We start from the raw sequence: 57,671 nt of genomic DNA on the forward strand, positions 1-57,671 counted from the left end.
GTGGAGAAGCGCGGTCCCGCTTCCACGTTCGGCCGCTTGCCGGTAGAGATCCTCAGCATCCGTTGTGTTGCCAGCTCGATCGCGAGCCTGTGCAAGGACCAGGAGAGCAAAGAGATTGCCGTGGTCGGCCGCCTGCAACGCGAGTGCTTCAGCCGCAGCGGCATCACCCTCACGTTCTCGGAGGTTCGCGAGGAGGATGAGCGCGGAGGCATCGCCGAGGTCAGCGGCTCTGCGCAACTGCAACGCAGCGCCAGCAGCGTCGCCGACACGGTCTAGGGATTCAGCGAGATGGGTAAGAGCTGTGGTGTTCCCGAGTTCTGCGGCTTCGCGGTAGAGCGCCTCAGCTCCAGTCGCGTCGCCGACGCCTTCCCGTAGCCTGGCTAGTTCAACCAGTGCCGAGACGCTCCCCTTTTCAGTGGCTGCCTTGTACATCTGTTCCGCGCGACTGAACCGCCCGCGTGCCCTTGCAGCCTCTGCGAGACTTTCAAGAACTTCCGGGTCGTCGACAACGGCCGCCAAGGTATCCCAAAACGCTGACGGCGGGAACAAATGAGCGCGTTCACGGCGGCCGACTTGTTCAAGGTAGTCGGCAAGGCGGTAGGTTGGCGTCAGGGCAGCTGGCGCAATTTCGCTCGGGCGGGGGCGGATAGGAGTGACCGGACCCCGGGTGCCGTGGCAGGAGGATGCAGCGTAAGTAAGGGCTTGCTCTAGCCAGGTGTCCTCGAGCGAATCCCAATCGTGGTCGTCGAGATAGTCCGGACTGGCCTGTTCAAGTAGGGCGCGAGGGATTGCGGGTGGGTGGCCGAGCCTGCGGGCGTCGATTGCAACATCGATGATCGCACGCGCCGCTGGCGGTGCATGGTAGTAGCGCTGTAGTAGCTCGGGGCTGCCAGCAAGGAACTGGGTAATCCGGCCGTTGTCGCTGTGCTGGGCGGCTTCCTGCAGCCGCGGATCATCCGCCTTCTGAAGCCTTGCGAGGTCCGCGGGTGCGAATGCGATAGGTACGTCGATTTCGGTACCGGCCAGTACCTCGCGGCTCTGTGCGTGCGGGTCTGGCTGACGTGGGTCGGGCCGGTTAGTCAAGCTGGCCCAGTGCTCGGGCCAGAGTGTGGCCAGGATAAGCAGCGGTTCGCGAGCTTGGTCGTGAAGTAAAGTACGCAGTCCGGCGGCGATCCTTTCACCGAGTCTCGGGTCCGGCGGTGCCAAGTAGAGTTGGGCCTCGTTTAGCCAGATGATTGTGTTGGGGCCGACCGATTTGAGCGCGGCGAGGGCGGCTTCGGGGCGGGTCGGGTCGTAAGGGTGCCACACGTACCACCGGCCCGGCTGGTGACCCTCGATGCGTTGGAGCAACTCCCAGTAAGCCCGCGTTTTGCCCGTCGACGAGCCACCGACCAGTGTAGTCATCCGGCTCTTTCCGCCAGTCGCATGCGCGGCGACTTCGTCTAGCTTGGCGTCGTGTGCGCGCAGCACATAGGGAGGCAGCACGGGTCCGGGCGCATCGTGTCCGGCGAGCGTGATGGCTCGGTGAACTTCAAGCTCGAGCGGGTCACAGCTTGGGATCGGCTTTCCTATGCGTGTTGGCGCCGCCGAGTGATGCGTCGGTCGTGCGGCGTTCGGCGTCGGGCTTTGGACGTTGAGCGAGCCGATGTAGCCAGCCACGATACCGGAATTCGCGAAGGTGGGCGGCTCGGCGGAGCCGGCAGCGGGTGCCCTTAGTTCGCTGCCGGCCCCGCTGGGGGGACCGGCGGAGCCTGACTGAACGTCACGGGTGCATGAAACTCGCCGATGGCTCCGTGGTTGGTGCCCACTTCGATGTTGAACGTTCGTGCCGTGGCAGGGTCCGCCGCAGCGAGTAGCTGCCTTGCGGCTGTCAGGAGCTCTTGATCGTCAACGGCCCCCGAGAGGGTCAGCGCTCCGCCGATGCGTGCACGCCAAACGCCGGGCTCGATCTCGTCTGCCTCTATCGCCTTTGCGGCGGCGTCGTCGTCCTTGAAATGATGTTTAATCAGCGATTTTAGCGTGGCGTATGCGTCACGGATGACGTCCGATGCGGTTCCCTTCAGACCGGCGCCGGCTCCCGCGGCCAGTGCTGTCGTGATCACATCTATCGCCGCCATCGTGTAACTCCCCTGATCGGACATCGACGTCGTCTTGAGCACGTACCCCACCCTGTCCCCATGACGCTACGTCCTGCGCTGAGGCAGACGCGTTGTCGGCGCTCAGGGTTGGAGCGGAGGAATTCAAGGTAACGGGTCGATGGTTACGGATGTGAGCACCGCGCCCTTGCCCGCGAATGGATTCGGGCAGCTCTGCGGTAGCGCCCAGTGGTTGAGCGCAAGAACTGGATCCTTCTATGGTTATCTCCGGGTCTTCGGGTCGCGAGCCTAATCACTTCTAGGTCGGTCAGCGCCATGCTGGCCGGCAGAGCCGTTGAGCCGTTGAGCCGTACATGCGTAGACCTGATCCTGTTCGGGCTCGCCCCGACGCCGACGGTGATGCATCGATCACGAGCTACACCAGACGGCGAGTGGCGCGTTGATCGTCGTCAGCAGATAGGCCTGCGTAGAGGCGAGCACGTCTAGCTGCTGGGGCGTCGCTCGGCTAGCGGAAAGACCGGGCTGGACGATGACCATCTCCATGCGTCGGGGTAGTACGGTCGCCTGCTCCTGGATTCGGTACAGCGCGTGCGGGTCGCCGACCTCGAAAGGGCTGACGGCTTCACGCTGCTGCTTCTTCTGGGCGCGGTCGTTGAGCGTGCGGAAGAACCAGCGGAGATCACCCCGGCGCCATCGGACCGACTTCTGGGCCTGCCCGCAGACCTCGTACATGTCCTCGACACGGGTGCCCGGGGCGTCGGCGTGCGAGTACTTGCAGTGCACGAGGCGGATCAGCAGGCCTTCGTTGTCGACGCGCATGGCGACGATGTCGGCGATTTCGCCGCTGCCGTCATCGTCGATGATGAGGTCCCATGGCTGGGCTTCGGCTTTGAGCTCGGTGATCGCGCGGTACTGGATCGAGTGCGTTAGGCGGTCCTTCGTCTGAGACTCGACCGTGATGGTGGTGCCAGCCCAGTTGAGAGGGGTGAGTTTTTCCCGATCGTAGGGTGGCCGGCTCCGGTTGGGCTGAAGCAGTAGGTCATCTTCGATGAGTCGGTCGTCGTCGAGGAGGAACGTCAGGCCCATCTCGTTAAGCCAGTCGCTCAGTTTCAGCTCAGATCTGGCGCGCACGGCTTTTATCTCGTCGTCGGTAGTACACCGGTATCGCAGCCGCCCGTTCTCAACAACGGCTTCGTAGGTGACCGTCCAGCCTTTTGTACGCACGTCGAAGCGGAACAGGTTGTCGGTCACGGTCGTATCGGGAATGAGGTCGGTGTAGGCGGCTTCGTAGGCCAGGTCTTTGAATGAAAGCCGCAGGTTAGCGGCCTGGGCCGTGTGGATCTGCCATGGCCATTCCATGGCCAGGACGACACCGGCGGGCCGGTCGGTAAGTCGTTCTGGCAGAAGGAACTGTCCGATGACCTGGTCGATGCTGATCGTGTCGTCGAGTAGCTTCTGGCCAACCGAATCACACCAGTCGCACCAGTGCATGATGCCGCGAGCGATCGCCGTTGACCAGATACGCCCTTTCAGTGATGCGCTGATGGTGACCTGCTCGCCGTCCCGGTAGCCGCCACCTGAAATGTTTGTCTGCGACTTCGTGCTGGCCTCCGCCTGAGAGAAGCTGGCGGTGACGTCGGACCCGACGTGCATGGAGAAACGACGGAAGCGATCGTGAGCGTCCAGAACGCCGACGGTCGTCGGCACCAGCCGGCTGATGTCGGCCATCACCCGGTAGACCGTCGAGCCGGTGAACCGCGCCGGATCGGGGCCTAGCACGGCCTCGGCAAGATCCTCGAACACCCCGCTGTTGGCCGAGTTGTTGATATAGAGCAAACGCTTGTCGCGGTCGAAGTACAGCAGATAAAGCTCGAAGGTGACCTCCTCAATGGTCTTCAGATCACCCCAGCTGACGTCACCACGGTTCTTCACCACAAACCAGGCGACACCGGCCTCAAGGTTGAGCCCGATGGGCTCGGTGTACAGGCGGTCACCGAAGAAGTCGACCACATTCTGTGGCTCCCAGTTGTCGGTGCGTGCCCGGTACACCACCGTGCTCAGCTTCGGCAGCAGGCTGCGCATTGCGACCTCTTCGGGCAGGCTCGTAAAGCCGTCCTCGAAGTCGCTGACCTCGTGCTGTCCCTGCACTACAGCCTCGGTCAGGTTGCGCAAGATCAGATTCCAGTCCGAGTCCTCGGCGTACAGCTCACGCAGGCGGCCATCGACCTCGATTTCCCTTCGCGCCACGAATATCGACGCAGCGCCGTATCTCCCGGTGGCCGACGTCCGCGCGAAACGGCCGATGAACTGCAGTGTCACGCCGAGACTCTTCTGCGGGTCGTGCACCGCAGCGATCTTCAGTGACGGCAGATCAAAGCCTTCGCCCAGCATGTCGACGCACACAACGACGCGAGAACGTCCCTCGCGCAGGGCGGCAACGGCCTCACGCTGCTGTTTCTTGGGCATCTGGCTATACACGATCACGGGCGACAGGTCGGCTGCCAGCTCATCGTAGAGCGGCTTGATGTTCTTCGCCCGGCTGATGCTGCCGACCCGAGCCATCAACACGTGGTCCAGTCCGGCAGCCAGATCGGCACGCAACTTGGCAATACTTTGCGCGGCCACGGCCCGGTCGAGGTTCTCGAAGTCGATCACCGCGGTGTAGTCGACGTAAGAGAAGTAACCCTGGGCCTGAGCTTCCCGCAAAGGGAACGAATAGATACTGCGCCCTTGCAGGTGTCTGCCGTCCTCACGAAACGGCGTCGCTGTGAACTGAACGACCGGCTTTCGCACGAACAAGTCCCGAACGTCGGACCAGGTCCGCGCCGCGACGTGGTGCGCCTCGTCGACGAACAGGTGCGTACACGCACCTGCGACAGCATCGCGCGCATCAGGATCACAGGCAGTCAACGCCTGCGGCGTCGCGACGATGACGTTGCATGCCCGCGCGAACGACCCAGCGACGTCTGCGCTGGTGAAGCCCTTCTGAATCCGCCCTACAACCGGACGCAAAGCCGTATTAGTGACGATGCCAAGTTCTTGCAGCACGCCCAGCGTCTCGAACTTGGTCGCCACTTGCTCGCGCAACGCGTCCGACGGAACGAGGACCAGGAGCCGGGTCAGCCGCCCAGCCACCAGCAGCGCCAGCATCGTCTCCGTTTTGCCAGTGCCCGTCGGCATCACAACGGTCGCCGGCGTGTCTCTCTTGGTCGTCCAATAGCCCAGTACCGCGTGCACCGCGCCGAGCTGCGGAGAGCGCAGACCAGCACAGTCGCCGGTGCCCTCGTTGAACGTAATCGCGTTCCGATACGACTCAACAACATCGGCCGGGTCAGAGCGAGTGACAACCTTAGGCCTACGCCACGAAGCGCTCGTAAGGGAATCCCCTACGCGCGTTCCCGGCGGCAATGCCAGCCACACAACTTCCTGAACTATCGGACTTTCGCTACTCGCAGCAGGCCAGACGCCGTAGTTGTTGGCAACCTCAAGTGCCTCACCCCCAGCGACGGTAGAGAAGTCGCTTTCGGGAACAAGCAGCTGTTTGACGGGATTACCGCCGAACTCCTCCGAACGAGCCCAAATGTTTCCCGAGTGCCACCCTCGCCGTTCACGGCCGGCCGCAGATCGATCTTCAGTCATCAGCGGATGATGATGACACGACCAAGGAACAATGAAAAATAGACGAGAAGCGATTCACTGGGCCTCTCCGGCTGTCGCCCAACCCAGTGCGGGCCCCATCCCCTCATGCTCCGGCTGAAAAAACCCTAATGTCCACATTCATCTTGTGCCGTCACCACCAAAACGGCTCTCTCCGAAATCACGCAAAGCAGATCTCAGCGATTCACCAAGAGCTAATACCGGCAAAGCCATGCCCACCTCGTCCGACCGGTACACGCCGACCATCTGCCCGCTGGAAGCGTCGACGCGTGGCACACACCCTCGTGTCGGCGGCCGGACCGAGCAGCCACGAGAGACGTAGACGGCTCGATTGCGGGCTCACTCCCCCTTGCCCTGGTCGCGGCTGGCCAGCCCTATGGTCAGCTTGAGCATCTTCCTGGCGCCGAGCGTGCACCGCATACGGCCCGAGCTTGCCGTCGCCGTTGGTGTGCCGGCGATCGAGCCGCACCGGATCCGGCACCTGCTCGCTTCCAGCCTGCGCCATCCCGGGTTTAGGCATCCCTGAGGTGGCCGAGCGCCTCGGCAACGCTGCACTACGCCCAAGTCCGGCGGTGGGGAGGACTCGTACCGCGCCTTGCCATCATTGGCGAGATGATGGGCCAACACGCTAGTCAAGCTTCGCTCGCGGTGGAACGTCCAGGGTGTTCCCTGGACCACCGGGGCCGCACTAGAGTGATGCCCTAACCACTCCTCGTCACCCTTGCGCGGAGGAAAGTGGATGGAAAAGGCCGCCCTGCCTCTGTGTCGCGATGCCGTGTTGGTGTTACCAGGCATCATGGGAAGTGAGCTGGTCGACGTCGAAAGCGGCGACATCTTGTGGGGCCTCAGTCCGAAAATGTATGCGCGTTTTTGGACCTCAGCCGAAGGCATCCGCCGACTGCACCTCACCGATGAGGAGCGGGACGGAACCTGCGGCCGGGTGAGGGCGACACGGACACTTCGGTTTCCCAGCGCCTCACCAGGTCTAGGCGGATTCGAGCCGTACACCGCGCTGGTCAAGCGGATCCGGGAGCAGAGCCCGCATCCGGACTCAGTCGCTGAGTTCCCCTACGACTGGCGCCTGTCGGTCCCGACAAGCGCCATCCGGCTGGCCGCTGCAGCCGAGGAACACCTCCGGAGGTGGCGGCAGCACCCCCAGGGCAGCCGCGACGCGGCGCTTGTACTGGTCGCCCACTCTATGGGTGGCCTGATCGCGAGGTACTTCACCGAGCGGCTCGGCGGCCGCGACATCGTCGGACAAACCATTGCGCTCGGCACACCGTTCAACGGAGCTGTCAAGGCCGTGTATCTACTCAACTCCGGCCGAGGTGCGCCGGTTCCTCTTCCACGGGCACGGCTCCGCGCCCTGGCGGCGACGCTACCCGGTGTGCACGACCTGCTGCCCTCGTACCGGTGTGTCGACGACGGTGGCGCGGGACGTCGACTGACACCGCGGGACGTCGCTGAAATCGGCGGTGATCCGGAACTCGCTGCGAGCTCGCTGCGTCTGCACGAGGCTTTTAGCGAGCCAGCGCCCCAAAGCCTCTCGACTGTGGTGGGCGTTTTCCAGCCGACGATGCAAAGCATGCGCATCGAGGCAGGTGTGGTCATTCCGCAATGGCATTTGCCTGCTGCGTCGGCGGAATCCAAACTGGTGGACCACGGTGGAGACGGGACGGTTTATGTCGAGGCGGCGCTTGGCGGTGTGGAGCCCCATGGCGAGTCTCCCCCAGTCCCATGCCGGCATCGCCCGTAGCCCGGAGGCGCGTGCCGTCGTCACGGCGAAACTGATTCGCCGACGCCTTGGGCCGCCGATGGGCGAGGAGGGCTTCGGCATGGAGGTGCCCGACCTGGTCGCGGTAGGGCAACCCTGCGAGATTGCTATAGAGGCCGGTGAGGACGCGATGCCGACCTGCACTGTGACTGAGCTCGACAGTGGTGAGCGGTTCGAGGTTCGGCCGAGCCGCCGCAGTGGCGCGCTCCGTGCGGTCGCAGTGTTGCCCACAGAGGGCGCCTACCGGGTCGAGGTCAGGGAAGGAGCCTTCTCTGCCGTGTCGGCAATCGTCCTCGCCTGCCCGCTGGATGATTTGACGCTCGCCGGTGGGGACTGATGGCCGTTCCTGCGGAGACACCGTTCGACGTCACGGCGATCGCGGTGCGGAAGTACGAGCAGTTCACCGAGTTGGACGGCGTCGGCAAGGACGCCGCAGCCATCGTGGAACTGCTGTGTCAGTTGGGCGGCGTCGCGTCGGCCCAGCCGGCAAGCGAGACGCGCGACAAGGCTTCGGTCGAGCGGCAGCTCAACGAATGGTGGGGAAGGAGGGAACGACCTAGCTCGATCCTGCTCTGGCTCGGGCACGGCCAGGCCAACGCAGCAGGCGCGGCCCTCGCCTGTTACGACACTCGGAATCCGATCACCGTCAATGGGCTGCTCTCTCAGACCATGGCGGCGCATCTGAAATACGACTGGAACCGTCGCGAGGCTACTGATGACGCATGGGCCGTCGTCATCGTCGAGGCATGTGGGAGCGGCATCTTCATCAACCAGGTCGCCAGTGAGGTGATGTCTACCATGCCGCGGCGGCTCTGGCTTATTGGCGTCTCCGGGACCGCTGCGTCCTATGTCGGCCGGCTGCGCACGGCGCTGGAGACCGCCATCGGCCGCCTCACCACGAATCAGGAAATTGTGCCTCTTAGTGGACTGGTCGAAGAGCTGGACCAGCTCCTTGTCGATTTCGAGTTTCTCCCGCACAATCCCCGCCGCGTCGAGCTCCGCTACAGACCCCCCTTACAGGCCGCGATCTGCGCTCCGCTCGACATCTATGCACAGCTCGTAGAGTTTCTCGCCACCACGCCAGCGGATGAACGCAACCATTTCTTCCCGAAGGCTCAGGCCGCCGAGCAGGGTGAATTCGGATCGTTCTTCGTCGGGCGCCGTGACGAGCGCACCGCGATCTGCGCCTGGCTCCAATCGGCCGAGCACGGGATGCTAGTCGTCACCGGCCGCCCTGGCAGCGGAAAGTCCTCGATGCTCGGCAATCTGCTGCTGCGCTCCAACCCTCGGTGGCGGGCCGTCCTCGATCACGCGCATCTCACCGAGCCAGATCCGGAGCCGCTGACACCGCCCGACGACATCTTCGATGCCGCCGTCCACCTCGCCCTGCTGGACACTGGCCAGGTCGTACGGCGGCTCGCCGAATCACTTGGCGAGTCGCTACCCGATCACGATCAGGGTTGGTCAGAATCGGACGTAGATGCTCTGGTAGAACGCCTGGCCCGCCGGCGCTTCACCGTGCTCGTCGACGGTTTGGACGAGGCAATCGATGCGGTCGCCGTCGCCAGTACAGTACTTCGGCGGCTCGCGGAATTACCCAACGGCAGGCTCGTGATCGGAACACGACCCTCGTCCGAGGACGCGGTGGATGAAGCCCCCAAGCCGGTGACGGATCTCCTGGACGCGCTGGCCGGGCCGCCGAGCACCATCTTGGAGTTGCGCCGAGACCCTGACGCGATCGGACATTACATGCGGCGACGCCTGGCAGCGGCCCAGGCAACCAGCCGGTTCCCCGTCTCTGACGCGGACATCGAGCGGCTCTCTAGCCTCGTCCGCAACCTCGGCGCGGACAAAGATTTCCTGTTTGCACGGCTGGTGGTCCACGAGGTCATGGCCCGGCCGACCTTGCTGCGGGAAGCCGCATTGGTCGACTTGATCGCGGGGGATCACCGCAGCGTATTCCGTGCAGCCGTCAACCGCCTGGCCAGCTCGATGCCCGCGGCCGTGCCCTTGCTGACAGCTCTCGCGCTGGCCCGCGGCCGCGGCATGCCACGCAGTGAGCGGATATGGGCCACGGCGGCGAGAGGGCTTAACGGCGGCGAGCCGATCCTGGATGCGGACATCGACCGCCTGCTCGAACGGGCAGCGCCGTACATCCTGGTCGACGCTGAGTCTGGGTTCGCTGTCTATCGACTGGCTCATCAGACCTACAAGACGATCTTTTCCTCAGAAAGATGACCGAGATGATCGACTATGGCGAGCAATTCGAAGAGGTCAACCGGTCGCTCGACAGCGCAGCCCACCAGCTGGAAAGGCAGAACGAAGCAATCGCGGCGGTACTGGCTCAGGCCAACACCCTCCATCGATCGCTGCAATCCCATCTGAGGGAGATAGCAAAGGGCCAGGACGGCCTGGATAAGAAGGTTCTACAGCTCAGCACGGACCTTGCCGCATTCGCCGCGCGTAGTCACCGCCACCTGGAACGCCTAACGGCTCAGGTCGGCCTCGTCGACCTGCGGGCCGAGATCCAGCGCAAGTATGGTCCATATGAGGACGTCCGCCGGACGATGCGAGGCATCCTGGACGTCTGGGAAAGCGGACTAGCCCACGACGCGACCCTGCAGTACATCGCCGAGAAGAAAGGAATCGACGCGCCGGGATACTGGCTCGCCTCTGTGCTCAACGCGACGGTGTCGTGGGTACGCAAGGACCAAGTCACCATGGAATCGGCACTGCTCAAGGCCATGTCCAGCCACGTCAGCAAGACCGCGCTGTTCGCCGGCTTGCTGAATGCGCGATACCGCCGTTTCGATGCCACCGACAGCTGGCTCCGTCTCTACCTGCCTAGCCAGGATCCGCTGCAACTCGCCGATGAGTTCGTCGTCGTGCTCGACTCGGCGATGCTGGGCGTACTCGGCTCGGCGGCGCGGGATCAAATCAACGTGAAATGCATGACGTGGTTCGATCAGCTCTCAAGTCGCGCAGAGCTGGTAGCTGCTCAGGTCGATCGATGGGAGAAGTTCATAGCCCGGCATTCGCCGCGCGGCGCCCGATCGGAAGAGGACTTCTCCAGGAGCTACCACGGGCTGACCCAGATCAACGCCGGCTGGCGCCAGATCGCCCGCGAGCTATACCAGGCCAAGGCGTTCGGCAACGCCAAGCATATTCTCCGGCCGCTCGATGCCGAGGAAAAGGCGGATCCGGACGAGCGGCTGAACGGCATCGACAGGGTGCTGCGTCGCTTATCGGAGTTACCCGAGCCGGGCGAGCGCGAGCTCCGGTCGAAGGAGTTCGACCTCAAACGGATGGCGGACCCGGACGGTGACGAGGAGACCCTGGCGGACCTCCTCAAGACGGAAGCCACGCTGAATGAGCCGACTACCGGCTTCTTCGATCTAATCACGAATTTGGTGATGCATCCGGAGCGGTTCGACGTCTCGCCCCGGACAAGGCAACTCGCGACCCATCTAGCCCGCGACTGGATCTGCGAGGCCACAATCAATTTGCGAGCACGCAGCGAGGCCGCGGTGCCGGAGACGATGTCCGCCACGATCGACAACTGGCAGGGCGATATCGGCTCCAGGATCGAACCCAACGAGGTCGCCGACCAACTGGCTCGGAGGATGGACCAGAACACCGAGTACGAGTTGACGATGGAACGGCGAAACATACCCCGTATATTTTTTTCCACGGTTGCATTTGCCAGCCTGGCATTGTGGCTGGTCGCGGTTACATCTGGCGCTTTTCTCGCATTCCAGGCTCTCGTCCTGCTGGCCGTCTTTGTGGTGTGTGGGGTTGTGGCGCTGGGGATTCACCTCAACACCCCCCGCCGAATGGCGGCGATCCGGGCGCAGGGCAAGCGGCGCAAGGCGGACGCCATGGACACCTTGCATGCGGCGGTCGGGGCGCATGCCGGGTTGATGCGGCAATGGAAGGAACTAATCGTGGAGGCCGACGACCTGTTGGAGAGTGTCCGTGCGGTACAGTTGCCGGTAGTCGTCGAGGACAACGCCGAGATTTCGTCCTGGCTCGATGATGAGCGTCCGGGAACAGTTGCGCGAAGCCAGAGTCAGGCGCCAGCGATACTTCCTCGTTGGGATCTGAAGCCCGCGGGCTGGTAGTCGGCGAAGACCCGCGGGTCGATCTGGCACCCCAGGAGCCCACGCTGAGTCCTGATCGCAAGCCGGTCGGCCGCGACGGCGATGGCTTCGGGGCGCAGGTGGAGCGGCAGCAGTGTGGTCCGCAGACGTCGACGGTTCCGCAGCGACCAGATCTGAATCTCGCCCGAGTCGGTGCCGATCACGATCAGCGTATCGTCTGAACTCCCGAACACCGCGAGCGCCAACGGCACACCACCGTCAAGCGCGGCAATCACGCCAAGGGACTCGCGGCGGCTGGCGTTGTACCCATGTATCTCGCCACCGGCGCAGCCGACCAACACCAGTTCGCCAGACGCTGCGATCGCTGTTGCGTTCGAGTCCAGTCTGAACTCCCCTTCGATGTACTCGTCACCGTCGGTCGGTCGCCACACCAGCACGACCGGCTCGCTCCCCACCGAGACGAGAAGGTCCGGACCGCCCCCGAGCGAAACCACCGCCAGATGCTCGATCGATGCTCGATGCCCCACCAATGGAGTACCAACCGCACGACCGGAACGCGGATCCCAAAGCCGAATCGTCCGGTCTGCACCGGCCGAGGCGATCCGAAGGATACCGTCAGCGTTGCGCACCACCGCCAGCGCATGGATGGTGTCCTGGTGTCGTTGTAGCGGATCAACGACCGAGTCACCGGTACGCGCGTTCCAGATTCGGACCAGGCGCTCGGTCCCCGCGGTAGCCACCACGGTCTCGTTACCTAGGTCGACAGCTACGAGCGCGTAGATGGCTCCGCGATCCTCAAACCGTAACCCCGGTCGAGCATGCCCCGAGCGGATGTCCCACGTCTGGACGACACCGCGATTGCTCCCGGTGGCCAGCACCTCGTCTGGGCCGAATCGCGTGGTTGCGCAAACCGTCACCAGGTCCAAATCATCGGCGGCCGGGCGATCCTCCGGGGCCGTGTCGGGGTGCCACAGCCGTACGGTCGCGTCTTCACCGCCGGTGACCAGCATGGTGCGTCCGTCGGTCAAAGATATGCTCATCATGCTGACGATCGCCCCGGAGTGACCAGCCATGGCGGTCGTGGGATGCCAGGCGTCGCCGGTGTGGCGCCACAGCCGGATAAGCCCGCTTCGATTGCCGGACGCGAGAATCCTCGCATCGCTGATGACGGCAACACATGCGATACGGTCGCGTGGCGACCGCAGAGTAGTCCGGTGGGCACGAAAAGGCAGGTCATCATCGACGGCGATTAGGTCAAGGCCCTCCCCGTCCTCAGCGACCACGAGCATATGTCCGCCATCCGGGGCTTCCGCCCCAGCGATCGCCTCGATGCCGCCGCTGGCGTACGCGGCCAAGCCCACGACAGCCTCGGTTGGAACGTCCCAAAGATGGACGGCCCCGTCGTACCCGGCGGTTACCACTGACGTGCGGCCATCGTCGCGCGGTAGCGACGCGATCATGCGGACGGGGCTAGGCGGGATCAGAGCAGCGGCGAGCGTCAGGGTTCCGTCGGCCCCAACCTGCCACACTCTGAGGTCGCCCCGGACAGTGCCAGCGCACAGGAACTCGCTGCCATCCGGTTGCGGAAGGGATGCGAGTAGCCCGCGCCCGGTCGGTCTGCCGGCTGGGATCGCAAAGATCTGCGCGCCGGTTTGCCAGTTCCAGACCTGTACAGCACCGCCGTCGCTCACTCCCGCGAGCAGCCGACCGTCGGCGCTCCTAAGTCCCACCACGGTCGTGACGACGGGGCCGGTATCTATTTGGTGGCGGGCTGCACGGCCTGTCGTGGGGTTCCAGATCCTGAGGGTCGCATCATTGCCCGCACTCGCGATGGCGATGCCGTCGAGGGTGCGCAACGCTGCCACGGAGAGCACTGCGCCGCGATGACCAGTGAGGACGATGTGCGCTGGCTCGCGGTAGCCGATATTGGCCCAGGCTCGCGGCTCCGCGTCTGGCGCCGACCAGCCGCAAGCCGCGGCTATCCACCTGGTCATCAAGCGGTCTGGTGGTTGGAGTCGCTTCAGCAGATGCCGGGCTGACAGGGAGGCGGCTATGGCGGGCGGCAGCGCGGATCTCCCGTACGCCGTCCGCAGCGCTGCTGCTGCCACCGAATCCGGATCCAGCGTGTCCAGGAGGTAGGGACGATCTGACAGGTCCTGCCACTTATCGGCGGCGCCCACGTGCTCCGCTAGCCGAGTGACAATGTATGGGCTCGGCATCTCGTCGAAGGGTGCGTTCATCAGGGCGTCGGCGATCAGCGCATGTCCCGACGTGATAGCCATCTGACCCCTTAACCACGCTGAGCCATGAATATTTACTTATCGTAGTCGTGGTTTAAAGCAGCCAACAGTCCTGATCGATCCGTCCGGCCATGTGCGCCCACGTAGGCGGAAGCCCCCCCACGATTTCGTGAAGGCCAGGCGACGATTCACAAGGACGCAAGCCAGCGAAGGCTTACGAATAGGGCCCGGCATCGCCTCGCCGATGTCAAGCAGGAGGCGTAGCACCGACGGCAAACTGCTTCTGAAGTGCCTGCGTTCGCGGAGTTCGAGCGCTACACGATCAACCATGCTGCCCGCCTCTCGCCATCAAGCGGCGGGCCGTGGCAGACGCTACCTGCCAATCACCTGGACCGCCAGATCGCTGATCAGGTCGCCGCAACCGTCTACGGCAGGCGATGAACGCGTTCAGACGGCTGAGCGCTGCCGAAGAGCATCCGTAGGACAAGACCGCGATCGAGCTATGCGCGGCGAGTCCCGACACCCCGGGAAGCCAACAGCCGGAAACCGTCACAGATAACCAGGAAGCCCGCGCAACTCGTGCGCTCGCTGCACGATGCGCAGCGCTCGGAGCACTAGATAACTGATGAGGTTCGAAGCGGGAGGGCTCACGTTGCGTCCGTTGGAGGCCGGCTGGCGGGTTGTGAACTGCTTCGAGCATCAGAATTCCGTTCCGGACCCCTGGAGCAAACATGAAGGACGAAACAGCGAAGTCTGAAGTTGCCGGCCCGGAAGATCGTCATGAAGACGGTGACCGATCCCGTCGGATGTCGATAACGCCGAGCAAGGTTGAGCGCGACACCGAGTTCGAACTGTTCTATCTGCGGGAACTGCCACGTCTCGTAGCTTTTCTCGCGACCCACGGCGCCAGAGTCAGCATGGCCACTGACGTGGCGCAGGAGACGATGATGCAAGCCTACCGTCGGTGGGACGACTTGGAGAAGCCGCGTGCGTGGATTCGTACCGTGGCGTCACGGACGTGGTGGCGGCAGGAGCAGCAGCAACGGCAGGAGATTCCCCACGACCAGTGCCCAGATAGCCACACCCTACTCGATGTCGACGCCGCGACAGAGATCGAATCCCGGCACGAGGTGCTGTCAATACTAAAAACGCTACCGATACAGCAACGGCAAGTGATGGCGTGGTTCTACGACGGTTACCAGCCGAATGAGATCGCTGCTGTGCTCGGTAAGCCCGTGACAACCGTGCGGTCGCTGCTACGACATGCACGGGCCGCGTTGCAGAAACACCACGAGACCGGGGAATAGCGAGGATAGTTATGACACGCCGAGACCCAGAGGCTCCGACCTCGATTACCGAAAATATGGACATCTTTGATTCTCTCAGAGGAGTCACGGCCGGCGTCAGGCTTAGTACGCTTCCTTACTCGGCGGAGTATGACTCCCTATGCGAGAATCTCGGAGCCGTGTTGCCACTGACGGAAGGACTGGTGAAGACCCCAGGTTTCCGCTCTGCGGATCCCTTGGTACGACCGTCGACTCACGAAGCGGACCAACGTTCGTACGCGGCGCTGGTATCGGATTTGACAGGAGCAATTTCAGCGCGTGACGGTCTTGCGAGGATTTTTTCACTTGAGAGTGGGCACGCGGCCCTGATCGATGACCTGACAAGATCGATCGATAGCACGTCCGGTGTTATCGCCATTCTTCGACCGGCGAGCTTTCATACCCCAGCGATAGCGGGGGGCACGACTGAAGCCAACTCCGAGGCACCAATCACCGGTGCATCCAGCCCATTTACCACCAGCCTGGCGAAGATCTATGACGCTGCGAGCACGGACCGGCTTTACCTACGTATGGGCCACCGCCACCACCATCTGCGCCGAGCGATCGAGCACGTAAGCGACATTCGCGTTTACCTGAGCAGAGTCCGCCCCGGATCTGGCTGTATGGATCGGGCGATCAGCGACATACCAGTTGTACTAAGCCTCCAGCATGACCGCCTAGTGTCCGCGATCGCAACTCTCGCGGAGACTCTTCCAATCAGCCGACCGGTCGGACCGGTTACGATCAAAGGCTCGGAGATGCTCCCCCGCACCTCGGCCGAGGCGTTCAACGCCGAGCTCAACCAGCGTTCACACCTACCCTCGCTCTTCTCACGCCTGCCCTATCTTGGGCTGGAGGACGCACGCGGCGACGATTTGACGATGATGGCGCTCCGCGCTTTTGCGACTGAATCCGGCGAGGCTGCCACATGTCTGGCGGAATATCTTGTGCATCTTGGGCGGCACGACGAAGCCATCGCCATCCTCAAGCCCCATGCTGGTGAGTCGCCGGACATCATCGGACGCCTCAGCGATCTCATAGGGGGAGACGACCCTTCTGGTCAGCCGAATAGAAGCACTAAGGCTTCTGCCGCTGGCAAACGCCGTCAGGGGCTTGCCAACCGATATGCAGACCGCGCCTCCAAGTCCCGGGAGCAAGAACCCGCAATTCTTGGGCTATCAAAAGTTGGCGATCTCCTCGGGCAAATCGAAGATGACCTTGAACGCCTTGGCGAGCCTCTCACTCGCGGCTTCGCCATCGACGTCTCAGTGCTGTGGCACAGCACATTAGCTGCTGACAAACTTGCGCAAGTTCTGAGCCAAGCGTGGGATGCGCTATCCGACTTCCAGGGGGCCGATCTCCACACTGCCACGGTGGACCCAAATGACACGGACGATCTTGACGGAATCCGCTGGTCTGACGCGACAGCACCCGATGGTGCCACCAGATGGCCACCGGCGATCCTCGGCCTGGTCGTTAACCACTCCGCTGCGAGTGGCACTCAGTCTGGAGAATTCACCATCAGGTTCGGGCTCAGTACAGGGTTGGCCTATTGACCGTTTCGCTGTCTCGAAGTGCCCAGCGTTGGGGGAGCCATCGCCCCAAGAGGACTCGCGTCCGCGTCCGCCGGCAAAGCGCATCTTGACGGCGTCGCGTAGACCATACCGACCGACACCTCGGGCGACACTCGGACCACCTCGCGCAAGGGTCTGTCAGGACTCTGAGCGCCCGATAGCGCAGACCATGGCGCGCTGCGGTGCGACGGCCTAAACGGGCGCAGGCTAAGCGGGTATCGAGCGGAGCGACCCATCCAGATGCAGGGATCCGGCGACGGCGTCTCGCTGATCAACGCGGCCGAGAGCTGCGCGACAGCGGTGTGGCAGTGGCAGCAGTTCTTCCCGGACGAGGCGCAGCCATACATCTGGAGGGCCCACATGATCCTCGATGAGATCCGCGACCTGTCCGTGGTGATGGTCACCGTGGACTCGGCTGAGCGCCGTGCTAAGCGCTTCGGGTGTGTATCACCAGCTCGGCGGCACGTTCCAGGAGAGCACGACAACAGAGAGACTCGAAGCAGCATCGCACCCAGAGTCGGGCAAAAGGAACCGATCAACGACAGACCCCGAAGCGACCTCCATCGATCATCGCACCGGAGGCACTATTAGCGAAGTGTCTATGCGATGTATGACTTGAAGTTGCCCGGCACCCTAACGATCATCTGCCAGTGAGAAACGGCAGCGGCCGGGAGCGCGCCGGCATCGTCCAAGGGGCGACCGCACCTGCAGGTCCACAATTCGCCCGAATCGCCAGCGTTCGGCGGCCAAAAGTTCAGGCGGACGTAGGACGGCATGTTGGTGCCGGTATATCCGACGAAGAATTTGGTTGGCTCGCCGGTTCGGACGATATCGCTCTCGGCGCCGAGTGCCCCCAACGCGCCATTGTCGAACACGACCACTCCGGTTACGCGATATGGGTGGCCAAAGACGAGCGCCAGGAATACCCCTTTCGCGGTCGGGTCGGCACGGCTCGGCACGGTGGGGAAATTCTGGTCAACGGGGTTCGGTCGATACGACTCGTGATCGCGATCAATTCGATCTGTGCAACCTTGCCGTCCGCGTCCGCTGACTTCTCCGCGGCCCGCGCCGACGTTTCGGCGCTGTCGGCGGACTTGTTGGCCGCGCTAGCGGATGTCTTGGCGTAGTTGGCGGAGCGGTGTCCGGAGACGGAGGCCCACACAGAGACGCCGAGTGCGGCGAGGCTAAGCGCTGCAGCTGCCAGCGCCACCCAAAAGGCACCCTCGTCGGTCCACGGAGGACTTTCGGCGGCGAACGTGAATGTCACAACCGTGCACGATAGAGCAGCTCGGGCGCTGGCGCGGGAAGCTCTGGCCAGCCGAGCGGTCAGACAACCTGGCCCGTTCTACGGTTGCCACGCCCGGACGGCCGCGGCCTGTCGTACCGTCCTCGACGCTCACCATCATGGAGGCGATCGAAGGTGTTTCCCTGTCATGCGAGCTGTGAAAGGACCAACTGCAGCGGACGGACACGCCAGTCAACTCGCAGGACTAGCGTATGGTCCCCAGCCCGTTCTGGTTCAGGTTCGTTCGCGGCGAGGACTTCACCCCTACAGACCCGTTCGTACTCAAAGGCATGTACGTGTCAGCCGACTACCTACGACGCTCGATCACCGACAGAACCTTGCGCACCGGCCCCCGCACAGGGTTCGGAGTCACCTACCGCAACACCGATACTTCCCGAGAAGTCTTCTTCGCCTCGTACGCCGCGGATTCGCCTGCCGCCAAGGCTGGCAGTGAGGCCGTACGAGAAGTCGCCGCTGAACGAGCTCAAACACGCAAGGTCGTACTGGCGATGAAGACGCGGCGCGGCGATCACGAAGGTTCAAAGGCGTCTCTGGTCGGAGGCGTAGTGCATCGGGATAAGCTCTCTGATCATGACCTCACACTGGACTTATTGCGGAGAGTAGTCGACAGAAAATCGGGTATATCAGGAGGATTTGCATCCTGACTCGAGGAGATGTCATGAGGCCGAACCCACACCGAGGCCGCGTGTACCGCCGCTGTTCCTGCCGCGACGACGGCGGCAAACAACTCGGCACACACTGCCCCCAGCTAACCAGCGGCGGACACGGCACGTGGGCGTTCGCCGTCGACCTGCCCTCAGCCGATGGCCGACGCAAGACCAGGCGCCGCAGCGGCTTCGCCACCAAGGCTGAAGCCGCCGACGCACTCGCCAAGGTCCTGGAGTGCGAACACGCCGGCATCCAGCTCGACGATACCGAGACCGTCGCCCACTACCTGTCCGGATGGCTTGAGGAGAAGACCAGAACGCTCAAACCGAACACCGTCCGTCGCCACCACAACTACCTCACCAATGACCTGATCCCCGCCTTCGGCAACATCCGGCTGGAACGACTTACCCACGCCGACATATCCCGGTACATCGCCCAGCAGCAAGCCGCCGGCCGCGGCCCAGTGACCCTACGACGCTGCATCACCACCCTGTCCAGCGCGCTCAACTACGCCGTTCGCACCCACCGGCTGCCCTACAACGCCGCCCGCTTCGCACGACTGCCCCGACCCGCCCGGCTGGAACTCGTCTGCTGGAGCAACGAAGAAGCCGGCGCCTTCCTCCGCTACTGCCACGATGTCGACGACCTACTGGCCGACCTGTTCGAGCTAATGATCTGCACCGGCATGCGCAAAGGCGAAGCCCTCGGCCTGAAGTGGACCGACATCGACTTCGCACTCCAGATGCTGTTCGTCCGTCGCACCCTGATCAGCGTCGACAACTGCCACACCGAATTCAGCGACCCCAAGACCCCATACAGCCGCTCCTGGATCGCGCTGTCCCGGCGCGCGGTTGACGCCCTACGCCGACAACGAGACCGCCAGTGGCGCCAGCGGCTCGCGACCCGACGATACGAGGACACGGGTCTGGTCTTCAGCCGACCCGACGGGCAGCCCCTGCGGCCGCAGTACGTCCTCGACCACTTCCGCAAACTGACCGCCGAGGCCGGCGTACCGACAACCCGGCTGCACGACCTGCGGCACCTGGCCGCCACCATCATGATCAATAGCGGCGTGCCGCTCGGCTCCGTCTCCAAAACCCTGCGGCACAGCACCGTCGCCACCACGGTCGATATCTACGGCCATCTCACGCCACAGGTCGCCCAGGACGCCGTCGACGCGGCCGCAGCTGTCCTCGACGACGTCGCGCCCCCGACTGCCGCATGAGCAACCGCGTGGCTTCGTTCGTGAGTTCGGGCACCAGATGTTCGCGAGTTTCGGCGCCACGTTGCCCGCTCCCTGGGCGGCGATGTGCACGAGAACCGGCGCCACTGGTGGATCTCGACTTCCTCCGCTGTTGCAGTCGGTGGTGGCCGCGCTCATTCACTCTCTGAACAAACGATCATGAGGCGACTCGGGTGGCAAGGTGCGCGGATCTGGCGGATGAGCGTGCACTCGATCATGGGCCAGCAGATGGGAGCGCTTCGCGGACATTAGGTCGTTGCCTAACGAGGAACGACGTTGCCGGCACGACTCGCGACTATGTCAATCCTCGTCGTCGGCGGCGAATAACAGCATGTCCGCGATAAAGCACGACACGGCGCCGCCGGCCTCGTAGCCGATCCAGATGGGGTACGAGCCGTCGCCCCAGCCGCTGGACCAGGCGACCATCGCACCGGCCTCTACCGTCAGGTAGCGAGGTTCGACAAGCCCGTCGAACGTCCGCCAGCGGTCCTTGAGCCGGTCACTGACTTCCGCGTCTACGAAGCAGGCCATACCAGCGTCGACACCAAAGCCGAGAAACTCGCCGTAGCCGAGATCGATGGTGCTCTGCCCTTCGCGCAGCGCGAGTTCCCACCGTACTGGTGGTTGATCGCCGACGTCGAGGCGCACGGCGCAGACCCGACTATGGCCGGGGTCGTCGGTGAAAGTGGCCAGGCTGATCGAGACCGGATAACTCCCTGGCGGCACGGTGACGGTAAACGGCTCGGCGTCGTAATCGAGCGACGAAGGATCGGCCGCAATCACGCGGCCGGAGCTCACTCGCAATGCCCCAGCGTTGTGGACCGACAGCCGGATTTGCCTGCCGTGAACCTCGACGATGGTCCCTGCCACGAACAGTTGCTCGATGCTCTGCGGCCGCAGCGGCCGGGGTGGTCGCCATGGCGGGCGGCTCTGAGAGCGAACCGGTAGCCGGTGTCGCTCAGCATCGACGATCTCCACGCTGGGATCCCCGGCGAGAGCCAGCAGTCGCTCCCAACGACCGAACGCGGGCAGGGGCAGCCGCGGTGGCAGCTGCGCCGAAGTCGCCTCCTGCCTCGTTCCCAGATCGCCGCGCGGCTCGACGATGTCGATTCGAGGACCGGCGACGCCGTACGTTGTCTTCGTCCTGGCCGCAACGTGGGGAAACTCGTACTTGCCGACACCGGGTGGCCCGTCCCAGGTGCGTACTTCCCGCAGGAAAAGGTCTCCCTCGCCGGTACCGCGCAGCAGATGGCGCGACAGTTGCCGATCATCGGCATCGAAACGTGCTATCAGGCAGTACGCGTCGCTCCAGGATAGATCCAGCACCGCATGCAGCAGGCCGTCGAGCAGTAACACGACGGTATACGGGTTGCCGGCCGTATCACGCGCGCGAGCTGCGGCCGGCGTCACCGGGTTGATCACACCCGCGTCCCACCCGTCGCAATAGACGGCTTCGAGCCTGTACGCCACGACGCGACCTTACCCACCGAGCGGCCGCGCAAGATCAGGCGAGCACATCAGCTGCAGGCAGGGCGCGCCCCGCTTCCCGGACGCAGTCACAGAGCGTGAGCGAAACATGGTCTGAGTGCGGCCATGGAGGGCCTTGGCCGGCGTGGTGCCCAAACTCGCGAACATTCACAGCGGCGAGATCCCGCTGGTACCGAAACTCGCGAACATCTGGTGCCGAAACTCACGAACAAAACCAACCGCGTCACCCTTGAACGGGCGACAAGGGCGTGACGTCTCAGCAGGGCAAACACAGCATGTGGTCGCAGTGTGGTCGCATCCGCAGAAACAAGACCGCCGTGAGCGTTCCAACCCTGACGGCCGAGGCAGCCGGCCGGGTCCGCCAACTTCAGAAACCACGGGAGCACCGGCCGCACCTACCCATGAGCACCGGCAGGGCACGGCATCCCCGCAACGCCGTATTCGTAACGGAGCCAGGAAGGCCACGAAAGATGCGACCACATTGCGACCACAACGGCCCAGAAACGAAACAGCGGACATTCCCCATCAGGAATATCCGCTGGTCAGAAAAGTCGGGCTGACAGGATTTGAACCTGCGACCCCTTGACCCCCAGATTAAACACCTTTAAATGGTGTCGTTTCATACGCAGAACCGGACACAACGGCATGGCGACGCCGTCCGATTTCAACCAATCCTAGGGGCCTCGACCGACGCCGTGACCAGGTCTGTGACCACGGCCGATCAAGTGGGATCGCCACCATTTAGTACGGACCATTGGGCTGATGCTTTCGCACCTTCGTGAACGAGGTCTCATGAGTTGCGGGGCCCCTGAACAATTCAAAACCGCGGGGCTGGCGCTCTAGGCGGGCACTTGACAGCATATGAGAAGCTGCCCTCGCTCCGCACCGGAAGCTCTCATAGCGACTCCGGGGCCTCAGCTGTTTACAGAATAGCAGCAAACGAGGTCAGTTCGCGCCAAGGCACATCGAACCCTGCCGGGTGAGGATCATCAGGTGCTGGGCAGCGCGAGACATCGCCACGTAAATGATCCGCTCGGCTTCGCAGGTGGACATGGGATGCTTGAAGCTCTTCCGCCAAGCGGCTGCCTCTTCTGGGCAACCGCGTCGCCCTGCCGTCTTCTTTGTCACGAGAAGCACTGCGTCGCGGGTCTCACCTTAGAGGAATGCGTCGTCCCAAAAGCAATACGCACATCCATTTGATGTTGGCGGTGCCTACAGTTCCAAACCTCTCGAACGCCAAAATCGACTATAGCAGTCGGTCCTTTGTCTAGGCCGGCTGTGCGGAATCGGCGGGGTCGGAGTCTGGGCGGCCGAGGCCGAGATAGGGCATGAGCGCGTCCAGCACTGCTGGATTCTCGGATCCGTGGCTCACGGCTGGGGGTGCGTTGAGAGGTGCCTGAGCCGAGGGGCGTAGGAGTTGGATCATCGCGGCGGCGTGGTGAGCAACTCGGTCGGTGTAGAGGTCTTGGCAGGCCAGGACAATTGTCAGGCCGTATTTTTCGGCTACTTGTCGTAGGACGGAGGCGACGCGGCTGAGGTTTGGTCCGTCGAGGTTGTTTCCGGATTCGTCGAGCACGAGCATGCGGCCTTGCGGGTTTGTCGCGGCGACGAGTGATGCAGTGGCCAGGAGTGTGTGAAGGATGATGAGTTCGGCGGTGTTCGGGGGGTTGGAGTATTCGACTGGTTTGGCTCCTGGGGGTTGCCATTGCGGGTGTAGCTCCCAGCGCAGGGGTTGGCCGGGGTCGCCGAGGTCGATGTGTTTGGGACGTAAAGCGATAGGGTCTTGGTTTACTGATTTGAGGAGTTCGTTAAGTTTTTTCTCGACATTGTCAAAGGATCGGGTGATAATAGCGATTTGATTTTCGCGTTGGCTTTGGATCCACAGGCGGGTTTCGGCGGCCTGTTTCTCGGCCGCGGCGATCTCACCTTCTTCGGCTTGTCGTTTATCGTCGATCTGGGATTTTCTGGTGTCGTCTTCGGCCCCGTGCCAAGTGAGCCACGCGAGTAGCGGCACTGCGACGGCGTCGAAGGGTCTGATGGAGTTGCTGGTTTCGCGAGGGTCGTCGCACCAGGCGTGAAGGTTGTACAGGTTGGCGTTGAGGTCGGCGTGAAATTCGTCGGCGTTTGCTGCACCTGGCGTCGAAGCGTCTGGTTCGCGGTTGGCTTTGTCGATGAGTTTTTCGATCGCGCGGCGCAGCTGGGTGCGTGCTTCACGGAAACAGGTATCCCGGGTGAGATCATCGAGGATGATTCCCTTCCCCGCTATTTCGGCCTGCGCGCTGCCCAGGTCGATGATCTCGGAGGCCTGTTTCCAAGTCTCCGTCACCTCCTTGTTTATTCTTCTCTGCTCCCGTGTGGCGGCGGCTTTCTGGAGAAGGGAACCGAGACCAACTTCGTCGCTTGACTTGAGTTTTTCGATGACGATGCGGAGTTCACGGCGATCTTTTTCTAAGTCCTTGAATTTTAACTCTGCTGCATGCAATTTTTTGCCGGTCTCGTCAGCCACGTTTTTCGCGCCCTCTACCGCGTCCAGCAGTTGACGCTCATGAGCACGGATATTTTCGAGTTCAGTTTCTATCGCGGGGATAGCAGCTGCTGCTTTAGCGGCGTCAAGAGAATCTTTCGCAGCTTGATGGACCTGTTCTTCGTCGGGTAGCAAGCTTTCTACGAGTTCCCGCTCGGCTTTAAGGTCATCGATGTGCCGCTGCAGCGCCCGGATCTGGGCTGGGCGATCGGTCAGTGGGACTTCGTAGCCGCCGGGTATCTCGAGTTTCAGGCTGCCGTCCAGAACCCAGGTGGATCCGTCGGGCGGCATTCGCCTTTCGAGTTCTTCCAGGAATTGGACGATGTTCTCGTCGGCTTGCGGGGTGACGCTCCCGGCAACCGGTCGTTGAGGATCGCCATGGACGAGTAGCGGGGTTCCGGGGTGGTTCGCCAATACGGACCGGGCCCGCTGGTGATCTTTGGGTGCAACAACGATGGCTTTCGCGTACGGGCTCAGGCGAGCCTCCCATTGTGCGCGGGAGTCGCCGATCAGGCTTATGAGATCGGTAATCGCTGTCGCGGTGACGCCTTCGGCGTCGAGTGCTTTGATCGCGCCTCCTGCCGGCCCGCCTCGCCCGGAGGTCAGGTCTTGGAGGCGAATCGTGGCCTCGTCGAGGGACTCCTGGAGTTTTTCGACTCGCCGTTGTGCGACGCGATATTTTTGTTCGGCCTCGATCAGCTGGGTTTCGGCGGAGGGCACGTCAAGGCCGGGTGCGATTGCCGCCGTTTTACGTAAGTTGGCTATTTGCTGTTCGCAGGTCTTGCGTTTTCCCTCCGCTTCGCCTTGCTGACGAAGCAGTTCGTCGCGGGAACGCTCGGCATCACTCTTGGCTCTCTTGGCCTTGCCGATTTCTGCCTGGAGCGTTTCAGAGCGGGGCAGCTCGGCAGCCTTCTTTTCTTCTTCGGCGATCTGAAGTTTTTTGTCTTCAACTTTATTTTCTATCGCGGTGAGGTTTCTGGTCAGCTCCTCCGAGCGTTCGTGCGCCAAGATCGCGCCGAGTGTGAGATAGGTTTCCCAGGATTCTCGTGCCTGCGTGAGCAACTCGCGGGCGCCGTTGCGGGCTTTTATCTCTAAAAGTTCTTTTTCTTCTCTTTGGTATTGGATGCGGTAGGTTTCTTTCTTGCTGGCGAGTCGTGTTTCGTTGGCGTCGAGGTCTTTGCGGAATTCGCGTTCGTTGTCGACGGCCTGCAACTTGCCGGAAAGGGTGATGACTTGGGTTGCCAGGTCGGCGGGGCGGAAGGGGCGTTGTCCGAGGGCGAGGAGTCCCCGGTCCTGGTTCTCCTCGCTGCCGCGTGCACGGATGTAGGCGATGCAGCGAGGCGCTTTTCCGAAGAGTGCGGCGGAGTACGTCGTGACACTCAGGGAGTCGTTGTCCCGAAGATCGCCCCATAGGTTGTTCGCTTGATGGAACCTTTCCTCCTCGGTGGTACCGCGTACCAGGTGGATGCCGTGCCGCCAGCGGACCTGGACGTGTGTGCTGGAGTGGCGTTCGATGCGCATCCAGACGGTGATGGCATCATCCGGGGCGGAATCGTGCAGATAGACGCCAGCGATGTAACCGTGAGGCGCGTCGGCGAATCGGGCGTCACCTACGCGGGCGCGGTTGTGGTCGAACAACAGCCTCGCCGCGTTCGGGCCGGTTCCTTGCCCACCGTTCCATTGGGGGTCGCCGTTGTGCAGGGAGATCGCGCCGAGGAGCACGGTCTTTCCTGCGCCGTTGGAGCCGGCTTCCGGGCCGCGCCCGCTGACGACCCAGATGCCGCGTGCGGGGATCAGGACGGCGGTACCGGGGTGCCGGCCGATGCGAATGAGTTGCATCGCACGTAGTGATCTGGGCCCGACGATCCCGAGGTCGTCGATATCGATCGGTAACGTGGGGCCGGTCATAGTGGATTCTCGATTCGCTCTTCTGATTCTCGGGCGATGCGGATGTCGCGAGCCCAGATGCTGTCGGGCCGCAAAAGCAGGACCAGGTTGTCCTCGAGGCGGTCTCGTTGCCGACGGCTCAGCCTGCCTAGTGCCGGTCCCGTTTGGTTTCGCCGGTTGATCAGTTGGTGGGCGCGCAGCCGTGCGAGGCTGTCGGCCAGGCGTTGGCCGCGCACCACGTCGCGGCCGGTTTCGCCGGTGTGAGCGTCCAGTTGCTCGCTGATCGAGGCAAGGTCCTCACCGAGGATGCTCCCGAGCACCTCGGTGTGCAGGTAGATGATGGCCAGTACGGCGAGATCGCCCGGCTGAAGATAGTCTTGCCGGCCAGCTAGGTGCGGGACCACGTCGTCGGACCAGTCGCTGAGATATCCATCTACCGGGCCACCTTCGGTCCGGCTGACCGTGATCAGTTGCCGACCGATGCGGTGCAGGCGCCGGCTGACGAGCTCTCTGAGGTGTCGATCCTCCAGTGCCTGCCAGTCGCGTGGCCGCAGCGGCGTGTCTGCGGCTTCCAGCGCGCGCATTGCCTCGAGGATGGCGGCCTCGTCGCCGGCGTCGTCACGCATCCGGGGAAACCGGCCAGAGCGGATGCCCCCGCAGCCGGCGAGCAGCGTGTGTCATGACATCTCGGGTGGGGATGTCCCAGATAAGCATCGCAGGCCCCGGCCGCCATCCGAGCTCGCAGGCGGTGAGCAGGCCGGCGCGTGGGAGGCTGTCGCGCAGGGCGGGCAGCACCCAGATGTTTCCGGGTCGGGCTGTCAGCAGCTCGACGGCTGTCAGCACCTGGTCGGTGGTGGCCGCCTGCCGGTCGGTTCGCGGGTCGGTCAGTAGCGCGTAGGTGACGATGAGCGTCTTGGTTTCGCGGCGGTTCAGGGCACGCCGTGACAAGCGCGGAGCTTGGGCGCTCGCGGCCGGGGCTGCTCCCTGCCAGCCCAATACGACAACAGAGTTCCCGTCGTCGTCGACGATGTCGGCCTGCCGGCCGACCGACGCGGCGGCCTGTTCGACGTCTGCGACCTGCACGTCATCGACCGGAAGGTGCCCATGCCGGCGCAGGCAAGCCAGGGTGATGGCGATCGGCAGATCCGGATCGGTCATCGCGTGGTGTCGTTTGAGGTTGCTGCCGGGCGAAGGTCACGGTGGCGTAGCACCAACGCGGACACGAGCCGGGTTCCTGGCGGGCAGGGCCGGGTCGCAAGCGGTCCGGGGTGATGCAGTTCGTAGCCGATGTCGAGGCCTTCCAGGGTGCTCAGCTGAGCGAGCAGGACGGCAGGGCCGGGCCACGGCCGGGTAAGCAGCACCTCGGTGATGTCGCGCTCCGGTTGGCCGTCGAGGAGGCGCTCGGCGATGCTTCGCAGGGTGTCTTGCAGTGACGGCAGCGGGTCCGTAGGGGTGTCGGCTACTGCCGGCTCCGGGATCGGATCGGGGATCGCCTCGTAGGTCAGCTCGCGGACGGCGCCGAGGACCTGGGTGGGATCGATCCAGATGGGAGATTCGTCGAAGGCGATGCCGTCCCACAAGGCGGCCAGGCGGTGCGTCCCGGCGGTCCGCATGACCTCATGTACTTCGTCGCGTTGGACCCAATGGCCCAGGACGCCGCGGGATCGGCTGAGCAGTTTCAGCAGGCGCAGCTGCTGGGCGACGTAGCGGTCGCCAGCCTCGTTGAAGCGTTCCAGGTCGTCAGTCAACTGGTCGGCGAATCTGGCGACGACTGAGTCTCTGAGCTGGCTGATCCGTGTCCGCAGTACCCGGTCATCGGTTTCTCCGGCGAGCTCGAGGATCGAGGTCGTCTTGCGGCTGTCCACGGCGCGTCGAACCTCGTTGGCGAAAGTGGACAGGACCCGCCGTAGTTCGGCGAGGTCGGCTCGGATGTCCTCGGCGGAGGCCTCGGACGACGACGCCCGTGCCTGCGCCCGGCTGAACATCTCCAGCAGGGCCTTCTGACCGGACATGGTCTTCAGCCACGGAACGAGGATGAGGCTCAGTGAACCGGACAGGGTCAGGCGCACATCCTGCTCGTTGATGACCTCTTTCTCTTTTTCGACCGCCCCTGCGGTCATTAACGCGGACAGGCGGCGTTCAAGCACTGATCGGCGATGGCGGGGTTCGAGTCGTTCGAACAAGCGGCGGGTGGCCACGCCGTCGCCGTGTGGATCAAGGTCGGCGAGTGCCCGGCAAATGTCGACCGCGGCGGCGATTTCCTCATCTGAACTGTCGAGTGCGCCTGCTTCTTTGAGCATGATGCCGAGAACGCCGGCGACGCGCTGGGCTTGGCTGCTGCGGAAGGGGTACGGCGATCGCGGAAGCGTGGCGGAAGGATTTGCCGACATCGTGTCGCCGGATGTATTCATGTCCGGTGCGGTCACACTGCCGAAGGGTAACGGATGTCAATCAGGCTGTAATCGGCTGCTCGGACGATGCACCTCGCACGCGTTGCGGTATCCGCCCCGTCGATGCCCGGCCCGGCGTGATCACCCCCTCGATGGGAAGGGATTCGTGGAAGGTCCAGAGCTAGACGGCGGCCAGACTCCGGCCGGCAAAGCACCGAAGCTAACCTCCACACGGGTGACGAGAGTCGCCACCAGTGCCGTGCCCATCGCAGGTCTGCCGAGCAGCCTCGATGCGTATCCCGTTTACCAGATCCGGGTCAAAGACGGGGCGGAGCAATCTGCCACGCTGCTGCGCCTGCACATACGCGCGGTGAGCGCGGCACGTGCGGCGACGTGGCCCGCGGCGCTCGCGGCCATGGACGACGCCACCACCCGATGGCTGTTCAAGCACGGTGCAGGTAAAGCCAAGCGGTTGCGTGATCGATTCGGTGATCAGACGCTCGACCTGCTTTACCGGTGGAGCTCCGCCGGGGTCGTCGTCTTCGAAGTGGATCCACCGGCTCAGCCAGGCGGCCCCCACGGCAGCGTTTACGCCTGGCGGCTCAGCGACGCCGTGAAGGCGCACGCCGACGAGCTGACGCAGCGGGCGCGCCAGCAGCAGACCCTTCTCCAAGATCAGGCACGTGAGCTGGCCGAGCAGCTTCGGTCCTGGCCTGCGCTGCAGCTGCTGTCACAAACCCTGATCGAGGCGCCCGACGCCGCCTTCGCCGAACACGCGATCACCGCAGCCGAATCCCTCATCGACGACCTGCGCCAGAAACCGCGGATCGAACAGGTCGCGTCGGCCGGGGATGCGCCCGCCGCCGAAGACATGATCCTTCAGCGGCTTGGCCGGGGCCAGATGCGCGACTACCTCGTCGAGCGGGAGCCGATCGCCCGCGGCGGGCAGGCGGTGGTCTCGGTTGCCACGCACAAGGCCACCCGGCACAGGGTCGCCTACAAACGGGTCCGCGTCCGAGACGCCGACGCGCGCGCCCGGATGCGTCGGGAGATCGATTTCGGCCGCCTTTTTGGGGACCATCCTCATGTCATGCCCATCCTGGATGCCGACCCTGACGGCTTCTGGTTCGTCATGCCCCTGGCGAACGGGACAGCGTCACAGCACGCGCCGAAGCTACAGCATGTCGATCAGCTGAAAACCATGGTGATCTCCGTTTGCGAAGGTCTCCGCGAACCGCACCGGCAGGGTCTGGTGCACCGGGATCTCAAACCCGACAACCTCCTGCTTCTGCACGGCCGGTGGACGGTCGCCGACTGGGGACTGGGCCGCCGCCCTCGCGGGGAGACCACTGAGCCCGAACGCACCAGGACCGGATCAGGGTACGGGACGGTAGGTTTCGCCGCTCCCGAGCTTTCCGTAGACGCCCACGACGTCGGACCATCAGCCGACATTTACAGCATCGGCCAGATCATCGGAGCGATCCTGACCGCAAAGACGCCCCAAGCGAACATCCCACTCCTACCGGCGACAGGGCCTTGGATCAGCATCGTCGAGCACACGACTCGCTATCACCCGGCCGCACGACCCCAGAGCGTCGACGAGCTGCTCGACGCCGTCAACGCTGTCGGCTAGTCGTGTACGATCCGCGGGTGGTCAGGGTCTCGCTGGAACCGTATTTCCTTCACCACGAACAGGTCGTCGGCCTCCTCGGCACGCAGCGAGCCGCGCAGGCCGCCGACCGGTCGACTCGGCCGGCCGGTCTTGCGGTAACAGCGCCGTATGCGCTGGCGGCGGCGCTCGCCGAGGCCTTACCGATGCTGGGGATCGCAGAGCTGCAGAAACTCGTTCACGAGCAACAGCTCCGCATCGGACAAATTGTCGGCATCGAACAGACCCTCACGTTTCGACGCGCGAAAGAACGCGATCAAGCCGGTGACAAACCGGTGGACTTCCACGCCACGTTGAACACCGACGACAGTGTGACCGTCCACGGATCGTTCAACTCGTCGCGGCTCGTTGCCGATTCGGCCGCCGGCCAACTCATCGGCAGCCGGCCCGTCTACGTCGTCGGCACGGTGATCGCCTTCGACAGGTCTCACATCGAGCTGCGACCGGCGTTCGTCGGGGTGCGGTCGTTCATCGAGGACGACGAACTCGCCGCCTACGGCTTCACTCCGAGCCGCCGCGTCTACCCGGCCGACGTCGATCAGTTCGCGGCCGCGAATTTCCGGAGCCCCGTGACCCAGCAGGACCTGGACGCGCTTCTGGCAACTCCGGAGGAGACTGTCAAGCGTACGCTGGCAGCCATTATCGGCGAATTGTTCGTCCACAAAGATTGGGGTGGAGAAAAGTCTGACCTGTACTCTGCACGGCTTCAAGTCCAGGGGCGCTACATGTCGACGGCCTGGCTACTCAAGGGGCCCGGATTCCCCAAGCCCATGACCGTCAAGGCCCTCGGTAAGAACGGCGACCAGATCGTGCGTCTTTTCAGCGAGCCTGCCGAGCTGCTGGTCATTCAGCACTGCCATGAGATCACCCCAAACGTGGTCAGCACGATGGAAACCTTCGCGCACGACCTCCGCAACCCACGCAAATACATGGTCCTCGACGGCCCTGACACGGCCCGAGTCTTGAAAATGCATGGGATCCTGTAGCAGCGCCGTCGACCGGCAAACGCCCGAAGTACACATGCTCCTGAACGCATTCGACGAGGCGAGGGGTCAGCCGATGGCCATGGGTCGTGAATCACCGCCATCGCCGTCGACCGGCTGACCTGCAAACATATCTGCGCGAAGCGCGGATATGTGCTGGGCTCTCCGCCGCCGAGGCCGATCCCAAGACATTTGGCGTCGGCGATTTCAGCCGCCCAGGCGACCACACGATCCGCGCTCAGCATCGCGGTCTGCTTCGGCGCGTAAAAATAGGCGCAGTGAAGGTCACACGCGTTGGTCAGGAGCTACGGACAGGTACCGTGGAGCCTGGGAGTAGTCGTCGTCCGCAACGTTAAACCTCGTCGGCCAGGACGTTCAGCCCCGAATGGCGATCGAACAGATGCACCCCGGCTCGGGATCGGCGAATCTGCAGCGGCATCGGTCAGTCCTGAATTAATCAGCGATCCAAGTGATCTTGAGGTTCAATTTTACTTCATCGCCTCGCCGTGACGACCCGGCGCACCCATCGGCGTGCTGCGTCGGCGACGGTCCGTCTCGTAGTCCAGGGGTTCGTCGTTGTCGCTGCAGACTCCAATTGAGTGAACGATCGCGCTTGTAGCTGTCGTGGTTCATCCGGTCTAATCCAGACCGCGCAGAGCCTTCAGCCGTCGTCCCGCATCGGTAGGGGCCGAGCGGGCGGAAACGGAGCGAGGGTTACGGCGACCGCGGGTTACCCGGTTAGCTGTAGTTCGCCGTCCGGCAGAGAGCACCGTCCGCCCTCGGTTGTGACGTGCTTGGGGGACTTGCCGTTCTTGTTGAGAGTGAAGGGCCTTTTGCCGCAACACGGACATGTATTTCGGATAAGCGGGCGTTGGCATCTGCCGTAGAGCTGACGGTCGAGCACGTAGCGCATCGTGCCCGATCCAGAGCAAACTCTTTGCTCCCAGGAGAGCCAGCCGATGTCTTCGCCGTAGCCGGTCGCCGCTTAAGACGCCCACCTGTATGTCCCCTAAAGCCTGGCCCTCTAGTCTGCGCATCCCGTCGGTCGAGGTAGATCATTGGGGGAGCCTGCTTAGACGTTCCCGGATGTCGGCTACGAGATCCTGCTTACCGCCCTCTAAGAGGACGGTGATCGCGTGTTCCCCGATGCTTCGGGCACCTGGCAACCCCTCCTCCACAAGGATGAAGAAGAGGCTGCCTGCGGTCAGCCCTTCTTCCGGCCGTGCGCCAATATCCCTGAATATCTTTAATGCCTGATAGTGAGTTAGAACGGCGTCATCGATCCGACCTACACCGAATAAGCTGATGCCCAGCTGCCGGTATGCCTGCCCCTCGCCGTACCGGTCCGCGAATGCTTGGAAGATTTGTCCAGCTCGGGCGTGTGCATTGATGGCCTCGTCGAGATGGTTGAGTCCGGACAACGCGCGTCCGAGGCCAGCCCAGGTTTGCGCAAGTCCGTACTGGTCCTGAAGTTGATCAAAGATCTTGTAGGCCGCGGTGTGGGCTTTGTATGCCTCATGGTGTCGGCCTAGTTGATGCAGAGCGATGCCGAGATTGTTCCAGGCCAGACCTTCACCTTGACTATCGCCCGTCTGCTGAAAAATGTCCCGAGCTTGGATGGCCGCGTCGACGGCCTCGTCAAGACGGCCGACGTTAGCGAGCGCAAGGCTCAGGTCGTTTGACGCCACTGCCGCGCTGTGTAAATCTCCCGCCTCCCGGAAGAGCCTACAAGCTTGCGCCTGTGCTTCCGCTGCTTCGTCTTCCTGTCCGTTCTCGGCAAGAGCTCCCCCGAGGTTGCCCCACGCTTTGGCTTCACCGTGTTTGTCGCCGGTCGTCCGGAGGATGTCGCGCGCGTCGATGCTGACTTCGATAGCTTTGTCGAGCTGTTTCGTCTGGCGTAGAACGATGCCGAAGTCGTTCCATACGCGGGCTTGCCCGTGCGTATCCCCAACTCTATCCAGCAGTTCGAGGCTGTTGCCGAACGCGGCGGCCGCCTCCTCGAAACGCTGCATCGCGGTCAGCGCGAGTCCGAGGTGGTTCCACGCTGCGCCTTCGTGCTGCTGGTTGCCGAGCTGGTGGAGTATCTGCTGGGCATGGGTCGCTGCCTCAGCGGCCGCATCATGGTTCCCAGCTTGGTAGAGCGCGAAACTGAGGTTGTTCGAGGCAATGGCTTCGCCGGATCGGTCCTCGTTGCGGTGGCAAAGTTGCCTTGCCTGGCTGGTGAGAGTAATCCAGTCTTGGAGATGGCGACGCAGGCTTAGGTATTCACCGAGGGTCAGGGCGAGATCGATTGTTATCTCGGTCATCTGGAGGTTCGGCGCGTTCGCGGCCACCGCCATCAGATTGGCAAGCTCGCCGTCCAGCCACATCAGGGCATCGTCGCGGCCGGCGAAGGTGTGTAGCTCGGCCGCCGCAGTCGGGATCAAGTGGGTACTCGCCGCGCTGGCAGCCCATTGGTAGTAGCGGTACAAGCGCTGCCGCGCCTGACTCGCCTCGGACTCATTGTCGCCGTCATTGGTTTTCTGCTGTTCGGCTGCATGCAGGCGAAGTAGGTCGTGCATGCTCCAGCGTTCCGGCGCAGGCTCGGTCACCAAGTGCGCTCGATGCAGGTCGGCGAGTAGTTCCGCGGCTTGATGCTCCGAGTACCCGGCGAGGTGGGCGGCGGCGATGGTGGCGATGTCGGTGCCCGGATTGAGCGGCAGGAGTCGAAAGAGACGGGCCTGCGCATCGGTGAGATGCTGATAAGAGAGATCGAATGCCGAGCGTACGGCCTTCTGCTGGCGGGTCAGGCTGGATAGGCGATGCTGTTCGTCGCGCAACCGACCGGCCAACGTTCGTGTCTCGAGCTGAGGCCGGTCGACCAGTAGCGCCGCCACAATGCGCAAGGCGAGCGGCAGCCCTGCACACAGGCCGGCAAGATCGGCTAGTGACTTTCGGCCATCCGCCCGCAAACGTGGGTCGTCCGGGCCGAGGCGAAAACTGATCACCTCGGCCAGCAGTCCGGTGGACGGATCCTGGCCTAGGATGTCCAGGTCATGCAGCCGGGCATCCAAGTCGAGCGTGTGCCGGGAAGTCACCAGTACAGGTATCCGGCCGTCGCTCGGCAGCAGCGGACGCACCTGTTCCTCGCTGTCGACGTTGTCGATGACCAGCAGGAGCCGCTTGTCCTGGGCGGTATAGGCATCTACGATGCTGCGCCAGAGTAGGGATCGGCCGCTCAAGTCGGTCGGGATGTGTTCACCCGGAATCCCCAGCGCCGCTAGCCATCCAGCCAGCGCTTCCTCGGCGGTCACTCGGCGTTCGGGGTCGTAGCCGAACATGTCGATGAAGAGCACTCCACCAGGGAACCAGCCGTCGGCGAGGACTTGGTGCGCGGTGTGCAGGACCAGCTCGGTTTTGCCGACTCCAGCCATCCCGGCCACCGCGGACACCAGCTGGACTACGCCAGACTGGCCGGGCCTTAACGCGTTACGCAGGGCCTCGGCGGCATGCTCACGCCCGGCGAACACGGGCGTGGCCGGCGGAAGTCCTGTCAGGGCCGGTTTGATCTCGGCCGGCAATGTGACTGAGATGTTTCGGCCCATGATCACCGTGCTGAAGAACTGTCCTCCGGTGATTCGGTTCGATACCCGACCGAAGCTCACTTCGTGGTTCCCGGTCCGTTGGGCTCGGGCGGAGAGGCAGGTGGCAATGTGACGTCTTCGATGTCCCGCCCCATGATCAAGGGCCCGTGGAAGGTTCCGCCCTGTACCTGGTTGCGGACCTCCGATGGCTCCTGCTCGCGGTGTGGCGCGGCATCAGCGGACGCGGGGCGACCGCTCGGGCCGACGCGTCGTACGTCCCGACCGAGCAGGGCCAGCCCCTCCACCGAGGCGTTGGAGACCGTGTTGTGAACCTTGTTCGTCGGCCCGGAGGAATCGCCGCGCGCCTTGACCGTGCTGTACACGCTCAACGCTAGCCCGGCGATGCCGAGGAACAAGCTGATCACACTGGACCAACGGTCGGCGTCCTCCAGCCCGGCTCGTGCCAGCGCTACCGCTACCGCCAGAACGATCAGCCCGGCCACCAGACCCACGATCCACCACGGCTTGCCGATGCGCACAGTCACCCTTGCATTGTTGCCTGTCACCGCAATCCCCAGAGCCCTGGAGGCCGCGCGAGCCGCCAGGAGGCACGCTGACGCGCCTCCGCCGGGCTCGGCGGGATCAGTCTTCGAACTCGGATTCGTCGAACTTAAGCGTGCTGGCGTTCTCTGCGACGGTGCGGACCTTGGCGGTGTCGAAACCCGCGGTGGCGATGGCCTCGACCTCCACTCGAACGACAAGTTGCACGTTCTGGGTGGCGGCCAAAGGGGCGAGGACTTCATCGGCGATCTTCTTGAAGTCGGTTCCGTACCGTGCGGGGTTCAGCTTCTTACTGCCGAAGTAGCGGGTCTTGTGGTTGCTGACCACCGCCGGTTTCCCGTCCGGGCCGATCGGATTCGCCCGGTCCACGAAATCTGGAGCAACAGGATCGGGATCCGGGTCTCGTGTCTCCGACGCTCGTTGGGCCTCCGCCAGCTGGGGCTTGACTATCAGCGTGGCGTCGGTGATCGCGGCGTCGGTGTGCTCGTTCGGGATCATCAGACCGCGGTAACGCTGGGCGTCGTGATCGTAGCCGTCGGCGAGGGCGAACCCTTCCTGCTGCCAGAGGATCATCGCTTCGGTGAGACCGGCATTGAGAACGGCGCGGTCACGCAGGCGCGGCATGTAGGGGTATGCGGTGTACACCCGCCACAGATCGGCCACGCTGACGTGACCGCCGGCCCACAGGGTCGGCACCTTGGCGTCGAGGACGTGCCGGATGGCCCGTGGTGCTTGCTGGTCGCAGAGAGCACCGTCGTTGGCGAGGCGTTTGGACACGCGTTCGGCCAGGAAGGCTGCCTGCCCTTCGGCCTTGCGTGCCTGGATCGTGAAGGGCTGGTCGGGCTGGGGCTGCTCGGGGATGAGGGCCCAGTGGTAGGTGCCGAGGAGCCGGGCGTTGACGGTTTCGTCGGCGTGCCGTCGCTTGTCGTCGGCTTGGTTCTTCTGGTTTTGGGTCAGGTCGAGTTCGTTCTGTCTGGCCAGGACGTCGCTCCAGCCGAGGTAGTCGCGGACCGCGGTGTCCAGTTCGGCCATCCGGTCGATGTCGGCGGCTAGGTAGACGACCATGTTGCGACTCGCCCGGTTGGCGGTGCCGCGGTGTTCGGTTGCAGACCGGGCGAACGTGGCGGCGGGGTTGTCGGGGTCTTTACGGTCGTAGGTGGCCTTCGGGTGCAGGATGACGAGTCGGGCCTCGTCGGTATCGGGGATGTCGGCGGTGTCTTCGGGGCAGATGTGAACGCCAGCGAACGCGCCATGGCTCTTGCCTTGGTTTTTGAGCCTACCGGCGATTTCCTTCCAGACGTCCTCGGGGTGCAGTCGTTCGGCCTGGTCCTTGGCACGGCGGGAGATGTTGGCCTGCAGGTCATACCAGTATTTGCCGCCGCCGGCGTAAAAGTAGGTGGCCTTGTCGGCGAGGGCGCCCAGCGCGGAGTGGAAGTTGCCGGGTACGTCGCCGGGGGTGGCGACGCCGAGGAAGACCCGCTGCGTTTCCAAGCCCCGGTGCGCAGCCCCGATGGTGGGTGCGGCGCCGAAGAATACGGTGCGGGCCAGTCGCTTGGTCAGGTGCCGCTGCCCGTAGAGCGGTTTGCCTGCGTCGATCTTGGCGGGCTCGGAGTTCGGCCCGTCGACGTCAGCGTCGATGATGGCCTTCCAGGAGTCCTGGAGATATTGGGTCAGCTCACTGTTCACTGTCGCGGTGGCGAGCGGGATGGACCCGGGAAGGATCAGCGAGCCAGCGTCCTCCCCCACCCACAGGGCGTGGATGACGGTGTTCATCAGACGCAGCACGCCACGGGTGCGTTGGAACCGTTCCAGGCTCGACCAGTCCTCGTAGAGCCGGTCGAACAGTTCCGGGTGGATCGGGTACGTGTGCCGGATTCGGTCCTCGTAGGCGTGGTCGTGCGCTTCCTTCGGGAAGTCGTCGGCGTGTTTGCGGTAGAACTCGCCGAACGCCCGGGCGGTCGCCCCGATCGCCGCGAGCGCCTCGGCGTCGGGTGTGGTGAACAGACGCTGTCGGACGATGTGGTATGCCTCGTCCGACGAGGCCGGAACCCATTGGTGGGCGATGCGGCGCACGACGTTCTGCAGTCGTTTGAGCGCCTCGAGCCCGTGCGGGCCGCCGACTTCCTCGGCCGCGCCGACCACGGTTGTCTGGTCGGGATTGTTCGAGGCTGGAATCGAGATCGCCAACAGCACACCGGAGGTCCCCTTGGCCGCCTCGGTCAGCGATTGCGCGAAGGTGAACTGGGTGTCGAAGGTGCCGCCGGCGAGATCGTTCTTGTCGTAGAGCTGCCGGGCATAAGCGACCCACTCGTCGATCAGGATCACCGCTGGGGCATGCGCAGCGAGCAACTCATGCAGCGCTCCCCCAGGCGCAGTGCCTTGTTGGTCGGCCTCAGCGACCTTCGCGTACGCGTCGGGGCCACCGAGTTGCCAGGCCAACTCGCCCCAGAGCGTGTTCACTCTGGTGCCGTCGGGTTTCGTTTCACCGGATGGGGCAATGTGGTTGCCGACGATCGCGACCCGACGGACCTCACCACCGATGCGGTCGTAACCGCAGTCGCCGAGCAGTTCTTGAAGCTCCTGCGGGTAGGTGCCGCGGTCGAGGCCTGCGGCCAGATGCCAGAGGGACAGCATCGAGTGGGTCTTGCCACCGCCGAAGTTGGTCTGCAGGTTGATCACCGGAGAGGCGTTGCCGTCACCGGCAAGCCTGTGGACCGCCCGGTCGATCAGGTCCTTTAGGCCCTCGGTGAGATAGGTACGCGTGAAGAACTCCACCGGGTCGGCGTAGTCGCTGCTGGTGTCGACCTTGGCGGCCACCTTGTACAGGTCAGCGGCGAACTCGGCGGCTTGGAAGTTGCCAGTCGCGACGTCCTCGTGCGGCGGCAGTACCTCCCGCCATGGGCGCAGGCCGGCCGATTCCGGGCTGCTGATCAGGTTCTTTAGGGTGCGGCGGTCGTCCTTGTCGGCCGTGACCCGCCGCAGGTCCAGCCGGATCTTCGCCACATGATCGGCAACGGCCGCGAGGTTCAGCGCGGCGAGCAGCCGTTCGGCGGTGTCCAACGCTCGGTAGGTATCGTCGTCGGTGAACGACGCACCGTGCGCCCACCTGTTGCGGACCTCTCGCAATTCCCCGGCGAAGCTTTTATGTATTGGGCCCAGCACGCCCTCAAACGGGAACCAGCCGGGCTTGAGCTGACCTGTGATGTTCTCCGTCAGCATCCGCAGCTGCACCTGCGGGTCGCGAGTGTCGTAGTCCTTATTAGCACCGGTCTTCTTGGCGTCCTTCGCGGCAACCAGCGTCGACCACGGCACGTTCGGTGGCAGCTCAGGCTTCAACACACGAGTAATAAACTGGTCCAGCGCCGGAGATAGCAGGTCGAACATCCGCCCAATCCGGTCGCGGTTCGACAGAGCCATCAGCGAACCCCCTCCAGATCAAGAGCGATCTGCTCGACATCCAGGCCGCCTGCGGCGTCGGTGATCTCCGTCCAGGACGTTGCGAGGTTGTTGAAAGAAACGGCGTCCTTGGCCCAGCCGCTGCCGTCCGCAACCCGGAACAGCAGAAACGCCAACTCCTTCACGAGGTTGGCATCGATCCCCCCGCCCGCTCTTGCTCGAGCGTGCATTAGCATCTGGCCTGCTGCGGGGATCCCCTCAGTCTCTAAGGCTCGCACAAGGTGATGGGTCACCTCCCATACACTGATTCGATCATCGTCGCGCGGGTCATAGCCGGCTGGCAGTTCGGTCGGACGCAGCAGTGTGACCTTCCCAGCTCGGGAAGTCAGAATCCCGTCACGGTCCAGGCTCTCCACCGCGGTACCACGTGCTCGGGCGACGTTGTCAGCGTCACCGAACTTTCCAGTTGTGTAACCGTGCTGGCGATACCAGGCGACCGCAAACCGGGTTGGCCCGTCAAAATCGCCCTCTTGTTCGTTGAGTACTTGGTCGAGTACCTCGTTGATCCGCGCCAATGCGGCTCGCACCGGCATCGGCGACCCATCGGCCTCGATTACAGAGGAGTACCGCGAAAAAACTGCCATCCCTGGCCCGATTGCGGCCTGCGGTAGGTCCACCGGCGCAATCACTCCCTGTTGGAGATCTCGCAATGCCTTCGGTAGCTCCGCCTGCAACGCCGCTATGAACCCTCGACGGTCGATACTTGGTGCATTTGCCGCCCGTGGACGCAACACAAGCACAATAGACGAGGCCAATGCATTACTTCCTTGGCTACGGATTCGATTCCCAAGTTCGCTCCGCATCGGCCAAGTCGCCGTAACACACCAACGAGACTGAATCATCCCGTCAAGGAGCGTCTCCCAGCCCGTAGACGCAGCCCCGTCATCATCGCTATCAGACTGCTTAAAAGCGTAATAGACAGTAATTGGCAAGTCTGGCCATGCAGATGACCTAACCCGCGCAAAGACCTTGCGGAATCCGTTCTCAAAGAATCGCTTCGCCGCTTCGCGGCCGCCTTGTCGATACTGATTTGCCACCAACTCTTCAGACTTCGGCACGAGCAGAGTACTGAGCAAGTCGGGATGGATCGTCTGTAGGGACCGCCGAAGCCAGATGTAAAAGAAGTCAGATAGGTCCGAGTATCCGATATTGTCATAATACGGCGGATCCGTGCTGATCAAAATTCCCGAGAAGTGTTCGGTTGCGGCATCACCCTGCCAGGCCCTACCTATAGGTCCCGGCATTAAGTTGTCGAGGGCCTTCACAATGAAACGGAATGCCGGAAGCCACCCACCGGCAGAATTACTCCACGGCGACGACTCCGCAAAATCCCACACCATCGCAATCGCTTGACGAGCGAAAAGATGACCAACCTGCTCTTTCCCTGCATCCGGACGCCATTGACATAGAGAATTAATAAAATTGCTGTACCGACTCACCCCTATTCCAAGATATGTTGCTACAGCGTCGGCGTAGGCTTCGGCATCGACCCCACCTTCTTCTAAGCGATCGCCCGGGGCACTGCCCGCGCCGAGAGCATCTTTGAGGATCCGCTCTCGCGCCTCCTTGACCAAATCACTAAATGTCGTCAACGCCACCAACTGTCGACTGATGAACAAATCCGACCAAGCCGTCATGCCATAGGCCTGGACTCGGAAGCCCAGCGCTTGCTTCGGCAGTTCACCGTCTGGAGCCGATGGCGGCCGCGCAATCCGAGCCGCGGATTCTTGTTCGTCGGTCGACGCCAGATACACCCGTCTACGATTTCCCTCAGCCGCGACCGCAATGAGCTTTACACCCAGACGGGACGCAACACCCTCTGCCCGCACATATGCCAAATCAACGCCGCTATTGCACGCCAAACAGACCGCCCCGTGTGGCCGACCGTACCGTCGGTATCGAGCTGAGGTGTGTTAGCCGGGTCGTGACCGATGTTGTAGGTGATTCGTTTGCCGCTGGGGTGGGTGGGATCGTCAGTCACGGACGGGACAATGTATGCCTCTTTGCCTTTCTTCTTGCCGAGCCACCACGAGCGGACGAGCGGCATTTCGATTCCGCAGCCGGGGTTGGGGCAGGTGACGGTGCGGGCCCAGATCCAGGCGATGATGCTGGCATTCGTACCGTCTGGAAGGGTGGCCTTCGGATAAAGGTGGCCAATGCGTTGTTCGGCTTCGTCGCGCATCCATTCGCCGTAGGCGCGAACATCGGCTGCCAGCCCCTCCGCCCCATGCCAGCCGCCAAGCCGGGATTCGGCGAGGTCGGGAAACACCGGCGGCTGGTCGCGGAACTTCGGCGGAATCTCGATGAGGGCCTTGCAGATAAGCACGGCAACCGGGTTGAGATCGGAAGCGTGTGCCTCCAAGCCGAGCCGCTGAGCCTCCAAAGGAATGGAACCGCCGCCAGCGAACGGATCGAGGATCGGCGGCGGGTTGCCGTCGCAGGATGCGACGATCTCGGCGCGCGCCTCGGCGAGCAGAGCCCCATCGCGGGTGTTCTCCCACACGACCAGGCGCTCAATGAGCCTGTGCAAGCGTTCCCGCTCGGCCTTCTGCGCTTCGACCGTGGGGAACTTCTCCGGATGCCCGGACGGGTCGTCGACGAGTTGCGCGAAGAGCACAGCTCGAGCAGCGGCAAGCGGTCGGCGGGCCCACCACAGGTGCAGGGTCGACGGGTGTCCGTGGCGGATGGACTTCTCCCGCGCCGATTCCCGATTGATGGCTTCGAGGGGCAGGGCGACCTCGATGAGCTTGGGACGAGGCGTGGAGACCATGGCGGGCTGTCCTTCGCGGTACGGGCCCGTCGGGCCGAAGCTAGTGATCTATGCCTTCCTGCCAGCTTCACCCAGCCCATCACGCTATGTGAGTAATATTCAGAATGGTGGTTGCGCCGCCGCCCAAGTCTTGGCCCAGTCGGCGCGCACGCCGGTGGCGGCGAAGTCTCCGATCTCCACGCCCTTAAACGGGTCGCCGAGGTAACGCACCTCGTCGTGCTCAGAGCCGCGCGGGTCGACACAGACCAGGGCCAGCCGATAGCGCGGCGCCGCGTTGCGTCCGAGCACGACCTCGTTGTGGGTGACGTAGAAGTCTTCGGCGCCGGCCAGTCGCGCCTTCACCTCGATGCGGATCGGGTCCTCGTCATTTACCTCGGAGAGCACGTCGAAGCCAGGATTGGTGAACGGTTGCTCGGTTGGTATACGGCCGAGCTTGCGTTCGGTGGCGAGGACGAGGTCAACGCCACGTCTTTCGACGGCCTTGGTTTCGACGGCGTGGATCGGCGCCTCGGCCGGCAATTCGGCTTCCACGGACGCGAGGGGCAGCACGATGACGGCGGTGACGACCCGAGGCGGCCTGGTCGACATCACAGACTGTTGATCCAGCTCGACCGTACGCCGTTCTAGCCGCTCCTCGAGCTCGGCTGCTTTACGGGTGAGGCTGTCGGCGGTTTCCTTGGGCTTGCCACCGGAGGCTGCCTTCTCGCCGGCTTCGAGCGCCTCGGCTGCCAGTCTGTTGATTTCCGCGTCGAGTCGAGCGACAACTTGCTGGCGGGTGTGTGCCAGCTCGACGCCTCGACGCTCGCGTACCTGGGCCAGGTACTCCGGTAGCCGCTCGGTGATGATCCAGCTGGTAGCCGTCTCCTCGGCCGAGGCGAGCCACGACAGGGCGCGGGCTGTCTCCGTTGCCGTTCCGGACGGGGCAGCGACGCAGTCGAGGTAGGGTGCCGGGCCGGCGGCCGTCACTTCGCCGGTCGCGTTGACGTAGGCGTACCCGAATCGGCGGGCCACCGACGCGCCAGTGGCGTCGACGACTTCCTCGAGCACCCCCACGAGCAAGTGCGGAGCGTCCAGCGCTGTCGACACGAGTACGGCACCGCGTTCCAGGCCGGTCCCCCATCGCTCGATGACCTGTGCGGCGACGGTGTCGTGCAACGGGTGGCCCGGTGCCAGCAGGACGGCTCGGGGTTTGCCATCGGCGTCGATCGCTGCAAGGTCGAAGGTCACGCGCTCGTACCGGGTCGCAATCGGACCGCGTCGGGCCGCCGCGCGTACGGTGGCGGGGACGTTGTTGATCTCGAAGCGGTTCTTCTCGCGGCGGGCGAGCCGGCCGCCGAGGCGGGTGAATCCGTTGCGGAAGGCCCATTCGATGTAGTGGGGTTGGAGACGGCGGGCGCGGGCCTCGTCCATCTGCCGGGACAGCGCCTCCAGGTCGGTGTGGCTGAGGGTGTCGTGGGCGAGCGCGTGGTCGTTGACCATCTCGGTGACGCCGTCGGCGATGCCGGCGTCGATGACCTGGTGCATGCGAGCGCGTACTTCTGGTTGTTCGCCGTAGCGGATTGCCTCGATGAGGAGCGTACGCAGCGGGGTTTCCGCGAAGGCCAGCCCGAGGACGTCGAAGACCTTGCCGCCGTACGCCTGGCGTTGCTCCTCGATCTTGGACAGGAGCCGGGTGAAGACTTCTCCTTCCCGGGTGTTGCTGGCCACCAGGTTCCATAGCCGGCAGACTTCGGTTTGCCCGATGCGGTGGATGCGGCCGAAGCGCTGTTCGATGCGGTTGGGGTTCCAGGGCAGGTCGTAGTTGACCATCAGGTGGGCGGCCTGCAGGTTGAGGCCCTCGCCGGCGGCGTCGGTGGCGACCAGTACCCGGCAGTCCGGGTTCTTGGTGAACTCCTCGGTGATTCGACGGCGCTCGTCGCGGTGCACCCCGCCGTGGATGCCCTCCACGGCGCGGGCCCGACCCAGCAGGGAAGAGATCCGCCCTCGCAGGTACTCCAGCGTGTCGCGGTGTTCGGTGAACACGATGAGTTTGCGGGGCGTGCCGCCGGCTGTGGTAAGCAAGGCCTCGTCTTCAAGGATTCGCCGTAGCTCAGCCCATTTGCGGTCTTCGCCCTTGTCTCGTACGCGTTTGGCCGCGGCGGCCAGTTCTTCGAGTTCCGCGAGTTCGACGTCGAGTTCTTCGATGGTGCGGGCGGCGGTTGCCGCGTCGAGTACGTCCTCTTCGACGCGCTCGATCTCGTCGGCGCTGTACTCGTCCGGGTCGTCGAAGATTTCTTCGTCGCGCAGCGTAGGCTCGTCGTCCGTCGCGCCGGTCATGATCTGCTGCCTACGTCGGCGTAGCCGCTCGGTGCGGCGTACCAGCGACTGGTAGATCGCCTCAGGGCTCGACGCGAGCCGCCGCTGAAGCACGGTCAAGGCGAAACCGATCGTGTTCTTGCGCTTGTCTTCCAGCTTTGCGGCTCGGTTCATGCCTTGCCGCACGTATTGGGTGACCTGCTCGTAGAGGGCTGCTTCGTCGTCGGTCAGCTCGTATGGGACGGTCTGAGCCATCCGCTCGGGGAACAGCGGCCGCCCCTCGAAGGTCAGTAGGTCTTCCTTGATCATGCGACGCATCAGGCCGCCGGCGTCGTCGCCGTGCACACCTTTGCGGTACCGGCCGGCGAAGCGGTCGACGTCGAGCAGTTGGAGGAAGAGTTGGAAGTCCTCGTCTTTGCCTGCGTGCGGGGTGGCCGTCATCAACAGTAAGTGCCGGGCGCTGTCGCGCAGCAGCTCACCAAGCTGATACCGCTTGGTCTTCTCCAGTTTCGCGCCGAAGTAGTGCGCGCCCATCCGGTGTGCCTCATCCACCACCACGAGGTCCCATTCGGCGTCCTCGAGCTGGCGGCCGATCTCGTCTTCGCGGGCAAGGCATCGCGAGAGCTGATCCATGCGGGCGATCAGCAGCGGGTGGGCATCGAAGACCGATTCTCCGATCATGCCGTTGGCCGTGCCGGCAGTCAGGATGTCGAAGCGCAGGCCGAATTTGAGGTACAGCTCGTCCTGCCACTGCTCCACCAGCCCGCCCGGCGCGACGATAAGGCAGTGGCGTACGTCGTCGCGCAGCAGCAGCTCTTTGACATACAAGCCGGCCATGATCGTTTTACCTGCGCCGGGATCGTCGGCGAGCAGGAATCGCAGCGGTGTCCGCGGAAGGAGCTCGCCATAGACCGCCCGCAACTGGTGGGGCAGAGGTCGCACGTCGCTCGTGGCCACCGCCACCATCGGGTCGTGGAGACCGGCCAGGCTGATCCGCTGTGCCTCGGCCACGAGCTTGAAGTCTGCGGCGTCGGCGTCGAACGGACGCGTCGATCCGGCGTCCAGGGTGAGCTTCTCGACGTCATCTCGATGCAGGATTTGCTCCACCAACGCACCCGCTGCGTTGCGGAAGATGATGGTCGCCGCGTTGTCGCCGTGGGGGATCAGCGCCTGCACCGTAACGGCCTCACCAGGGACAACACCGGTAACACGGGCCAGCGGTGTCAGCTCCGAAAACTCCACCCCGCCATTCCACCTGCTACGGGGCGCTGGCCCGCACGAAATCGCGTAACTCGACGACAGGAAACTTGGTAGGGCTGGGTACGAGATGCGTTCCGGCGTCGGCGAGCGGCGCAGCCAAGCGATCGAGACCGCGACCGCCGCTTCGCATCGGATCTCCGGACCCGCTGACAGGCCTCGGCTTAGGGCAATAGCCTGCTTCTATGACTGCGGCGGAGCCGCCGGGCACGCCATATTCGTACGCGGCGCTCGGCGACGGCGGGCCCTGGGTTGCCGCGCTCGCGCAGGCCTGGAGCGCGGTGGCCGACCCGCAGGGCGCGCATCTACCGCCGCCGGATCCGTTAATCATGCGCGAGCGAACGGATGGCGCGAGCGATCATCTCGGGGAGCGCATCGCGTACTGGGGACCGTTCTTTCACTTGGTGGTCTTCGGCATGGGATGGAGGCGCCCCGACCTCGGAATCGAACGATGGCACGAGCTCGGACAGCCGACAGACCATCCAATCCTCGCCGTCGTCAAAGGCTGGTGGGGCCACTACGTTCCAGACGTGCTGGCGTGGGCGGCCAATTCGCCGTACTTCCTTCTGGAGAACCAATACCTAGGCGCCCGTCACCCGTCATCCGATCGCGACCAGATCAACCCGAAGTGGCTCGAGGCGAGCCGCAGAGACTCACGGTGGATGTACATCTTCGGCAGCGGCGACACCATGCATCTTTCGAGCCACGCGACCACGCCGGTCAGCACGAGTTCCGAACCTACAAGCCACCTGACGACTGGACCCGACGAGTCGGCCCGGGCCGTACTCGTTTGTGAAACCTACCAAGGCTGGTATCACGAGCTGTCCACCTGTGGGCTTACCCAGACTCGGCACGGCTCGTCATGGAAGGTCGACGTCTTCGTGAAACCCCTCGGTTGGCTCGGCACCTACAGACTTTCGCGGCAAACTGGCGCCTGGTTCTCCGGTCAGCACCGCTGGCACCAACTGGGCTGGCCACGTTCATAACGCGGAGCCGCGCCAGAAGTCGATCTTGATTAGCAGACTCAGCGACTGCACCACTTTGACTGCACCCTCGACCAAACATCCCGCCGATACGTCTTCACCCAACTTGTCCAAGGCGATCAGCAGACGGGAAGCGGTCTGGGAGCTGGCGCCGCCGCCTACGCGGCTAAGACTGGGCTCCGACCTGCGTAAGCTCCGCATCGAGCATGCCCGGCTGCCGGAGATAGCCGCACGCATCCGTGCACTCGAACACGAGCTGCAGGTGTGTCGCGACAACGGAGTACTGCAAAAGCTCGACATGCACCGGCGCCTCGACCAGGTCGACCAGCAGTTGGCTGACAACGTCGAGGCTATCGAGTCAGAGGAGCGGTGGGGATCCTCGCTAACCGATGTGAAGGATCAGTTCGCTGACCTGCAGGCCAGCCTGACCGCCATCGAGGACGACCTCACCCGGCAGGCGACGAACGTGCTGGCCGAGACTAGCGTCGCAATTGATCGCGCCTATGCCGACGCTGTCGCGGCCATGCGGTCGGCACACCACCGCCTCACCGGTCTGCGTGGTGCCCACACGAGCCGAGTGCGGGCGCTGACCGACGAGCTCAACGCCGTCAAGCAGGAACTCCACGCCGATAAGATCGACGCAGACGCAGTGCTGCGTTGCACCCGCGAGCTCGATGCCCTACGAATCGAACACGAGACGCTGGTCGGTAAACAGGCCGACATCGCGCGACTGGGCCACGAGCGCCGCGGGATCCTCGACGAGCTGAACAAGGCGCGCGAAAACCAGAGCCGGGTCCGCCAAGACGCCGCCGAAGTGATCAACAATCGGCTGTCGCAACGGCTCCAGGTCGTCGTGACCCCCGATGGCGACAACGAACAGTTCGCGACCGCTCTGAAGAACCTGCTTGCCAGGTCCAGCACCCAGGCGACCGCGGTAGCCGCGATCACGGCCCAGGAGGGCATCGACGGCGCACAGATCGCCGCCATCGTCGAAGCCGGCGCCGACGAGATCGCCCGACGCTTCAGCATCAGCCGCACTCAAGCCGACAAGATTTACGCCTGGCTCACCGACCCCGAAGCTGACCGGCTTGCCGAGCTAGAAGGCCTCGCGCCCCGCGACGGAGTCAACGTCCTCCTGAACACCGGCCAAGGCAGCAGCGATCTCGATCACCTGTCGACCGGCCAACGGGCTACCGCCATCCTCCTGCTGATCTTCACCGTGGACGGCCGGGCGATGCTGCTCGACCAACCCGAAGACGACCTTGACAACCAGTTCATCTTCGACGACATCGTCACGATGATCCGGCAGCAAAAGGCTCTCACCGCGCAGGAGCACGATCGGCAGATCATCGCCGCCACCCACAATCCGAACATCCCCATGCTCGGCGACGCGGAACTCGTGGCGGTGCTCGACGCAACGAACGCCGGCATGGTCGTCGGCAGTCAGGGATCAATCGACAACTTGCAGATCCGCACGCACATAAGGCAGGTCCTCGAGGGCGGGGAGGAGGCCTTCATGCGCCGCTACCAGAAGTACGGCGGGATGCGCCTGGCTCTGCCAACCGGACCGGCACGCTACGGTAGCGGCGCGCCGTGATTGCCCCACGGCGGTGCGCCGCCGAAGCCTCGGGCGGGCTGGCACCGAGATGGGTGATCAACCTCTTGGCTACGGAGCGGTGGCGGCGAGGTCGTTGAGAGTTGCGTTCACGACCGAGCGGCACATGGCGAGGGTGTCTTTGTCCGGTGGATCCTGCAGCTCCGGCTGGACGTTGGGGTGTACCGAATTGCGATATTGGCGCAGAGGGTCGAGGAATCCGCGGGCGTCGCGTTGAATCCATTTCTTTTGGTGGGCAGTCTGGATCAGTGTGCTTAGCGTCCATTTTTCGGGTGGTTGTTGGGGGTGCGGGAGCCTGACTGCGGCGGCATCGAGCAGGACGCCTTCGAGAAGGCTGCCCAGCATGATGACCGCGCTGACCCACGCGCCATGACGTTCGCAAATGCGGGCCTCGTTGAGCCGGTTCTGCAAGATGGCAGCCAATGCTGGGTCGCGGACGAGGTCGGTCATCGCGGTGTGCAGTGCGGTGTCGGCGTCATCGGCAGGTTCGGCGACGCTGTGATCGATCCGGCGGACGGTGGGGCGTCCAAGGCTGTGGGCAACTTCGACGTCTTCGATAGCCAGGATCTTGTTGAGTTCTTCGGTGATCTGGGCAGCGGCAAACGGGAGGTTGCGGTGTACATATTCGCGTCGGTCGGCGAGGCGTTTGACGACGGCTTCGACGGCGCCAGGCTGGTTGCGGCGGGTGCGGAGCTGGCCGGTCAGCCAGTTGCGGCGCGGTTCCTGGAAGCGGGGTACGTTCTGCCAGCCGGCCTGTTGCAGCAGTTTGGCGAGGTCGTTGCCGGTGCGGCGGACCAAGGGTCTGCCGTCGTCGCCGCAGGCGATGCGGGCGATTTCGGACAGGATGTTGTCATCGAGTGCTTCGAGCATCAGCCTTGTCCTTCGTCGTAGTCGTCGTCTTCGTCGCTGTCGGGCATGCTGACGCGTGACCAGGTCTCTTTGCCGGGGGGCGGTGGAGGTCGTAGCGAGGTGGGGCCGATTCCTCGTACCTCCAGGTGCTTCCACAGCGGGGCCAGCGCAACTTTGGGATCGTGCAGGTATTCACTTTCTCGAATCCGGACGATCTGCCAGCCGGAGCGCAGTAGTTCACGTTCGCGTTCGATCTCGCGTTCGATGTCCTCGAGGGTCATGGGTAGCGCGGCGCAGTGGCATTCGACGGCCAGTTGGCTGTTGTCGCCCACGACCAGCAGATCGATCGGGTTGCCGTCGAGTGGGTAATGGGCAATGACGGTGTAGTCGCGACGGCGCAGTTCGAGGAACACCCGTTGTTCGAGCAATGATTCGAATGGGTCGCTCAGCAGGTCCGGCGACAGATGGTCCAGGTCGGGGTCCATGGCGAGGCGGATGGGCGGATTCTCCATGTAGACCAGCAGGGAGCGGCGCAGGTCGGTGAGCCCAAGTTGGTCGTCCGGTACGGAGGTGAATAGCCACAGTTGGTCGCGGGCGCGGGTAGCGGCGACGTTGAACCGCTGCCGGGCTTCTCGTCTGGTGGCCGGTTCGGGGCTCTTGTCCACGACCATAGACAGCAGGATGACGTCACGTTCGTCGCCCTGGAAGGCGGCGGGATCGCCGACTCGGATCTTAAAACGGCGGCGTTTCTCCGGGCCGATGAAGGTGTCGATCATCCGGTTCAGAACGTTGACGTGTTCCTTGGATGTAAGCAGGAGGATGACGCCGATGGTCTTGCCGCGGTAGAGCGGGTTGTCGACCATCTTGCGTATTTCATCGACTATCTTTGTGGCTTCGGCTTCGTTGTACCGGTTGGTGCCGACGCCCATTGTGGTGGCGTGTTCGACTCGGACGACGTTGAGTGGGTCGAGACGTTGCGCCTGTAGTTGCCTGAGCGGGCGGAGTCTGCCCTCGTAGAATTCGTCGGTGGACCAGCCGATTATTTCCGGGACGCAGCGGAAGTGTTCGACCAGTCTTACGACGTCGAGTAGGTGGGTCGAGAGAAGTTCGTACAGGTTCGAGTCTGGACCGAAGTCCTGTCGGAGATGGTCGGGGAGTTCTTTGAGGTATTCGTTGGCCATCCGCCAGTAGGCGGGCAGTTTCTTCGGGGGAAAGCCCGGCGTGCATTGCCGGTCGTCGCCGACGATGACGGCGCGGGGCGCCGGCCACAGCAGGAAGGCCGCGTCGACGGTCACCTGGCTGGCCTCATCGATGATGAGCACGTCGAATGCGTCGGGTTCGGCGGGGATGTCACTGGCTACGTCCTCGACGCGCATCAGTAAGGCTGGCACGGCGCGGGTTGCGTCGCGCAGCGCCGAGCGTAGGCCTTTGGTGCGTTGGATTTTGTAGTCTCCGCCGTCCCTGCCGTATCGGTTGACCGCAGAGCGGTATGACTGCAGCGCTTGCCACTGTGGCAGGCCGCGGCGGTGAATGAAGTGCAGCAGCGCTCGTTTTGCGGCTAGGTGTTCGGTGACCTGCCGCAGCTGCCCTTCGGTCTCATCGAGTGCTTGCCGGTATTGCTGCTCGCGTTGCGCTGCCGGAACTCCGTCGACGTGGGCGGCCGCCCGTGCCCAGTTCCATGCGGCCTGAAGGGCTATCAGCCGTGGCCGCCAGGCCGGATCGGTGGTGGCGCGCAGGTGTTCGGCGAGTTTCGGGTGTGCTGAGGCTAGCTGCTGCAGCAGTTCGTCGCGGCGGCGGCGTTGCAAAAGGCGATGACGAGTGTGCGCGATGTCTCGATGGGCCTGCGTGTAGTTGGCGGCGTCCCGCTCATCGACGGCTTTCAGTAGCCGGTCGAGCAACGGGCCGGGGCGGGCCGTAGTGCTCGCAGCGAGCAGTGTTCGGGTCATCTGCTCCAGCATGGTGGTGAACTGTGCGGCCAGCATGATCCGGCTGGCGTTGCGCACGAGCCGGACGATCAGGTCCCAACGCCCTGGCGCGGTGACGAGGTAGCGGGAGTCCGGGCGTTGCAGTGCCTGCTCGATCGGGCGGCGGGCGGCGGCGAGCTGGATGATCGCGTCCAGGCTGGTTTTGATGTCCCGCAGCTGGGTCATCTGCAGCCGGTGTGTTCCGGCTCGCCAACCGATGCCCATGGTTCGGCACATCTCGATCACGCCTGCGCAGGCTGCCTCTGCTCGTAGAGCGGCGATCACCGTCTGCGCCTGCTCGAGGTTTGCCAGCGGTGCCCCGCCGACCGTGCAGCACTGCAGCAGTTCGGCGGCCTGGGCTTGCTCCGGCGCCGGGAGCAGGCGCCGTATCCGGCGGCCGCCTTGCCGGATACGAGTGGGTTGTTGCAGATAGTGACGCAATCGTTTGGCCTGCCGCAGCAACCGGCCGACGTCGGTATGCCCGTCGGTAGCACCCCAGTCGATGTCACGGTCGTCTGCGGATACGGCATCCTGCAGCACAGGGCTGACGTGGTCAAACGCGGCTTGCAGCGACGCCCACGACGCGCCACTGCCGCCTTGCAGTAGATCCGTGGCGGCGACCAGCCGCCAGTCGTCGCGCTGCCACAACGACAACGTCTCTGACAGGCCGCAGCCACTGAGGGCGTCGGACACCCGGTTGACGGTGTCGGTCAGTTGCTGCAGCACCGGCCCGCTGAGCCCCTCCATCAGCGTCTTTACCTCGTCGAAGTCGTCGCTGAAGATCCGTTGCGCCTCCGCGATCGCCCGCACGGCACGCACGATCGTCGCTGGCTCGGACACCATCGCCGGATCCGGCACGTGCACGTCGTCATCGAGCCCGGTGTAATCCGCGTCCAGCAGCTGCAGCAACTCGTCAGCTTCGTGGCCGTTCAGCGGCGCCGTGACCGCAGCATCGGGCGGCAGCTCACCGATCCAGCCGTGTATCGCACGGTCGTTCTCAACCGCGGCGATCACCTGTGCTGGAATTCCCCGGTAGCCGTCGATGTCCAGGTGCTGCGGCCGGTACTCGGCCGCGCGGAGATCGCGCAGTTCCTCGGTCACGCAGGCCAGCCGGCGGCGAAGCTCGTCGTGTCGTTGCCGCAGTGTCGCGATGTCGCGGGACAACAGCTGTGGGTCAGCGGCCGACGACAGCTCGGACAAGGCGATCAGCGTCCGATCGAGGTCTTTGCGGTCCTCGGCCGATTTGCCCTGCGCCAGCACTGCCAGGTCACGCACCCCATCGGGAAGCAAGTCGTGAACGACCTTCAAGGGCTGCCGGTGTCTGCTGGTCACCAATACTCGCAGCCCATCGGCGAGTAACGCACAGATCAGGTTTGCAATCGTGTGGGTCTTGCCTGTTCCGGGCGGGCCCTGCACAACGACGGCGGCGTTGGTACGCAGTTGCTCGATCACGCGCCGCTGCTGCCGATTCGACGCTAACGGCAGCAGCGGGTCGTCGCTGATCGGTGGGACCGTTTTGTCGTTGATCCACGCCGTCCGCTGCTGACGATCCAGGGGCTCGATCAGTTGCGTAAGCCCCAGCGGGGAACGTGCGTCGACCGCGTCCAGCGTCTCGGCGATCTGCTCATAGAATGAAGCCACTCCGCTGCTTTCCCGCGGCCGCAGAAATAGGGCCGGCGACAGGGTCAGCAGCAGACGGCTCTCCGCCGCCGGCTCTGGCTCGGCCAGCACCGGCTCCCACCGGGGAGGTGTCCGCCATCGCAGTTTGAGCCATTGCTCCAGCCACACCGCAACGTCGGGAGATAGCGGTTCGAGACTTGACCAGGCCGGCAACGGCATGCTGGTAGACGTGGCGAGGTAGCCGTCGTTGAGGTCGAAGACGTCCTCGTCGGTGCGGTGCAGGCCATCGGTCAGCGCCAGCCGGATCACATCGTGGTCCGGGTCGATCTCTGCCTCCACCTGTCCGGCCAGAAAATGCTGGCGTAACGACCAACGACCCGTGTCGAAGTCGCTAACCAGCCCCGACGCCGAGGACCAGCTCGTGCTCATTCTTGCCGGCCTTCTCGATCATCTTTTTCAAGCTGGCGAAAAGATCATCAGCTGTTTGCGCGGCCTTCTGCTGTTTCATCCACTCCGACCATCCGGCAGACCAGTCTGCAAAGACCGCGAGAACATGGTCCGGAACCTCCGCATCGCCGGCCCCAGAGCGGTCGTGGGGAGGTTCGCGCAGCGACGGCTCGGGCCCCCACGGGTCCGTCGCAACAAACTCCGGGCTCAACCAGCCTGCCAACCCCGGCGGCGGCTCGGGGTACGGCACCAGGGACGGCCGCTCGAGTACGAGGAACGAGCCTTGCTCCGGGTCCGCCTGCAAGGCCAGCAGCTCCGCCAGCCACAGCGGGGACGCACCTTTGAGCGAGTCCCGGGCGCCTGAGCGCGAGTTGCGACGGACGAAGCGCAGGTAGGTGACAAGGCGCCGCGTACGGTCGATCAGGTCAGCATCGGTCGGTGACAGCAGCTCAGGCACGCATCCTCCTCAACAGCCCAGCAACACAGAATGTGGGAGAACGACCACTGAAAGCAACATGGTGAACATGAATGAACCCACTGTTTCGGCAAGAAAGGGGACTGCGAAATGACGGCACCGGGCGACCAGACGCCGATCGGTGGTTACCGGTGAGTGGTCGCCCACCCGCCGCCGGCCCGCTGCTCGCCGACCAGGTCGGCTATCGCGGCAGCGACGACGTCCTACTGCGCGGCGCGCTCTACGAGGTCTGGGGCGCCATCTGCGTCGGTTGTGGACGCGCCAAGGTCTTCACCGAGACGCAGATCGAGCACCTGATCCCGCGCACCGTTGACCCCTCTGTCCTCGACGAACTGATCATCTACCACGGGCTCGACACCGATTTCCACGTCGACCAGCCTGCGAACCTAACCGTGATCTGCGGGCCCTGCAATAACAAGAAACGCGACCGGATCCTGCGTACGCCGGGGATGACCACCCTCCTGCATATCGCCCGCGACCATAGCCCGCACGTGATCCGGCTCGTCCGCGAGCACGCCACCGCGCGCCAGGTCGCCCGCGGACTGACCACCGCTGTCCGGGCCGACATGCGTGACGCGAAGACCCGCGCCGAGTTCATGCAGCATGCCCCCGCCGTGGTGCAGACCTTGGCGCTGCTGGACGAGAAGAAGGCAGATTTCGTCGTGCACCGAGATATCCGGCTCTCCCTCTGCGGCGACATCGTCAGTGCCTCGCTGACCCTTGACGCCTACGGCCGCGCAGTGTCCACCTGGGTCGAAGAATTCTGTGGCCGGCCGTGGCGCGAGGTCCTCGAAGACGGTGTACGCGAGCTGATCACTTATGTCGCCGACCGAGCTGACTGGGCCGCGCGCAACGAATTTGATGAAACCGGGAACCTTGCCTCCATCAGCACCGACGCCTTGTTCACTCCCATGCGCATCAGCGGATGTCATCGTGATGGCACGAGGATGACCGTTGAAATTAGCGGGCAGATGCACGGCTACTACACCGCAGTCGTGAACGACATCGACCCGTGGGGTCCCGACCCCGAGATCATCGACATCGGGGTCGACGTGCATGTCATCGCGCAGTACACCATGACGATGAGCTGGGACCTCACTGCGGCCCCCGTTATGCGCGTCAAGACCGACGTGTGGATTCCCGGCACCGCCGTTGATGTCGAGACCAGCCGGGCGTGAACGGCGCCGCCGACCAGCGGGCCCGGCAGGAGCCCTGGACGATCCGCTTCACTGGTCCCGTCGAGGAGGAGTCCCTCTTCTTCGTTGCGCGCCGGCCGGCCTCGCACATCTGCCAGACACGACTGCACCGCCGCTCCGAGAGGGAGCGTTGAAGCAGCCTCTGCTGCGGCTCGAACGCTCTCACCCTTGGCTGCGGCATTCGAGCGAGCCCCTCTCGGTCCCTCACGCCCCGAGGCCAGCTGTTTGCGCGCGGGCTCCGACCTGCGCCAGTCGCGTATCACGCTGCGCGTGGCTCTGATCGCCGCCACTGTCTGGATCGGAACTGTCGTGCTCCGCCCTCATGCTCGGGGAGCATCGCATGACATCGAGGATCAGCGAATGCCGTAGCGGGCGTACCCGGACGTACGGTCTGCCCGGCTGGCGCGGACACACGCGACGTTTCCCTGTCCAACTTGTCCTTCTTAGCGGATGGCACAGTTGGCACAGGCTTCGCTTTCGGCACTGTGCCATTTGTGCCGTCGTTGAGTTATGACTCCCATTCCTCTGTCCCAATGGGCCGACCGCAACGGCATCCCGCGGCGCACCGCCTACAACTGGGCAAAGAACGGCAAGCTCAACGTGCCGATCCACCGCACCCTCACTGGGCGCCTCGTCGTCCTCGACGACGAGGATCAGATCCCCGGCGAGGCACACCCGTTCGTTGCCGCCTATGCCGAGGCGCTGAGCCTGCCGGTCGGTGCGCACCTCGGCGACCTGCACCACTCCCCTGTGCTCGAGACCTGGGGCGCCGACCTGTATGACACCGTCGCCGACGATCTGCGGCCCGTCGTGCTGCAGCTGGCGTTGACCGCCGCGTGTGCCCGGCCTAAACGTGACGTCTGGTGGCGGCTGAGCGACTGGCTCGGCCGGGTGGAACTCGCCGATTGGTACGCTGCCACCGGCTTTCCCCAGGTCGCTGCCCTTGTCCAGGACCGGCAGCCGATCACCGACCAGGAAAGCTATCTGGACTGGTGGCCCTGCGGTGTCGGCTCCCACCAGTTCTGGCAAGACTTCGACGCCGCCGCCACGCAAGCCGCCAAGGACGCCACACTCGGTCCGCCCGAGGGCAACGACGCCGTTTCCTGGCTCAGCGAGAACTCCTTGCCGGACAACTTCGCCATCGCCGGGCGACGGGAAAGCCTGCGCAACCGGCTCGACAAGCTCGCCGGCACCACCACCGGCCACGAGCAGATCCCCACCATCCCCGACCGCAGTGACTTGTGGAGCTTGCGAGGCATGTACCCCGAACCGGCATGGGCCCTGGCCCGCCCATACACCCGCCGGACGGCCGTCGAGATCTGCGCGATCGTCGGGTGGGATCCCGAGGCGCCGGCACCACCCGACGGTCACCCACTCCGCGAGATCGGATACCGCGCCTGCCTGCACGCGGCCGAAGCCGCGCTTGTGCCGCACGTTCATGATGCCCACATGCGGGAGATCGAGGCTTTCCGTCGCATCGCCCTGGGCCGGCCTTGGTAGACGGCAGGCACATCGATCTCAATGGTCGTTCGAAAGCTGAAGGGCACCGTCGCGAACCGCACCGGTCGACACTCCCCGCGGCGCGTTCCTCGTAATGGCGTGGGCGACTAATATTCAGGCGGTCTGCGGGTGCTGTGGCTAACTTCGTCGGCGGCGGCGCGCAGCAGGCGTGCCTTGTCGCCGAGCTTCAACGTACTCAAATGCGTGGCGGCATCCGACAGGGCCGTTGCCGTCTCTTTCAGCTTCAATGAGGCATAGATGTCGGCCGCCTCATTGAGCGCGCGGGCGGAAGCGGCGAGACGATAGGCGTCGGTTTCGGCCAGCATGGAAACGACCAGACGTAGTTCCTGGACGGCGCTGCTGCTGATGCGACCGGTGCTGTCGGCTTCGTCGACCACGGTTTCCAGGCGGTCGATCAGCGAGGCGAGGCGTTCACTGGGGTCCTCGAAGTACTTCGCCAGCATCCGTTCCATGGAGTCCTGGGTGACGCTGCCAGTCAGGACGCCGAAGATGGCGATCTCTTTGTCGTTCTTCCACGTCAACAGGGTTTCGGCTGGATAGAGTCGTGCCCCGCTGGTGGGGTCGTCGACGGCGTTGTGATGGGCTTTGCAGAGCAGAAGCAGGTGACGCCAGTCGTCGCGTTCGCGGTCGGTGAGGTCGTCGCGGAACCGTGGTGCGTTGCGTTTGACGCCGTAGATGTGGGCGACCTCGACGTTCATCCGCGGTCCGCCGGCTCCGGTTTCGAGGAACGCCGGTTGGACACACCCCGGTGCGTAGCAGGTGCCGTTGCTCATTGCGTAGAGCGCCCGCTTGACCGTCTCGGAGATTTCGCTCCGCTTCCCGGTACCGCGGGGCTCCTCGCGAGCCAGGTCCGCCGCATCCACACTTGCCACTGTCTCATGAAAAGCGAGAGGCGTGGACCGCAGGTGACCGAGCGGCATCTCCGCGTCGATTCGGCCGCACTACCGAACCTATGGTCGTACATGATCGACACGCCCGGCCATCGACCCTCCACTGGCTGGCGCCAAGCGGTGCTGACCGCGGCGAGCACGATGCAGCTGATCAGCAAATGCGCGCACCACGGCACGCCGATCACGAGCGCGCCCAGAAGCTGGCGCCGATGCCGGGCAGCGCCTGGCCTCCGCCGAACACCACGATCAGGCTCGGTCCGAGCGCCTGGCCGAGGGACGCGGCGAAGGTGCAGTGCCCCGAAGTCGGAGTCGTACTTGTCAGCCGGGACAGTGTTGGCCATCAGGGCCGCCGCCCAACGACCGAGCACAGATGACCGGTGCCCAGAATCATGCTGGCCACGATCAGTCCGGCCATCGATTCGTCCAGCGGCAGGAACACGGCCGCCGCCGCCGCGACGACCAGCAACACCGGACCAGCGATCAGCGCACGGCGCTCGGCGAACCGGCGCTCGGCCTGAGCAGACGGCGACGGGGGGCGGCAGCGGCGCGACCGCGAAGCTGGCCCCGAGAACACTGAGTCCCCCTGAAGGGTGACCTGACCCAATCGGTGTACACGACACCCCACGAAGGCGAGAAATCCTCGGGTCATGGCGTACATCGAAGAGACCGGAACCTCAGCGGAAACTGAACCTACGGCGACACCGTTGCTACGCGACTGGATCGAACGATGGATCACGCTCAAGATCGACGTCTCCCCCGGCACCCACGCCGAATACGCGCGCATGCTGCGGCACCGCGCTGCAATCGATCTCGGTGACCTGCGAGTGGGTGACATTACCCGGCACGATCATCTGGATCCGTGGAAAGCCTCCCTCGCCCAGCAACTGAGGCCGGCGAGCGTGCGCAAGCTCTGGACAGTGCTCAGTCAGGTGATGCGCGACGCTGTCCCGCGATACCGGCCCGACAACCCGATGCGGCGACCGGAAGGCAACCGGAGCAACGGCCTGCCCCGCATCACCGCGTGGCAGGCATGCCTGTTGGATCGCGAGGAAGCTGACATTCTCATCGCGCACTGCCCGGCACCCATCAAGCCTCTGGTGCTGGCGGCGCTTGGCACCGGCATGCGCCTGGGTGAACTACTCGGCCTACGAGCCGGCAACGTGAGTCCCGAAATGCCCGTCCCGGCCATCAGAGTCGAGCAGACGTTGTCACGCTCGGGCACGTTCGGGCCAGTGAAAACGCCGCGGTCACGGCGCACGATCCTGCTGGCCCCGCACACCGCCCGCCTGTTCGCCGCAGTTGTCG

General features: G+C 64.0%; 36 protein-coding genes (2 of these 36 running past the window's edge). 15 read left to right on the forward strand and 21 right to left on the reverse strand.

Going from position 1 to position 57,671, the window contains the following annotated elements:
• From HH310_RS19760 to HH310_RS19770, 3 genes are all read right to left on the reverse strand, one after another.
• Positions 1 to 1,659, reverse strand: the 5' portion of a protein-coding gene (locus HH310_RS19760) for a lipopolysaccharide assembly protein LapB (RefSeq protein ID WP_169177056.1). Its footprint begins 921 nt before the window's first position; 1,659 of the gene's 2,580 nt are visible here — the first part of the coding sequence; the start codon lies at positions 1,657 to 1,659; its stop codon lies beyond the left edge, outside the window.
• 53 nt (positions 1,660 to 1,712) lie between these two features.
• Complete coding sequence (locus HH310_RS19765; protein ID WP_312034217.1) at positions 1,713 to 2,159, reverse strand: hypothetical protein; 447 nt, start codon at positions 2,157 to 2,159, stop codon at positions 1,713 to 1,715.
• A 345-nt stretch (positions 2,160 to 2,504) separates the two neighbouring features.
• A complete protein-coding gene (locus HH310_RS19770; protein ID WP_169177057.1) occupies positions 2,505 to 5,735 on the reverse strand; it encodes a DEAD/DEAH box helicase in 3,231 nt (1,076 codons plus the stop codon).
• Between the two features lie 403 nt (positions 5,736 to 6,138).
• Here HH310_RS19770 and HH310_RS19775 point away from each other — a divergent pair, with 403 nt between their 5' ends.
• From HH310_RS19775 to HH310_RS19795, 5 genes are all read left to right on the forward strand, one after another.
• A complete protein-coding gene (locus HH310_RS19775) occupies positions 6,139 to 6,279 on the forward strand; it encodes a hypothetical protein (protein ID WP_169177058.1) in 141 nt (46 codons plus the stop codon).
• A gap of 213 nt (positions 6,280 to 6,492) precedes the next feature.
• Positions 6,493 to 7,509: a lipase/acyltransferase domain-containing protein gene (locus HH310_RS19780; RefSeq protein WP_169177059.1), complete on the forward strand. Its 1,017-nt coding sequence runs from the start codon at positions 6,493 to 6,495 to the stop codon at positions 7,507 to 7,509.
• Between the two features lie 79 nt (positions 7,510 to 7,588).
• Positions 7,589 to 7,864, forward strand: a complete 276-nt coding sequence (locus HH310_RS19785) for a hypothetical protein (protein ID WP_169177060.1) — start codon at positions 7,589 to 7,591, stop codon at positions 7,862 to 7,864.
• Positions 7,864 to 9,765 (forward strand): AAA family ATPase, encoded by a 1,902-nt coding sequence (locus tag HH310_RS19790; RefSeq protein ID WP_169177061.1) that lies wholly within the window; start codon positions 7,864 to 7,866, stop codon positions 9,763 to 9,765. The genes HH310_RS19785 and HH310_RS19790 overlap by 1 nt, the downstream gene beginning before the upstream one ends.
• Positions 9,762 to 11,648, forward strand: a complete 1,887-nt coding sequence (locus tag HH310_RS19795; RefSeq protein ID WP_169177062.1) for a hypothetical protein — start codon at positions 9,762 to 9,764, stop codon at positions 11,646 to 11,648. Before HH310_RS19790 ends, HH310_RS19795 begins: the two co-directional genes overlap by 4 nt.
• Here HH310_RS19795 and HH310_RS19800 read toward each other — a convergent pair.
• The gene (locus HH310_RS19800; RefSeq protein WP_169177063.1) at positions 11,597 to 13,909 is read right to left on the reverse strand and encodes a WD40 repeat domain-containing protein; all 2,313 of its coding nucleotides are present in this window, start codon (positions 13,907 to 13,909) and stop codon (positions 11,597 to 11,599) included. The genes HH310_RS19795 and HH310_RS19800 overlap by 52 nt on opposite strands.
• Positions 13,910 to 14,598: 689 nt before the next feature.
• On the opposite strand from HH310_RS19800, the gene HH310_RS19805 reads away from it, so the two are divergent.
• Complete coding sequence (locus HH310_RS19805) at positions 14,599 to 15,174, forward strand: RNA polymerase sigma factor (protein ID WP_169177064.1); 576 nt, start codon at positions 14,599 to 14,601, stop codon at positions 15,172 to 15,174.
• 776 nt (positions 15,175 to 15,950) lie between these two features.
• Positions 15,951 to 16,748 (forward strand): hypothetical protein, encoded by a 798-nt coding sequence (locus HH310_RS19810; RefSeq protein ID WP_169177065.1) that lies wholly within the window; start codon positions 15,951 to 15,953, stop codon positions 16,746 to 16,748.
• A gap of 617 nt (positions 16,749 to 17,365) precedes the next feature.
• Here the strand turns inward: HH310_RS19810 and HH310_RS19815 are convergent.
• Positions 17,366 to 17,725, reverse strand: a complete 360-nt coding sequence (locus HH310_RS19815; protein WP_169177066.1) for a hypothetical protein — start codon at positions 17,723 to 17,725, stop codon at positions 17,366 to 17,368.
• Between the two features lie 1,005 nt (positions 17,726 to 18,730).
• On the opposite strand from HH310_RS19815, the gene HH310_RS19820 reads away from it, so the two are divergent.
• Positions 18,731 to 19,945, forward strand: coding sequence for a site-specific integrase (locus HH310_RS19820; RefSeq protein ID WP_169177067.1), 1,215 nt, complete (start codon positions 18,731 to 18,733; stop codon positions 19,943 to 19,945).
• Positions 19,946 to 20,263: 318 nt separating this feature from the next.
• On the opposite strand, the gene HH310_RS45415 is transcribed toward HH310_RS19820, so the two are convergent.
• The 5 genes from HH310_RS45415 to HH310_RS19845 all read right to left on the reverse strand — a co-directional run bounded on the left by HH310_RS45415 (position 20,264) and on the right by HH310_RS19845 (position 28,288).
• Positions 20,264 to 21,433 carry a DUF4241 domain-containing protein gene (locus HH310_RS45415; RefSeq protein ID WP_169177068.1) on the reverse strand — a complete coding sequence of 390 codons (1,170 nt, stop codon included), beginning with the start codon at positions 21,431 to 21,433 and terminating at the stop codon, positions 20,264 to 20,266.
• Between the two features lie 1,285 nt (positions 21,434 to 22,718).
• Entirely contained in the window at positions 22,719 to 25,883 is a 3,165-nt protein-coding gene (locus HH310_RS19830; RefSeq protein ID WP_169177069.1) for a hypothetical protein, read from the reverse strand.
• Complete coding sequence (locus tag HH310_RS19835) at positions 25,880 to 26,488, reverse strand: hypothetical protein (protein ID WP_169177070.1); 609 nt, start codon at positions 26,486 to 26,488, stop codon at positions 25,880 to 25,882. Before HH310_RS19835 ends, HH310_RS19830 begins: the two co-directional genes overlap by 4 nt.
• Complete coding sequence (locus tag HH310_RS19840) at positions 26,481 to 27,020, reverse strand: hypothetical protein (RefSeq protein WP_169177071.1); 540 nt, start codon at positions 27,018 to 27,020, stop codon at positions 26,481 to 26,483. Before HH310_RS19840 ends, HH310_RS19835 begins: the two co-directional genes overlap by 8 nt.
• Positions 27,017 to 28,288, reverse strand: a complete 1,272-nt coding sequence (locus tag HH310_RS19845) for a hypothetical protein (protein ID WP_169177072.1) — start codon at positions 28,286 to 28,288, stop codon at positions 27,017 to 27,019. The genes HH310_RS19840 and HH310_RS19845 overlap by 4 nt, the downstream gene beginning before the upstream one ends.
• 199 nt (positions 28,289 to 28,487) lie before the next feature.
• Here HH310_RS19845 and HH310_RS45420 point away from each other — a divergent pair, with 199 nt between their 5' ends.
• Both HH310_RS45420 and HH310_RS19855 read left to right on the forward strand, forming a co-directional pair.
• On the forward strand, positions 28,488 to 29,885 hold the full coding sequence (locus HH310_RS45420; RefSeq protein WP_169177073.1) for a serine/threonine-protein kinase: 1,398 nt from the start codon (positions 28,488 to 28,490) through the stop codon (positions 29,883 to 29,885).
• Between the two features lie 17 nt (positions 29,886 to 29,902).
• Entirely contained in the window at positions 29,903 to 30,907 is a 1,005-nt protein-coding gene (locus tag HH310_RS19855; RefSeq protein ID WP_169177074.1) for a hypothetical protein, read from the forward strand.
• A gap of 1,052 nt (positions 30,908 to 31,959) precedes the next feature.
• Here HH310_RS19855 and HH310_RS19860 read toward each other — a convergent pair.
• The 6 genes from HH310_RS19860 to HH310_RS19880 form a co-directional block, all read right to left on the reverse strand.
• Positions 31,960 to 34,548: a tetratricopeptide repeat protein gene (locus HH310_RS19860; RefSeq protein WP_169177075.1), complete on the reverse strand. Its 2,589-nt coding sequence runs from the start codon at positions 34,546 to 34,548 to the stop codon at positions 31,960 to 31,962.
• Entirely contained in the window at positions 34,545 to 35,012 is a 468-nt protein-coding gene (locus tag HH310_RS19865; protein ID WP_169177076.1) for a hypothetical protein, read from the reverse strand. Before HH310_RS19865 ends, HH310_RS19860 begins: the two co-directional genes overlap by 4 nt.
• A 97-nt stretch (positions 35,013 to 35,109) precedes the next feature.
• Positions 35,110 to 38,445 (reverse strand): Swt1 family HEPN domain-containing protein, encoded by a 3,336-nt coding sequence (locus HH310_RS19870; protein ID WP_211192376.1) that lies wholly within the window; start codon positions 38,443 to 38,445, stop codon positions 35,110 to 35,112.
• A complete protein-coding gene (locus HH310_RS43220; RefSeq protein ID WP_211192377.1) occupies positions 38,445 to 40,238 on the reverse strand; it encodes a DUF1156 domain-containing protein in 1,794 nt (597 codons plus the stop codon). Before HH310_RS43220 ends, HH310_RS19870 begins: the two co-directional genes overlap by 1 nt.
• 38 nt (positions 40,239 to 40,276) lie before the next feature.
• Positions 40,277 to 41,254 carry a DUF1156 domain-containing protein gene (locus HH310_RS43225; RefSeq protein WP_211192378.1) on the reverse strand — a complete coding sequence of 326 codons (978 nt, stop codon included), beginning with the start codon at positions 41,252 to 41,254 and terminating at the stop codon, positions 40,277 to 40,279.
• A gap of 99 nt (positions 41,255 to 41,353) precedes the next feature.
• A complete protein-coding gene (locus HH310_RS19880; RefSeq protein WP_169177077.1) occupies positions 41,354 to 44,791 on the reverse strand; it encodes a helicase-related protein in 3,438 nt (1,145 codons plus the stop codon).
• A gap of 200 nt (positions 44,792 to 44,991) precedes the next feature.
• Between HH310_RS19880 and HH310_RS19885 the strand changes: the two genes are divergently transcribed.
• Positions 44,992 to 45,792, forward strand: coding sequence for a hypothetical protein (locus tag HH310_RS19885; protein WP_169177078.1), 801 nt, complete (start codon positions 44,992 to 44,994; stop codon positions 45,790 to 45,792).
• Between the two features lie 103 nt (positions 45,793 to 45,895).
• Positions 45,896 to 47,386, forward strand: coding sequence for an AAA family ATPase (locus HH310_RS19890; RefSeq protein WP_169177079.1), 1,491 nt, complete (start codon positions 45,896 to 45,898; stop codon positions 47,384 to 47,386).
• A 69-nt stretch (positions 47,387 to 47,455) separates the two neighbouring features.
• Here the strand turns inward: HH310_RS19890 and HH310_RS19895 are convergent, their stop codons facing one another.
• Genes HH310_RS19895 through HH310_RS19905 form a run of 3 tightly spaced genes read right to left on the reverse strand, consistent with a single transcriptional unit; the run spans position 47,456 to position 52,741 of the window.
• Positions 47,456 to 48,274, reverse strand: a complete 819-nt coding sequence (locus HH310_RS19895) for a hypothetical protein (RefSeq protein ID WP_169177080.1) — start codon at positions 48,272 to 48,274, stop codon at positions 47,456 to 47,458.
• Positions 48,274 to 52,266: an AAA domain-containing protein gene (locus HH310_RS19900; RefSeq protein WP_169177081.1), complete on the reverse strand. Its 3,993-nt coding sequence runs from the start codon at positions 52,264 to 52,266 to the stop codon at positions 48,274 to 48,276. Before HH310_RS19900 ends, HH310_RS19895 begins: the two co-directional genes overlap by 1 nt.
• Entirely contained in the window at positions 52,229 to 52,741 is a 513-nt protein-coding gene (locus tag HH310_RS19905; RefSeq protein WP_169177082.1) for a hypothetical protein, read from the reverse strand. Before HH310_RS19905 ends, HH310_RS19900 begins: the two co-directional genes overlap by 38 nt.
• A 71-nt stretch (positions 52,742 to 52,812) precedes the next feature.
• On the opposite strand from HH310_RS19905, the gene HH310_RS19910 reads away from it, so the two are divergent.
• A complete protein-coding gene (locus tag HH310_RS19910) occupies positions 52,813 to 53,937 on the forward strand; it encodes an HNH endonuclease (protein WP_169177083.1) in 1,125 nt (374 codons plus the stop codon).
• Between the two features lie 528 nt (positions 53,938 to 54,465).
• On the forward strand, positions 54,466 to 55,455 hold the full coding sequence (locus HH310_RS19915) for a hypothetical protein (protein WP_169177084.1): 990 nt from the start codon (positions 54,466 to 54,468) through the stop codon (positions 55,453 to 55,455).
• Positions 55,456 to 55,562: 107 nt separating this feature from the next.
• On the opposite strand, the gene HH310_RS19920 is transcribed toward HH310_RS19915, so the two are convergent.
• A complete protein-coding gene (locus HH310_RS19920; RefSeq protein ID WP_169177085.1) occupies positions 55,563 to 56,339 on the reverse strand; it encodes a hypothetical protein in 777 nt (258 codons plus the stop codon).
• Between the two features lie 367 nt (positions 56,340 to 56,706).
• A complete protein-coding gene (locus HH310_RS44865) occupies positions 56,707 to 56,835 on the reverse strand; it encodes a hypothetical protein (protein ID WP_282438489.1) in 129 nt (42 codons plus the stop codon).
• A 178-nt stretch (positions 56,836 to 57,013) separates the two neighbouring features.
• Here HH310_RS44865 and HH310_RS19925 point away from each other — a divergent pair, with 178 nt between their 5' ends.
• A protein-coding gene (locus HH310_RS19925; RefSeq protein ID WP_169177086.1) for a site-specific integrase crosses the window boundary here: on the forward strand, positions 57,014 to 57,671 show its 5' portion. It continues 416 nt past the right edge of the window; the window shows 658 of its 1,074 coding nt (coding positions 1-658); its start codon is at positions 57,014 to 57,016; the stop codon falls past the right edge of the window.

This window comes from Actinoplanes sp. TBRC 11911 (assembly GCF_012933445.1).
Lineage (GTDB): Bacteria > Actinomycetota > Actinomycetes > Mycobacteriales > Micromonosporaceae > Actinoplanes.

Coding starts and splice junctions, on each gene's coding strand:
- HH310_RS19770 (WP_169177057.1), bottom strand. CDS start 5,735: ATGACTGAAGATCGATCTGCGGCCGGCCGTGAACGGCGAGGGTGGCAC.
- HH310_RS19780 (WP_169177059.1), top strand. CDS start 6,493: ATGGAAAAGGCCGCCCTGCCTCTGTGTCGCGATGCCGTGTTGGTGTTA.
- HH310_RS19785 (WP_169177060.1), top strand. CDS start 7,589: ATGGAGGTGCCCGACCTGGTCGCGGTAGGGCAACCCTGCGAGATTGCT.
- HH310_RS19790 (WP_169177061.1), top strand. CDS start 7,864: ATGGCCGTTCCTGCGGAGACACCGTTCGACGTCACGGCGATCGCGGTG.
- HH310_RS19795 (WP_169177062.1), top strand. CDS start 9,762: ATGACCGAGATGATCGACTATGGCGAGCAATTCGAAGAGGTCAACCGG.
- HH310_RS19800 (WP_169177063.1), bottom strand. CDS start 13,909: ATGGCTATCACGTCGGGACATGCGCTGATCGCCGACGCCCTGATGAAC.
- HH310_RS19805 (WP_169177064.1), top strand. CDS start 14,599: ATGAAGGACGAAACAGCGAAGTCTGAAGTTGCCGGCCCGGAAGATCGT.
- HH310_RS19810 (WP_169177065.1), top strand. CDS start 15,951: ATGCTCCCCCGCACCTCGGCCGAGGCGTTCAACGCCGAGCTCAACCAG.
- HH310_RS19820 (WP_169177067.1), top strand. CDS start 18,731: ATGAGGCCGAACCCACACCGAGGCCGCGTGTACCGCCGCTGTTCCTGC.
- HH310_RS19830 (WP_169177069.1), bottom strand. CDS start 25,883: ATGACCGGCCCCACGTTACCGATCGATATCGACGACCTCGGGATCGTC.
- HH310_RS19835 (WP_169177070.1), bottom strand. CDS start 26,488: ATGCGTGACGACGCCGGCGACGAGGCCGCCATCCTCGAGGCAATGCGC.
- HH310_RS19840 (WP_169177071.1), bottom strand. CDS start 27,020: ATGACCGATCCGGATCTGCCGATCGCCATCACCCTGGCTTGCCTGCGC.
- HH310_RS19870 (WP_211192376.1), bottom strand. CDS start 38,445: ATGGCTCTGTCGAACCGCGACCGGATTGGGCGGATGTTCGACCTGCTA.
- HH310_RS43225 (WP_211192378.1), bottom strand. CDS start 41,254: ATGGTCTCCACGCCTCGTCCCAAGCTCATCGAGGTCGCCCTGCCCCTC.
- HH310_RS19885 (WP_169177078.1), top strand. CDS start 44,992: ATGACTGCGGCGGAGCCGCCGGGCACGCCATATTCGTACGCGGCGCTC.
- HH310_RS19895 (WP_169177080.1), bottom strand. CDS start 48,274: ATGCTCGAAGCACTCGATGACAACATCCTGTCCGAAATCGCCCGCATC.
- HH310_RS19900 (WP_169177081.1), bottom strand. CDS start 52,266: ATGAGCACGAGCTGGTCCTCGGCGTCGGGGCTGGTTAGCGACTTCGAC.
- HH310_RS19910 (WP_169177083.1), top strand. CDS start 52,813: ATGAACCCACTGTTTCGGCAAGAAAGGGGACTGCGAAATGACGGCACC.
- HH310_RS19915 (WP_169177084.1), top strand. CDS start 54,466: ATGACTCCCATTCCTCTGTCCCAATGGGCCGACCGCAACGGCATCCCG.